This window comes from Azospirillum sp. VT-I1, assembly GCF_055698305.1.
In genome coordinates this window covers 57,672-113,368 of record NZ_CP168800.1, presented here as the reverse complement: position 1 = coordinate 113,368, position 55,697 = coordinate 57,672, and the positions used below count along the sequence as shown (strand labels likewise).

General features: G+C 68.7%; 53 protein-coding genes, 1 tRNA gene and 1 pseudogene (2 of these 55 cut by a window edge). 9 read left to right on the top strand and 46 right to left on the bottom strand.

Going from position 1 to position 55,697, the window contains the following annotated elements; genetic code table 11:
• The 9 genes from AB8P05_RS00580 to AB8P05_RS00540 form a co-directional block, all read right to left on the bottom strand.
• On the bottom strand, positions 1–45 hold the 5' end (the start) of the coding sequence (locus tag AB8P05_RS00580) for an anti-sigma factor family protein (protein WP_472758392.1). 897 nt of this gene lie to the left of the window's left edge; the window shows 45 of its 942 coding nt (coding positions 1–45); it begins with the start codon at positions 43–45; the stop codon falls past the left edge of the window.
• Positions 45–554, bottom strand: coding sequence for a sigma-70 family RNA polymerase sigma factor (locus AB8P05_RS00575; RefSeq protein WP_455171382.1), 510 nt, complete (start codon positions 552–554; stop codon positions 45–47). Before AB8P05_RS00575 ends, AB8P05_RS00580 begins: the two co-directional genes overlap by 1 nt.
• Before the next feature lie 471 nt (positions 555–1,025).
• A complete protein-coding gene (locus AB8P05_RS00570) occupies positions 1,026–1,487 on the bottom strand; it encodes an EAL domain-containing protein (RefSeq protein ID WP_472758391.1) in 462 nt (153 codons plus the stop codon).
• A 29-nt stretch (positions 1,488–1,516) separates the two neighbouring features.
• Positions 1,517–3,646, bottom strand: coding sequence for a diguanylate cyclase domain-containing protein (locus AB8P05_RS00565; protein WP_472758390.1), 2,130 nt, complete (start codon positions 3,644–3,646; stop codon positions 1,517–1,519).
• A 34-nt stretch (positions 3,647–3,680) separates the two neighbouring features.
• Complete coding sequence (locus AB8P05_RS00560; RefSeq protein ID WP_472758389.1) at positions 3,681–5,408, bottom strand: methyl-accepting chemotaxis protein; 1,728 nt, start codon at positions 5,406–5,408, stop codon at positions 3,681–3,683.
• Positions 5,405–6,730, bottom strand: a complete 1,326-nt coding sequence (locus AB8P05_RS00555; RefSeq protein WP_472758388.1) for an HvfC/BufC family peptide modification chaperone — start codon at positions 6,728–6,730, stop codon at positions 5,405–5,407. Before AB8P05_RS00555 ends, AB8P05_RS00560 begins: the two co-directional genes overlap by 4 nt.
• Positions 6,720–7,625 (bottom strand): MNIO family bufferin maturase, encoded by a 906-nt coding sequence (gene bufB, locus AB8P05_RS00550; RefSeq protein WP_472758387.1) that lies wholly within the window; start codon positions 7,623–7,625, stop codon positions 6,720–6,722. The genes AB8P05_RS00555 and bufB overlap by 11 nt, the downstream gene beginning before the upstream one ends.
• A gap of 4 nt (positions 7,626–7,629) precedes the next feature.
• Positions 7,630–7,920, bottom strand: coding sequence for a BufA1 family periplasmic bufferin-type metallophore (locus AB8P05_RS00545; RefSeq protein WP_455171376.1), 291 nt, complete (start codon positions 7,918–7,920; stop codon positions 7,630–7,632).
• Positions 7,921–7,974: 54 nt separating this feature from the next.
• Entirely contained in the window at positions 7,975–8,640 is a 666-nt protein-coding gene (locus AB8P05_RS00540; protein ID WP_472758386.1) for a peroxiredoxin-like family protein, read from the bottom strand.
• Positions 8,641–8,790: 150 nt separating this feature from the next.
• On the opposite strand from AB8P05_RS00540, the gene AB8P05_RS00535 reads away from it, so the two are divergent.
• A complete protein-coding gene (locus AB8P05_RS00535; protein WP_472758385.1) occupies positions 8,791–9,711 on the top strand; it encodes a LysR family transcriptional regulator in 921 nt (306 codons plus the stop codon).
• Positions 9,712–9,740: 29 nt separating this feature from the next.
• On the opposite strand, the gene AB8P05_RS00530 is transcribed toward AB8P05_RS00535, so the two are convergent.
• The 7 genes and pseudogenes from AB8P05_RS00530 to AB8P05_RS00500 all read right to left on the bottom strand — a co-directional run bounded on the left by AB8P05_RS00530 (position 9,741) and on the right by AB8P05_RS00500 (position 18,925).
• Positions 9,741–12,344 carry a CHAT domain-containing protein gene (locus AB8P05_RS00530; RefSeq protein ID WP_472758384.1) on the bottom strand — a complete coding sequence of 868 codons (2,604 nt, stop codon included), beginning with the start codon at positions 12,342–12,344 and terminating at the stop codon, positions 9,741–9,743.
• A complete protein-coding gene (locus AB8P05_RS00525) occupies positions 12,341–12,799 on the bottom strand; it encodes a hypothetical protein (RefSeq protein ID WP_472758383.1) in 459 nt (152 codons plus the stop codon). The genes AB8P05_RS00530 and AB8P05_RS00525 overlap by 4 nt, the downstream gene beginning before the upstream one ends.
• Positions 12,800–13,308: 509 nt before the next feature.
• Positions 13,309–13,384: transfer RNA gene (locus AB8P05_RS00520), tRNA-Ile, on the bottom strand.
• A 146-nt stretch (positions 13,385–13,530) separates the two neighbouring features.
• Positions 13,531–15,530, bottom strand: a pseudogene (gene rpoD, locus AB8P05_RS00515) (RNA polymerase sigma factor RpoD).
• A gap of 210 nt (positions 15,531–15,740) precedes the next feature.
• On the bottom strand, positions 15,741–17,648 hold the full coding sequence (gene dnaG / locus AB8P05_RS00510; protein WP_472758382.1) for a DNA primase: 1,908 nt from the start codon (positions 17,646–17,648) through the stop codon (positions 15,741–15,743).
• Positions 17,649–17,759: 111 nt separating this feature from the next.
• Entirely contained in the window at positions 17,760–18,353 is a 594-nt protein-coding gene (locus AB8P05_RS00505) for a Uma2 family endonuclease (protein ID WP_472758381.1), read from the bottom strand.
• Positions 18,354–18,460: 107 nt separating this feature from the next.
• A complete protein-coding gene (locus tag AB8P05_RS00500) occupies positions 18,461–18,925 on the bottom strand; it encodes a GatB/YqeY domain-containing protein (protein ID WP_472758380.1) in 465 nt (154 codons plus the stop codon).
• Positions 18,926–19,331: 406 nt separating this feature from the next.
• Between AB8P05_RS00500 and carA the strand changes: the two genes are divergently transcribed.
• From carA to AB8P05_RS00485, 3 genes are all read left to right on the top strand, one after another.
• Positions 19,332–20,456 (top strand): glutamine-hydrolyzing carbamoyl-phosphate synthase small subunit, encoded by a 1,125-nt coding sequence (gene carA / locus AB8P05_RS00495; protein ID WP_472759353.1) that lies wholly within the window; start codon positions 19,332–19,334, stop codon positions 20,454–20,456.
• A gap of 84 nt (positions 20,457–20,540) precedes the next feature.
• A complete protein-coding gene (locus AB8P05_RS00490) occupies positions 20,541–21,419 on the top strand; it encodes an EamA family transporter (protein WP_472758379.1) in 879 nt (292 codons plus the stop codon).
• 67 nt (positions 21,420–21,486) lie between these two features.
• The gene (locus AB8P05_RS00485) at positions 21,487–21,831 is read left to right on the top strand and encodes an HNH endonuclease (protein ID WP_472758378.1); all 345 of its coding nucleotides are present in this window, start codon (positions 21,487–21,489) and stop codon (positions 21,829–21,831) included.
• Positions 21,832–21,838: 7 nt separating this feature from the next.
• Here the strand turns inward: AB8P05_RS00485 and AB8P05_RS00480 are convergent, their stop codons facing one another.
• Together AB8P05_RS00480 and serA are read right to left on the bottom strand one after the other, a co-directional pair.
• Entirely contained in the window at positions 21,839–22,561 is a 723-nt protein-coding gene (locus tag AB8P05_RS00480) for a hypothetical protein (protein ID WP_472758377.1), read from the bottom strand.
• 93 nt (positions 22,562–22,654) lie between these two features.
• Positions 22,655–23,899 (bottom strand): phosphoglycerate dehydrogenase, encoded by a 1,245-nt coding sequence (serA, locus tag AB8P05_RS00475; protein ID WP_455171362.1) that lies wholly within the window; start codon positions 23,897–23,899, stop codon positions 22,655–22,657.
• A 218-nt stretch (positions 23,900–24,117) separates the two neighbouring features.
• On the opposite strand from serA, the gene arsC reads away from it, so the two are divergent.
• The 3 genes from arsC (at position 24,118) to AB8P05_RS00460 (ending at position 26,514) form a co-directional block, all read left to right on the top strand.
• Complete coding sequence (arsC, locus tag AB8P05_RS00470) at positions 24,118–24,459, top strand: arsenate reductase (glutaredoxin) (RefSeq protein ID WP_472758376.1); 342 nt, start codon at positions 24,118–24,120, stop codon at positions 24,457–24,459.
• A 33-nt stretch (positions 24,460–24,492) separates the two neighbouring features.
• Positions 24,493–25,437: a 50S ribosomal protein L3 N(5)-glutamine methyltransferase gene (gene prmB / locus AB8P05_RS00465; protein ID WP_472758375.1), complete on the top strand. Its 945-nt coding sequence runs from the start codon at positions 24,493–24,495 to the stop codon at positions 25,435–25,437.
• Positions 25,438–25,533: 96 nt separating this feature from the next.
• Complete coding sequence (locus AB8P05_RS00460; protein ID WP_472758374.1) at positions 25,534–26,514, top strand: alpha/beta fold hydrolase; 981 nt, start codon at positions 25,534–25,536, stop codon at positions 26,512–26,514.
• Here AB8P05_RS00460 and AB8P05_RS00455 read toward each other — a convergent pair.
• From AB8P05_RS00455 to AB8P05_RS00445, 3 genes are all read right to left on the bottom strand, one after another.
• Positions 26,505–27,107 carry a GNAT family N-acetyltransferase gene (locus AB8P05_RS00455; protein WP_472758373.1) on the bottom strand — a complete coding sequence of 201 codons (603 nt, stop codon included), beginning with the start codon at positions 27,105–27,107 and terminating at the stop codon, positions 26,505–26,507. The genes AB8P05_RS00460 and AB8P05_RS00455 overlap by 10 nt on opposite strands.
• Positions 27,108–27,180: 73 nt before the next feature.
• Positions 27,181–27,636, bottom strand: a complete 456-nt coding sequence (locus tag AB8P05_RS00450) for a MarR family winged helix-turn-helix transcriptional regulator (RefSeq protein WP_472758372.1) — start codon at positions 27,634–27,636, stop codon at positions 27,181–27,183.
• A 170-nt stretch (positions 27,637–27,806) separates the two neighbouring features.
• Complete coding sequence (locus tag AB8P05_RS00445) at positions 27,807–28,226, bottom strand: organic hydroperoxide resistance protein (protein WP_149223271.1); 420 nt, start codon at positions 28,224–28,226, stop codon at positions 27,807–27,809.
• A gap of 783 nt (positions 28,227–29,009) precedes the next feature.
• Between AB8P05_RS00445 and AB8P05_RS00440 the strand changes: the two genes are divergently transcribed.
• Complete coding sequence (locus AB8P05_RS00440; RefSeq protein WP_472758370.1) at positions 29,010–29,642, top strand: FRG domain-containing protein; 633 nt, start codon at positions 29,010–29,012, stop codon at positions 29,640–29,642.
• A gap of 177 nt (positions 29,643–29,819) precedes the next feature.
• Here the strand turns inward: AB8P05_RS00440 and AB8P05_RS00435 are convergent, their stop codons facing one another.
• The 24 genes from AB8P05_RS00435 to AB8P05_RS00320 form a co-directional block, all read right to left on the bottom strand.
• Positions 29,820–30,026, bottom strand: coding sequence for a hypothetical protein (locus tag AB8P05_RS00435; RefSeq protein ID WP_472758369.1), 207 nt, complete (start codon positions 30,024–30,026; stop codon positions 29,820–29,822).
• Positions 30,027–30,194: 168 nt separating this feature from the next.
• A complete protein-coding gene (locus tag AB8P05_RS00430) occupies positions 30,195–30,956 on the bottom strand; it encodes a lysozyme (protein ID WP_472758368.1) in 762 nt (253 codons plus the stop codon).
• Positions 30,957–31,030: 74 nt separating this feature from the next.
• Positions 31,031–31,510: a DUF4376 domain-containing protein gene (locus AB8P05_RS00425; RefSeq protein ID WP_472758367.1), complete on the bottom strand. Its 480-nt coding sequence runs from the start codon at positions 31,508–31,510 to the stop codon at positions 31,031–31,033.
• An 8-nt stretch (positions 31,511–31,518) separates the two neighbouring features.
• Positions 31,519–33,366, bottom strand: a complete 1,848-nt coding sequence (locus AB8P05_RS00420; RefSeq protein WP_472758366.1) for a hypothetical protein — start codon at positions 33,364–33,366, stop codon at positions 31,519–31,521.
• Complete coding sequence (locus AB8P05_RS00415; RefSeq protein ID WP_472758365.1) at positions 33,363–34,274, bottom strand: hypothetical protein; 912 nt, start codon at positions 34,272–34,274, stop codon at positions 33,363–33,365. Before AB8P05_RS00415 ends, AB8P05_RS00420 begins: the two co-directional genes overlap by 4 nt.
• Before the next feature lie 3 nt (positions 34,275–34,277).
• Positions 34,278–35,852, bottom strand: a complete 1,575-nt coding sequence (locus AB8P05_RS00410; RefSeq protein WP_472758364.1) for a hypothetical protein — start codon at positions 35,850–35,852, stop codon at positions 34,278–34,280.
• A complete protein-coding gene (locus AB8P05_RS00405) occupies positions 35,852–42,724 on the bottom strand; it encodes a phage tail tape measure protein (RefSeq protein ID WP_472758363.1) in 6,873 nt (2,290 codons plus the stop codon). Before AB8P05_RS00405 ends, AB8P05_RS00410 begins: the two co-directional genes overlap by 1 nt.
• 30 nt (positions 42,725–42,754) lie before the next feature.
• Positions 42,755–42,988: a hypothetical protein gene (locus AB8P05_RS00400; protein WP_472759352.1), complete on the bottom strand. Its 234-nt coding sequence runs from the start codon at positions 42,986–42,988 to the stop codon at positions 42,755–42,757.
• Between the two features lie 23 nt (positions 42,989–43,011).
• Positions 43,012–43,401, bottom strand: coding sequence for a hypothetical protein (locus AB8P05_RS00395; RefSeq protein ID WP_472758362.1), 390 nt, complete (start codon positions 43,399–43,401; stop codon positions 43,012–43,014).
• 87 nt (positions 43,402–43,488) lie between these two features.
• Positions 43,489–43,965, bottom strand: coding sequence for a hypothetical protein (locus AB8P05_RS00390; protein ID WP_472758361.1), 477 nt, complete (start codon positions 43,963–43,965; stop codon positions 43,489–43,491).
• A 78-nt stretch (positions 43,966–44,043) separates the two neighbouring features.
• Positions 44,044–44,463 (bottom strand): hypothetical protein, encoded by a 420-nt coding sequence (locus AB8P05_RS00385; RefSeq protein WP_472758358.1) that lies wholly within the window; start codon positions 44,461–44,463, stop codon positions 44,044–44,046.
• Entirely contained in the window at positions 44,463–44,765 is a 303-nt protein-coding gene (locus AB8P05_RS00380; protein ID WP_472758357.1) for a head-tail joining protein, read from the bottom strand. Before AB8P05_RS00380 ends, AB8P05_RS00385 begins: the two co-directional genes overlap by 1 nt.
• Positions 44,766–44,836: 71 nt before the next feature.
• Positions 44,837–45,166 carry a hypothetical protein gene (locus tag AB8P05_RS00375; RefSeq protein ID WP_472758356.1) on the bottom strand — a complete coding sequence of 110 codons (330 nt, stop codon included), beginning with the start codon at positions 45,164–45,166 and terminating at the stop codon, positions 44,837–44,839.
• A 3-nt stretch (positions 45,167–45,169) separates the two neighbouring features.
• Positions 45,170–46,195 carry a major capsid protein gene (locus tag AB8P05_RS00370; protein ID WP_472758355.1) on the bottom strand — a complete coding sequence of 342 codons (1,026 nt, stop codon included), beginning with the start codon at positions 46,193–46,195 and terminating at the stop codon, positions 45,170–45,172.
• 11 nt (positions 46,196–46,206) lie between these two features.
• Positions 46,207–46,566, bottom strand: a complete 360-nt coding sequence (locus AB8P05_RS00365) for a head decoration protein (protein WP_455171327.1) — start codon at positions 46,564–46,566, stop codon at positions 46,207–46,209.
• On the bottom strand, positions 46,563–47,144 hold the full coding sequence (locus AB8P05_RS00360) for a hypothetical protein (protein ID WP_472758354.1): 582 nt from the start codon (positions 47,142–47,144) through the stop codon (positions 46,563–46,565). The genes AB8P05_RS00365 and AB8P05_RS00360 overlap by 4 nt, the downstream gene beginning before the upstream one ends.
• A complete protein-coding gene (locus AB8P05_RS00355; protein WP_472758353.1) occupies positions 47,141–47,989 on the bottom strand; it encodes a S49 family peptidase in 849 nt (282 codons plus the stop codon). The genes AB8P05_RS00360 and AB8P05_RS00355 overlap by 4 nt, the downstream gene beginning before the upstream one ends.
• 14 nt (positions 47,990–48,003) lie before the next feature.
• Entirely contained in the window at positions 48,004–49,614 is a 1,611-nt protein-coding gene (locus tag AB8P05_RS00350) for a phage portal protein (protein WP_472758352.1), read from the bottom strand.
• Positions 49,614–49,847, bottom strand: coding sequence for a phage head-tail joining protein (locus AB8P05_RS00345; RefSeq protein ID WP_472758351.1), 234 nt, complete (start codon positions 49,845–49,847; stop codon positions 49,614–49,616). The genes AB8P05_RS00350 and AB8P05_RS00345 overlap by 1 nt, the downstream gene beginning before the upstream one ends.
• Positions 49,844–51,937: a terminase gpA endonuclease subunit gene (locus AB8P05_RS00340; protein WP_472758360.1), complete on the bottom strand. Its 2,094-nt coding sequence runs from the start codon at positions 51,935–51,937 to the stop codon at positions 49,844–49,846. Before AB8P05_RS00340 ends, AB8P05_RS00345 begins: the two co-directional genes overlap by 4 nt.
• Entirely contained in the window at positions 51,921–52,463 is a 543-nt protein-coding gene (locus AB8P05_RS00335) for a terminase small subunit (protein ID WP_472758349.1), read from the bottom strand. The genes AB8P05_RS00340 and AB8P05_RS00335 overlap by 17 nt, the downstream gene beginning before the upstream one ends.
• A 120-nt stretch (positions 52,464–52,583) precedes the next feature.
• Positions 52,584–53,330: a hypothetical protein gene (locus AB8P05_RS00330; protein WP_472758348.1), complete on the bottom strand. Its 747-nt coding sequence runs from the start codon at positions 53,328–53,330 to the stop codon at positions 52,584–52,586.
• A gap of 362 nt (positions 53,331–53,692) precedes the next feature.
• Positions 53,693–53,956: a hypothetical protein gene (locus tag AB8P05_RS00325; RefSeq protein WP_472758347.1), complete on the bottom strand. Its 264-nt coding sequence runs from the start codon at positions 53,954–53,956 to the stop codon at positions 53,693–53,695.
• Positions 53,953–54,744, bottom strand: a complete 792-nt coding sequence (locus AB8P05_RS00320; protein ID WP_472758346.1) for a DNA-methyltransferase — start codon at positions 54,742–54,744, stop codon at positions 53,953–53,955. The genes AB8P05_RS00325 and AB8P05_RS00320 overlap by 4 nt, the downstream gene beginning before the upstream one ends.
• Before the next feature lie 139 nt (positions 54,745–54,883).
• Between AB8P05_RS00320 and AB8P05_RS00315 the strand changes: the two genes are divergently transcribed.
• Positions 54,884–55,270 (top strand): response regulator, encoded by a 387-nt coding sequence (locus AB8P05_RS00315; protein ID WP_472758345.1) that lies wholly within the window; start codon positions 54,884–54,886, stop codon positions 55,268–55,270.
• Between the two features lie 73 nt (positions 55,271–55,343).
• Here the strand turns inward: AB8P05_RS00315 and AB8P05_RS00310 are convergent, their stop codons facing one another.
• Positions 55,344–55,697, bottom strand: partial view of a host-nuclease inhibitor Gam family protein gene (locus AB8P05_RS00310; RefSeq protein ID WP_472758344.1) — the 3' portion only. It continues 153 nt past the right edge of the window; 354 of the gene's 507 nt are visible here — the last part of the coding sequence; the start codon falls outside the window, past its right edge — the gene reads right to left on this strand; the stop codon is at positions 55,344–55,346.

Genomic DNA, 55,697 nt, shown 5'->3' with positions numbered 1-55,697 from the left:
GAGTTCGTCCTCCGTGACCCGTCCAATTCCCTGATGCGCGTTCATCACTTCACCCGCCGGAGGGTGACGCCACCCTCGTTCGCCAGTTTCGCCCGCACCGCCTCGCGCGCCCGTGACAGGCGCGACATGACGGTCCCGATCGGCACGCCGAGCATGTCGGCGACCTCGTCGTATTTCAGGCCCTCCAGCGCCACCAGAAGCAGCACCTTGCGCTGTTCCTCCGGCAACTCGTCGACCGCCCGCATCATCTCGCGCAACTCGACACGTTCTTCCTGCCGGGCTGGGGTGACCAGCTTCGATTCGACGTCGTCGACGTCGACCTCCTGCGGCCGGGCGGCCTTGGAACGGACCTGATTGACGTGGACGTTGTGCAGGATGGTGAAAAGCCAGGCCCGCAGGTTCGTCCCCGCCTGGAAGCTGTCGGCGCGCGCCACCGCGCGCGTCAGCGCTTCCTGCACCAGATCCTCCGCATCCGCACCGTTGCGCAGCAAGGCACGCGCGTAGCGCCGCAAGGACGCGATGTGGACTTCCAGATCGACCCCGAATTTGCTCAACCGCGCACCCGATCCTTACCGATCACGCCACGGCTCACGCCATGGCTTCACCCTCCGGCCGCAAGGCCGGACGGGACGACACGGCGCCGCATATCCAGGGCCGGGCCGGCCCGTTCGGCCCTGCGGCCGATGGGGAGACCCGATGCATATGGGTGCGAACGCGCGCCGCGCATCCTTTATTCCAGACTTTCTCAGGCTTGCAGCAAAATTTATGCGGTACGGCCAAGCTTGTGCCGAAAAGGCTTCAGGCGCCCCTGCGTCGATTGAGGAGTTCCCGTTTCCCAGACAGTTTGGCGGCTGGAATAAGCTTGGTTCAGGTCCGCGTCACGCCGCCAATCTGATCCGGTTCAGTGTGCCCTCGTAGACCTTTGCCGGGGTTCTGCCGAATACCGCTTCCGTCCCCGTCATCAGGTCCGTCCCTCTTCCTGGGTAAACCAAGCTTAGCCGGCTGTCCGGGAAACAGGAACCTCCTCAATCAGCGGCGAGAAGCAGCGCTTCGGCGTCAGTTACGGACAGCGGGCGGGCGAACAGGTAGCCTTGGGCATAATCACAGCCGATCCGGGTCAGCACGGCCCGCTCCTCCTCGGTCTCAACCCCTTCGGCGACGACCTCCAGCCCGATACGGTGGGCCAGCTCGACAATGCCGCGCAGAAGCGATTCCTGCCTGGGGTCGCTGCCGAGCGCGCTGATGAAGCTCTTGTCGATCTTCATCACGTCGAAGGGCAGACTGCCGAGGTGCGACAGCGAGGAATAGCCGGTGCCGAAATCATCCATGCACAACGCCACGCCCAGCGCATGGAAGCGTTCCAGGATGGCGCGGGCCTGGTCATGGTCGGCGACGGTCATGCTCTCGGTCACCTCGACCTTCAGACCGCTGGCGCGGCCGTCCGCCAGAAATTCCAGCATGTCGTCGACATAGCGTTCGTCCCACATCTGGCGGGCCGAGAGGTTGACGTTGACGGTCAGGGCGGCACCCCCGCCATCCGGCGCCAGCGGGCGAGCTGCTCCACCGCCCGTTCCAGCACATGGCGGCCGAGCGGCAGAATCTGGCCGGTCTCCTCGGCGATCGGGATGAACTGGGCCGGGCTGACCAGACCGAGGTCGGGGTGGCGCCAGCGCACCAGCGCCTCGAACCCGGTAAGCCGTCCGCTGGGGAGCGAGACGATCGGCTGATAGACCAGGAAGATGTCGCCGGCCTCCAGCGACGGTGTCAGATCGCGTTGCAGGCGGCTGCGGATCAGGATCGCCTCGCGCAGGGAGGCGTCGAACAGCACGGTGCGCCCCCTGCCATGCTCCTTGGCGCGGTAAAGCGCGATGTCGGCGTCGCGCAGCAGGCTGTCGGGGTCGTCACTGGTGCCATCGTCGACCGCGAGGCCGATGCTGAGCCCGATCCGCAGTTCCATGCCGCCCGCGCAGAGCGGGCGCTGGAAGGCGGTCTCCAATGCCTGGGCGCGGGCAATCGCCGCTTCCCGGCCGGCGGGGACCGCGACGACGAACTCGTCGCCGCCCAGACGGGCAACGAACTCCCCCGCTTCCAGCAGGCCGGCGATCCGCTCCGCCGTTGCGATCAGGACGCGGTCGCCGACCGCATGGCCCAGGCTGTCGTTAACCACCTTGAAGCCGTCGAGATCGAGGAACAGCAGCGCCAGATCGCTCCAGCCGGAATCCAGCGCCGCCTGCCGCTCGCGCAGCCAGCGGATCAGATAGGCGCGGTTGGGCAGGCCGGTCAGGAAATCATGAGTCGCCTGATGGACCAGCCGCGCCTCGTAGGATTTGCGGTCGCTGACATCGGCGGCGGAACCGGCCAGCCGCGCCACCCGGCCGTCCGGGCCGGCGGCGACGATGCCGTGCAGATGGAGCCAGCGGGTTCCGTCCTCCGGCCTCAGGTCTTCCTGCTTCAGGTTTGGCGGCAGGACGCGGAACTCCACATCGAAGCTGGCGCCGTCCGCCCCATGCTCCCCCTGCCGGATTGCGGCGAGCACGGCATGCCGGTCGTCGGGATGGATGTGGGCGAGCAGGCCGGAAAGGCCGGGCTCTCCATCATCCGCCGACAGACGGAGCATCTGGCGCAGTCGGGGCGACAGGTAGAAGTCTCCGCTTTCCAGGTTCCAGTCCCAAAGCCCGTCGTTGGTGGCGGCGGCGGCCATGGCGTAGCGGCGCTCGCTTTCGCCCAGCCGGCGGGTTTTCTCCTCGATGGCGGCGAACAGGTCGCGCAGGGCGATCCGGCTATCCTCGAGGCTGCGGCCGAGCAGGCCCAGTTCGTCGTGCCGGAAGCCCGTTCCCTTCCCCCTGCCCCACCCCGGGAAAGGGCGGTCGAGATCGCGGCTGGCCAGTCGGCGAGCGTCCTCCACCAGACGGCCGAGCGGTCCGACGATGCGGCTGCGGGTGAACCACACGGCGGCGCAGGCCAGCGCCAGGACCAGCACGGCGATGACCCCGCCGCCGACCGCCATCAGCCGTTGCAGGGTCTCGATGTCGGTCAGGGTGGCGGCGGTCAGCCGGGCCCGCTGCGCGCTGAGATGGCTGTTCAACGCCGCCAGCCCCTTCACCGCGTCGCGGCGGCAGGCGTCGAACGCTTCCGGGGGGATGGCCGCCGCCGGGTCCTCCATCTGCACCTGGATGGCGTCGAGAAAGGCCGCGATGGCGGCGATGGCCCGCGCCTCGTCCTCGCTGGGGGTGACGATGTCGCGGTAGATCGCCAGATTGGCCCGCGCCAGCGCCAGGGACCGGTCCAGCGCCGCATGGTCGCCAGCGGAATGGCCACTTGTATCGGCCTGCGTGCCCTCGCGAAAACGGTCGATGACGCCGCCCAGGCCGAGATGCCCGCGCACCTCCGACAGCGCGTCGGATTTGGTGGCGGCCTGCAGGTCGTAGTCGCGCCAGCCGTCGGCCACCGCATCCATGCCGCGCATCAGTTCCAGCCCGACCGCCAGCATCACGGCCAGACAGACGACCAGAGCCGCCGCCAGCAGCAGCGCCGAGCGCGCGATGGTGAGGGTGCGGCGGCCCGCCCCGGCGCCCGCTCCGGAGATGGCCCGGGGGCCGCCGCCGCCGGGCATGACACCGGAGCCTTCACTGACGATGTCTGTCACCCTGGTCTTCCCTCTGCCCCGGAGCCTCTGGAAATCACGCGCGCAACGCTCGGGAGAAGCTGTGCGCCGCCCCCTCCAGCCGCTTGGTCTCGCTGCCGAGCGATTGTGCGGATGAGAACATGCTTTCCGCAACCATTCCGGCCTGTTCGGCTGCTTGCGCAACCTCGGAAATCGCGGCGCTGACCGCGCCGGCCGACCCTGCGGTCTCCTGGATGTTGCGGGCGATCTCGCGCGTCGCCTCGTCCTGCTGGGTGACGGCGTCGGCGATCTCCTGCGCCATGCGGCAGACCTGCCCCAGGCTGCTGCCGATGCCCTGGATGGCGTCGACCGCGCCATCGGTGGCGCTGCGGATCGTCGCGATCTGCTGGGTGATGTCCTCGGTCGCCCGCGCCGTCTGGTTGGCGAGGTTCTTCACCTCCTGCGCCACCACGGCGAAACCCTTGCCCGCCTCGCCGGCGCGGGCGGCCTCGATGGTGGCGTTCAGCGCCAGAAGGTTGGTCTGGCTGGCGATTGCGTTGATCAGCCCAACCACTTCGCCGATGCGCTGCACCGCCTCGGCGAGGCTGGCGACGGTGGCGGAAGAGCGGTCGGCCTGTTCGACCGCCGCCGTGGTCATGGCGACCGAGCCCTGCACCCGCTGGCCGATCCCGGCGATGGAGGCGGACAGTTCCTCGGTGGCGGCGGCGACGGCCTGGACGGTTCCGGCGGTGCGGGCAGCGGCGGCGGAGACCTCCTGCGTGCTGCCGATGGTCCGGCTGGAGGAGGAGGCCAGATCCTGCCCGGTGCGGTGAAGCGTGCCGGCCCGCCCGGCCAGCGCCGCGGCCAGCGTGCCGATTTCCGCCTCGAAGGAGCGGAGGTCCCGTTCCAGCGTCTCCTGGCGGCGGCGGGCCTCTTCGGCCTCGGCGCGTTCGCGTTCCCCGGCGGCGCGCAGCCGGACCAGCCCGTCGCGGAACACGTCGACGGTGCCGGCCATGGCGCCGATCTCGTCGCGGCGGCCGACCAGGGGCACGGCGCTGTCCAGATCGCCGCCGGCCAGACGCTGCATGTAGCCGGCGAGCCGGGCCAGCGGACGGACGATGCGGTGATGGGTGAACCACAGGAACAGCCCGGCGATGGCGAGCAGCAGCACCAGCGCCACGCTGCCGCCGGTCAGCACCGTGCCGGTCAGGCCGGCGATGCCCTGGCGGTTGGCTTCGCCGAGGGCGGCGCGCGCCCGGGTCAGCTCGCTGTTCAGCGTCCGCATCGCCGCCACCGCCGGCGCGGTGTCGAGTGCCGCGGTGCGGGCCAGCCGGTCGAGCGGGGTGTGCGCCGCCGCCGCGGCCTCGGCTTCGGTCAGCTTTGCGTCCAGCTGCACCATCGCCGCGGCGATGCTGTCGAGCGCCGTTCTTTCGGCAGCGCTCAGCTCGCCGGCGAAGCGGTAGACCTCCAGATTGGCGGCGGCGGATTTCAGGCTCTGCCGGACCTCGGCGGCACGGGCCGGATCGCCGGTCAGCAGATAGTCGCCGAAGCGGTGGATGACGCCGCCGAACCCCAGCGCCCCGCGCAGGTCGGACAGGGCGTCGGCCTTGGCTGCGGCGCCCAGATCGTAGGCGTTCCAGCGCTCGTCCACCTGTCGGATGCCCTGCACGGTGACGAGGCTGACCGCCAGCACCAGCGCAAGCACGGCGACCAGGCCGGACGACAGCAGCCAGCCGAGCCGGGCGATCTGCCGGTGTGCGGGGAGCGGAAACCTGTTCCGGTGGCTGTTCTCGGCAGCGGTCATCGACTGTCTCCCATGCGGCAGCGGCTGAGGTGAAGGAGCCAGTGGTCGACCGACAGCCGTCCGCCGCCGCGGACGATCAGGCCGGCGAGCAGCAGCATCCAGAAATAATGCTGCGGATTGCTGAAGGCCGGGTTTGCCGCACCCAGCACGAACTGGATCACCAGCGCCATCGCCAGCAGCGGCAGCGCCGCCAGCCGTGTCGCCAGACCCAGCACCAGCAGGACAGGCATGGTCAGCTCAATGGCGGCGGCCAGCAGCGCGGCGATATCCGGCGGCAGCAGCGGCACCCGGTATTCCTCCTGGAACAGGAAGAGAGTCGCCTGCCAGTCGCCGATCTTCTGCAAGCCGGAGCGGAAGAAGATCGGCGCCATCGTCAGCCGGACGGCGAGGTCGAACAGCGGGGCCGCATACCGGTCGAGCCACCCGGCGGCATGATCGCGGATGTCCGCCAGGCGGGCCAGTCGGCCCGGGCTCACCCCAAGGCTTACAGGCGAAGACGTCATGGGTCGTTCCCTTCGCTTCCGGTAAGGGAGGGCTGCCGGTCGAGCGCGAAGCCGGCCAGCAGACTGTTCTGCAGCAGCAACGCCAGCAGGGATTGGAGATCGGCGCCGGCGGCCGCTTCGGCGTCGGCGGCCTCGTCCAGGGTGGCGCCGGCCAGCAGCAGGGCGGCGAGCGCGCCGTCGGCTGCGGTCAGCCGGGCGCAGCGCACCTCCCCCAGCGGCGTCCACAGCGACTCCGTCGCTTCCGTCGCCGGGAACGCGGCCGATCAGGACCGCTTCCGGCTGCGGCACCGGCACCGCCGCGCCATCCTTCCACAGCTCATGGATGTTCCAGCCCGACCGCACCAGCCGCAGCGATGGGTGCGGAGCCAGCCGCAGAGACCCCGCCTGTTCCGGCGGGATGGCGGCGAGCCGGCCGAGGTCGAGCGGTTCGGCGTCGGCGGCGAACAGCGCTTCATGCATCGCCCAGTCGAGCCGGCCGAGGTCGGACGCCCAGGGTGGGATTTCGGCGGCCGGCTCGAGATCGGCCAGCCAGTCTGCGAAGCCGGCGCCGTAGCTCCACAGCATCGGCACGCAGGGCGGTGCCTCCGCCCCGAAGCGGTAGGCCAGCGCGGTGAAGCGCTGCTCGCCCAATAGCCGGCGCAGGGTGGGATGGGCATGGCCGAGAACGGCCGCCAGCGATCCCATCACGGTGTTGCGGTAGACTGTCAGCCGTCCGGCCGGCAAATCCGGCCGCAGCGCCCCGGCGACCACCGGATCGCCGTGCAGCAGGAAGGTGGCGAAGTCGCGCTGGAGTTTTGCAAGTTTCGCGTCAGCCGGCACAATGGACCTCCCGGATCATGGCCGGCGTTTCGCCATGCCGCATCCGGGCATCGAGCGCCCCCTGCGCCCTGCCCGCCTCGGCCAGGAGCAGGTCGAGCGGCGGCAGGTCGTTGTCCCACTCGATCAGCACCGGCCGCGGGCCGAGACGGTCCAGCACATCGGCATAGAGCGCCATCACGGCGTCGCCGACCGCGCTGCCATGGTCGTCGATCAGCAACTCCTCGCCGCCGAGCGTCACGCGGGCATGACCGGCGAGATGCAGTTCGCCGACGGCATCGGCCGGAATGGCGTCCAGCCACGCCGACGGGTCGAAGCCGAGATTGGCCGAGGAGACGTAGAGGTTGTTTACGTCGAGCAGCAGACCGCAGCCGGTGCGGTCGGCCAGTTCCGCCAGGAATTCGGCTTCGGGAATGGCGCTGTCGGCGAAGGCGAGGCAGGCGGCAGGATTCTCGACAAGGATGCGCCGGTCGAAGACGTCCTGGGCATGGTCGATGTTGCGGCGGACCCGGTCGAGGCTGTCCTCGGTATAGGGCAGCGGCAGCAGGTCGTTGAGGTAGATGGCGTCCGCGACGCTCCAGGACAGGTGTTCGGAGATCAGCCCCGGCTCCAGCCTGTCGTAGAGCACGCGCAGCCGCATCAGGTGATCGGGGTCGAGACCGCCGGCGCTGCCCAGCGACAGGCCGACGCCGTGGCAGCTGACGGGCAGATCGCGGCGGACCCGCAGGATGCCGGCCAGGCGCGGGCCGCCGGGAACCAAATAGTTTTCCGGATGGATCTCGACCCACGGGATCGGGCAGCCGGCCGCGACGAACGCCTCCCGATGCGGCTCGCGCAGGCCAATGCCGGCGGCGACCGGCACGGACCGGACGGAGGTGGAAGGCGGCGCCGCGGCCATCGCCTCAGCCCTTCTTCTTCGGGTTGGCGCCGTCGAACGGCTTCAGCGAGCCCATCTCCTCGGCGCAGGTGCCGGCCTTGACCAGCTTCCAGTCGCCGCCGTCGTAGGTCAGGTTGCTGTTGCCGGCGCAGGAATGCAGGCCCTTGGCATGGGCGCAGCCGTTCTCACCCGGCTTGGAGATGCCGTAGCATTTCTCCATGTTGGACTGGGCGGCGGCCGGGCCGGCCATCAGCGTCAGGGCGCCGGCCAGCGCGCCGGCGATGGGGAGCAGGGCCAAAGTCTTGGTGGCGGTCATGGTCATGGTCCTCAGTTGCGGGATGATCCGGTGTTTCGGAACGATGGGCGCCGGTCAGGACGCCGGTACGCGGTCGTGCAGCAGATCGACGAGCGCCTGCGGCTCCGGGCGTTGGGTGAAGTCGGCGTCGATGGCGGCGAAGCGCACGACGCCGCTGGGCGACAGCAGATAGGTCGCCGGGATCGGCAGCTGCCAGGGCTCCCCGAGGGGACGGCCCTGGCGGGCGTTGAGGTCGAGGCCGCGGTCGCGGTAGAGATCGCGCAACTCGTCCGGCACGCGGAAGACAAGGCCGTAGCTGCGGGCCACCATCGCTTCCCGGTCGGACAGGATGTCGAAATCCAGCGCGTTGCGTTCCGCCAGCGTCAGGCTGTGGTCAGGCAGCTCCGGCGACACCGCCACCAGCCGGGCACCGCCGGCGGTCAATTGCGGCAACGCCAGCTGCATGGCCCTGAGCTGGGCGCAACAATAAGGACACCATTCGCCGCGATAGAACAGCAGGACGACCGGTCCCCGTTCCAGCGTCTCGTAAAGCGAGACGGTGCGGCCGAGCTGGTTCGGCAAGGCGAAGTCGGGGGCCTGCAGGCCGGGGCGCAGTGCCCCCAGCTCGATCCCCCGCGCCTTCAGATCCGCGATGATCCGGTCCATCATCGCCATGACCTCCGGAGGCAGGGTCTTGCCGGCCTGCGCCCGGATGGTGCGGAGTTGGCGTTGAAGACGCATCGGGCAATTCCCTGTCGGCGTGTCCGTCGGTCCGATCCTGTCAAAAGCCGGATTTGCGAAACATAGGGGGACACGCACAATATCTTTGCGCAGAATGCAAGAATACGCCTGGGGACGGGATATGGCAGGACTGGGGACACGGAGGACGGCATGGACCGACTGGACGATCTGACGGTGCTGGTCGAGGTGGTGGACAGCGGCAGCCTGTCGGCGGCGGCGGAGCGGCTTGGGCTGTCCGCCTCGGCGATCAGCCGGCGCATCGCCCAGATGGAAAACCGGCTGGGCACCCGGCTGCTGGCGCGCACCACGCGGCGGATCGCGCTGACCGACGCCGGCGCCACCTTCTGCCTGCGCGCCCGCGCCATCCTTGCGGCGCTGGACGAGGCGGAACAGTCGCTGACCGAGATGGGCGAGGAGCCGCGCGGTACCCTGCGCATCACCATGCCGGTGATGTTCGGGCAGATGCGGGTAGCGCCGCTGCTGGCATCATATATGAGCCGCCACCCCGGCGTGTCGCTGGAGGTCAGCCTGAACGACCGTGTGCAGCGGCTGGTCGACGACGGGTTCGATCTGGCGATCCGCGCCGGGCGGCTGGTCGACTCCAGCCTGATCGCCCGCCGCCTGCGGCCGCTGCGCCGCCACGTGGTGGCCAGTCCCGACTATCTGGACCGGCGCGGCGTGCCGCAGTCGCCGGGCGATCTCGCCCACCACGAATGCCTGACGCTGCTGTCGGGATCGGGCCGGACCGAGTGGGAATTCATGATCGGCGACCGGCGCGAGATCCTACGCCCTGTCGGCAGCTTCCAGACCGACAGTCTGTGGCTGTTGCGCCATGGCGCGGTGGGTGGATTGGGATTGGCGCGGCTGGCCGACTTCATCGTGGAGGACGATATTCGCGCCGGCCGTCTCGTCCCGGTGCTGTCCGCACTGGAGGTGACGGACGAGGCCATTCATATCGTCTATCCCGCAACCCGCCATGTCTCGCCGAAAGTGCGCAGCTTCATCGAGCACCTGGTCGCCGGGTTGGGCAAACCGGAGTCAATCGGCCCTATCGGCACCTCTGCAGCTTAAGATCGAATCAGGCCGGGTTTTCCACCTCATCACTCCATCCACTGGCTTGGTCCACCATAGCCGAACAGCCCGAAGCCGCCCCAGGCGTGAAGCGGTGCGCCCGCCGCCCCGGCCTCCAGCATGGCGCGGCGCAAGGCCATGTCGGGTGGCAGGCCGTCGATCAGCCATGTCCGGTGGAAAGCGGTCATCATCGTCGCGGCGACGCCGCCGGTGGCCGGCACCGGCCAGAAGCTCAACACCGCGGCGGCCACCCGCTGGCTGAGCAGGACGCTCATCAGCCCCAACGCCTCCTGGTTGCGCAGGGGAACCACCCGTCCGGTGTCGCAGCCGCTCAACACCACCATTGCCGCCGCCGTCTCGGCCCTTGCCAGGGTTTCCAGCGCCAGCGGCGCGTCCCGCCCTTGCGCCGACAGGACCAGCCGCCCACCCATGGGATCGGCGGAGTCGAACCCGCCATGGACGGCGACGTGCAGAATGTCGGCATCGAGATGCCGGAGCAGGTCGGCGCGGCTGCCGTCCGAGGATGCCGGACGCAGCGACAGGCCAGCCTGGACCAGGGTCGCCGCCACCGCCGCCGCTTCCGTCCGGAACCCCTGCTCCGACAGCGGTGGGTCGCCGTCACGACCATGGCCGATCACCAGCGCGTCACGGGGTGGACGAGCGCGGCCGCGGGAGGCCAGCCAGGCGGCGGCGCTGGGTACGTAGCTGACCGCGTAGCGGTCGATCATCCGCCCCTCGCCCAGGGGAAAGAGGTGAAAGGGCAACCGGATCGCCGGTCCCGCCGGGGCGACGATCAGTCGCCGCACCTGTGGCTCCAGCCGGTCCAGCACCGGATGCAGCAGGCGCCCGGCGATGGCGGCGAGGCCGTCGAACCGGCGATCGGGGTCGCGCAGGGTAACCAGCGCCGCCGCCGCCATCCCATCCACCCGCGCCGCCGCGCCGCGCAGCCAGGACTCGTCGGCGTCGAGCCGAACCAGATCGGGCGCTTGGCCTCCCGCCCGGGCGATCAGGCAGACCGAACGGTCACCGCGATGAACATACTCCAGAAAGGCGGCGTCCTGCGGCAGCCGGGCCGCCAACTCGTCGAAGCCGGCGCGCACGCCCAGCCCGCGGCCGACCGCGAAGGCCTTGGCTCCTTGCAGGGCATCGAACAGCCGCCGGGCGTCACCGGCATCGATCAGGGCGGCGATCACCGCGTCATACAGCGCCTCATGCGCCGCACCATAGGTGAATTGATGCAGCGGATCGTCGAGCTGCCGGCGCAACCCGGTGTCGATGGCGGTCATGGCATCGAGCAGCGTCCCGGCCTCATCGGCCTGTCCGAGGGCCAGCAGGGCGACGGCCCGGTAGCCGAGCGCCGCGTGATGGAATTCATGGTTGCCGGCGGCGACCGCCAGCCGCTCCGTGTGGGCGAACAGCGCCGCCGCCTGCCGGTGATCCCCGGCGACCAGCAGGGCGCGGCCGGCGGAGCCGATCAGCGCCATTGCCTCCTCGTCACGGCGGTGACGTGGCAATCGCGACACTGCCACGCGCGCCAGAGCCGCCGCTTCCGCCAGCTTCCCACCGGCAATCAGCCGCTCCAACTCCAGGCGTGTCAGGGTGACGCCATCGGGATCGAGGCCGCTATCCCGCGTGATCGTCCGATACTGTGCCAGCCAGCGGTCAAATCCGGCGACATCCCGGCGGCGCAGGTGGAACAGGCAGAGATTGAAGCAGGCGGTGGCGATTGCGTGCCAGTCGCGCGGCCGGTCGTCGCGTTGCGGCCGCACCGCCAGTTCGTGGCTGGCCAGCAGTTCCCGCTCCTCCTCCACGGCCAGCCCCAGCCGCCCATAGAGCAGGGCGAGATTGCCGTGGGCCTTGGCCTGCAGGTCCTCCTGGCCGGCGTCGGCGCAGGCGGCCACCAGGGCACGGTACTGCGCCAGCGCCGAGCCGGTTCGCCCCATTGCACGATAGGCCAGCCCCAGATCGGCCTGCGCCGACAGCCGCAGCCGGGTATCGGCGATGCGGGGAATCAGCCCCTCGTAATGCGCCGCTGCCTCGCCGGCCCGCCCCTGGCGCAGCAACACGAGGCCCAGATTGACCGACAGCGCCCACTCCGCCAACGGGTCGAGATCGCCGGGCGGAGCGGCGAGGATGGCCCGCAATTCCCGCTCCGCACCTTCGATATCGTCGGCGAGCAGGCCGAGGCTCGACCGGCCGAGCGCCAGCGCCGGACGGAGAGCGTCATAGCCGCCGAGCCCGATCAGCCGTGCGGCGATGTCGAGGAAGCGCCGTCCGAGCGACAGGTCGGCACGCTGGCACACCGACGCTTCGGCGGTGTCGAGGATCGCCGAGACCGCGGCCTGATCCGGAAACGGCCACTCTTGTGCGATCGCCGCGTCCAGATCCCCGGCAATGTCCGCCTCCAGCAGCCGGATGGTCAGTTCCAGATGCCGCTGCGCCCGTGGATCGCGCAATGCCAGATGGCTTCGGGCGACCTCGATCGCCAGTTCCTCCGGGGCCTGGGCGCCGAGGATCTCGAAGAACAGCGGGCCGATGTCGTCGGCATGCGCAACGATCAGCGCCTGCCGGGCCTCGCCATCGGGCGCGGCCAGCAGGTGGGCGACCAGCGTTTCCGCCTGCTCCCGCGTCATGGCTGGGAGGAACCGTCGCCGGACCTGCCCCAGACCTTCAGGAAACCGGAGAGATCCTGGTAGATCGATCTGGTTTCCAGATCGAGCCCGCCGGCTTTCAGCCGGTTCTCTCCCAGCGCCCGCAACGCCACCACCAGAATGGCGACCCCCATCCAATTCTCCTCCAGCGCCTGAAGCAAAGCGGCAAGGCTGGCGCCGTCGAGCGCGCGCGTCTGCGCCTGTCCGCCGATACCGTCCAGCAACCCTCCGGCCTCCGGCCGCAGCGCCAGCACTTCCTGCGTCAGGACAACTGCCAGCGCAGGCAGGCGGTCGGCGGGAAGCTGGGCGAGGATGGCGGCGATCTCGTCCGCCTCCGTCGTCGGATCGACGACCGGCAGGGGAAACAGCCGGACGGCCTCGTCCGCATTGAGCAGGAACGACAGGGCGAGCGCCGGGGAAACCTCATAATTCGTCATCGGAAGTGTCCTTGGCGGGCGTTGTCAGTGTTCGGGTGGATGAGGAGATTTCAGTTCGCGTTTCAATGGTTCCAAAGACTACCAGAACGGCTCAATTCGCACCAAGACACCGCCAAAACGGGTCGTCATCGCTCAACCATACCACCTTATCGAAGAAAGGTGGGTCGTCGAAACTGCCAAAAGAGGACGCCCCGGAGCCTGTCCCAGTAGTATTGCCGGCCTGCGTATGGTTAGCTTCAATCACTACGACAACCGTCTGCCGGACCGGCCGGGCATTACGGCACGAGGTCGGCAAAGACAAGCGCCAGGAGTTCCGGCAGTGCATCCTGTCCGGCGTGCCGCATGCCGAAATGGTTCGGCTGACGGGTGGTGTGTCGGGCGGCACGGTGAGCACGATCCGGTAGGAACTGAAGGCGGCAATGCCGCTCCACCGGAACACGGAGTTCTGCGCTTGCGTGCCGCGATAGTGACGAGGACGCCGACAGCCTGTCGGAAACCTTTGGAAAGGTTGGTGGGCCCGGCCGGATTCGAACCGACGACAACACCGTTATGAGCGGCGCGTTCTAACCGCTGAACTACAGGCCCTACCGCGGGGCGCACTTTGCGACAAAGCTTCGGGGAAATGCAACCCCTCGTTCATCGTTCGGACGCATAAACCCGAAAAGGAAAACGGGGGCCGAAAGGCCCCCGCTTCGTCTCGAACGATACGGTTCCCGGATCAGGTATCCCAATCAGGTATCCAGGAAGCTGCGCAGCTTGCGCGACCGCGACGGGTGCTTCAGCTTGCGCAGCGCCTTCGCCTCGATCTGGCGGATACGCTCGCGGGTCACGTTGAACTGCTGGCCGACCTCTTCCAGAGTGTGGTCGGTGTTCATGCCGATGCCGAAGCGCATGCGCAGCACGCGCTCCTCGCGCGGCGTCAGAGAGGCCAGCACGCGGGTCGTCGTCTCGCGCAGGTTCGCCTGGATGGCGGCGTCCAGCGGCAGGACGGCGTTCTTGTCCTCGATGAAGTCGCCGAGATGCGAATCCTCCTCGTCGCCGATCGGCGTCTCAAGGGAGATCGGCTCCTTGGCGATCTTCAGGACCTTGCGCACCTTCTCCAGCGGCATCATCAGACGCTCGGCCAGCTCTTCCGGGGTCGGCTCGCGGCCGATCTCGTGCAGCATCTGGCGGCTGGTGCGGACCAGCTTGTTGATCGTCTCGATCATGTGGACCGGGATGCGGATGGTCCGCGCCTGGTCCGCGATGGAGCGGGTGATGGCCTGGCGAATCCACCAGGTCGCGTAGGTCGAGAACTTGTAGCCGCGCCGGTACTCGAACTTGTCCACCGCCTTCATCAGGCCGATGTTGCCCTCCTGGATCAGGTCCAGGAACTGCAGGCCGCGGTTCGTGTACTTCTTGGCGATGGAGATGACGAGACGCAGGTTCGCCTCGACCATTTCCTTCTTGGCGCGGCTCGCCTCCTTCTCGCCCTTCTGGACGGTGGAGACGATGCGGCGGAACTCGTTGATCGGCAGGCGGGCCTCTTCGGCCACCTGGGCGATCGCCTCGCGCGTCTTGCGGATGTCGCCGTCATACTTCTCGGCGAACTTGCCCCAGGTCTTGGGGTTCAGGCCGCGGATGCGCTCCTGCCAGTTCGGGTCCAGCTCGTGGCCGAAATACTGGTTCAGGAAGTCCTCGCGCTTCACGCGGCAGTCGGTCGCCATGCGCAGAAGGCGGCCTTCGAAGCCGGTGAGCTTGCGGTTCAGGCCATAGAGCTGCTCGACCAGCTGTTCGATGCGCTGGTTGTTCAGTCGGACGGTGTTCATCAGCTCGACCATCTCGGTCTTGAGCTTCTCGTACTTCTTGTCCGTCTGCTTGCCCATGTCCTCGCCGCGCTGCATCGCGGCCATGCGGGCCTCGTGCAGCTTGTGCAGCTTGTCGTAGGTCGCCTTGATGTTCTCGAAGGTCTCGATGACCTGCGGCTTCAGCGCGGCTTCCATCGCGGACAGCGACAGGCTGTTGTCGCCCTCCTCGCCTTCCTCGCCCTCTTCGCCCTCGCCTTGCGGCGGGCGCGGCTCGTCGCCGTCCTCACCGGCCGGCGCATCGGCGGCAGGAGCGGCACCCGTGCCCGCACCGGCGGCCTCGACGGCCTCGGCCAGACCTTCCGGCATCTCCTCGCCGTCCGGGCCGCCGCCGTAGGTGGCGTCCAGGTCGATGATGTCGCGCAGCAGCATCTTCCCTTCCATCAGGGAATCATGCCACTCCAGGATGGCGCGGATGGTCAGGGGCGATCGCAGATCGCGCCGATCATCATCTCGCGGCCGGCTTCGATCCGCTTGGCGATGGCGATTTCGCCTTCGCGCGACAGCAGCTCCACCGATCCCATCTCGCGCAGGTACATGCGCACGGGGTCGTCGGTGCGGCCGATGTCGTCGTCGTCGAGGTTGCCCGACGACCGGCCTTCGCCGTCGCTGGCGCCCTCGCCGCTGTTTTCCGAATCCTGCTCTTCCGATTCGACGATGTTGATGCCCATTTCGGACAGCATCGCCATCGTGTCTTCGATCTGCTCGGACGAGGACGAATCCTGCGGCAGCGCTGCGTTCAGCTCGTCATAGGTGACATACCCGCGCTCCTTGCCGCGGGCGATCATCTTCTTGACGGCCAAACCCATGCCGTCCATCAGAGGACCGTCTGCGGATTCCTCCCGCGTTTCGGAAACTTCCACGCTGTTCGCAGCTTTCGTGGCCATGCGATCGGTGCCCCCGCATTACCCCATTGAAAAAGACGAAAGGGCCGCCCGGTCCCGGTTGCCCGGCCCGTCCGCCCCACCCCCAACCATGTATCTACCCAGAACCCGCCATTACAGAAACTGTCATGCGGCCCTGTCCCATCAACGCTTCCAGTTACCCTGTGCCCCATCAACCGACGCCCGGCCGCCGACGGCACAAGCCATCAACCGTCAGACATCGTCAAAGTCACTGTCGTCCGCAATACCCAAACCGGACTTGATGACCTCCTGCTGAAGAGCCACGACCCTCGCGAAGTTCGCCTCGCTGTTGTCACGGGTCAAAGCCGCCTTCGCTTCCCTAAGATCGTCGAGCACCCGCTCGTGATGCAGATGCCGCCACGCAGGCCACCATCCCTTCCGGGCGTCCTCCGTAGAGGCCTCCGGACGGGCGAAGCCGGCATGGACATAGGTCGACTCGCCTAGCAAAGCACCGACCATCGTCTCATGGCCGGCGGATGACAAGTGGCGACAAAGCGCATCGGCGTCAAGTGTCGAGTCGCGGTTGGCCTCGTCGGAAAGGCATTCGATCACCGCCCAGCGCAGTTTTTCGAGTTCCGGGTCACCGAACGGCAACAGCCCCAGCGGCTCGGCCAGCTCGCCGAACAGATCGGGATGGTTGATGATCGTCGCCAGCAGGATCCGCTCCCGCATGGATGCGAGGCGGGAGGCGCGGCCGCGCCCCTCCCCCACCGGCTTGGAGGTCAGGCGTCCGGGCATGCCCGGCACATGGCGGCGCGGCGCCTCGCCGAAACGCCCCCGCCCCTGCCCCGGCACCCAGGGTCCGCGGTTGAAGGCCGGCCGCGCGGGCGCGAAGGCCTCGTCGACGCGGCGGCGCATCTCGGTGCGGTAGAAGCTCTGCACATCGCGGTCGGCGATGGTGGCGACGCGGGCCTCCAGCGCCGCCTTGACCGCGGCCTTGGCCTCCGGCGTGTCGGTCGGCCGCCCCTCGCTCTCCATCCGCCACAGGGCGTCGGACAGCGGGATGGCCGCCTCAAGAACCGCCCCCATCGCCTTCGGCCCTTGCGCGCGGATCAGGCTGTCGGGGTCCTCCTCCGGCAGGAAGGCGACGCGGGCCGACTGGCCGGGGGCGAGGTGCGGCAGGATGCGCTCCACCGCCCGCCACGCCGCGCGCCGGCCGGCATTGTCGCCGTCGAAGCACAGGAAGGGCACCTTCTCCGCCGCCGGGATCAGCTTCCACAACTCCTGCACCTGGGTCTCGGTCAGCGCGGTGCCCAGCGGCGCCACCGCTCCCTCGAAGCCGGCGCGGACCAGGGCGATGACGTCCATATAGCCTTCGGCGACGATCACCGGCTTGCCGTCCGCCGCCGCCTGCCGCGCCCGCGACAGGCCGTAGAGCAGCGTGCCCTTATGAAAGAGAGGCGTATCGGCGGTGTTGACGTATTTCGGCCCGTCGCCTTCCAGGATGCGTCCGCCGAATGCCACCACCTGCCCGCGCCGGTCGGTCACCGGGAACATCACGCGGTTGCGGAAGAAGCTGTAGGGCGCCCGGCCGTCGTCCGGCCGCTTCAGCAGCCCGGCATTGACCATGTCCTCGTCGGAAAAGCCCTGCTTGCCGAGATATGTCCGCAGCGCGTTCGAATCGCCGGGCGCGTAGCCCAGCCGGAAGCGCGCGATGATGTCGCCGTCCAGCCCTCGGCGCATGAAGTAATCCAGCCCGGCCCGACCGGCGGACGTGTGCAGCTGCTGCTCGAACCAGCGCGCCGCCTGCTCCACCAGGTCATGCAGGGTCTTGCGCCGCTCGTAGCGCTGCCGGTCCTCCTCCGTCGGGCGCGGCACCGGCAGTCCGGCCTCGCCGGCCAAATGCTCGACCGCCTCGGGGAAGCCGAGATTGTCGTGTCGCATGACGAAGCCGATGACGTCGCCATGGGCGCCGCAACCGAAGCAATGGAAAAAGCCCTTCTGGTCGTTGACGTAGAAGGACGGAGACTTCTCGTTGTGGAACGGACAGGGGGCCTTGTACTCCCGGCCGGCGCGGATCAGGCGCAGCCGCTTGGAGACCACTTCCGACAAGGTCAGCCGGGTGCGCAGTTCTTCCAGGAATTGGGGCGGGAAGGCCATGGTCGAACGGTCACCGGGATACGAAGAGCGATGAGGGAGATGGGCGCAAGGCTATAGCAGAGGCACAGTATGGGAACCAGCACCGCCGGCCCCAAGGGGGCAGATGGTGCGTCAGTCCTGTCGCTGAGCCAGACGGGTCCGGGCATAGACTTGATTGAGCGGCGTGCGGAAGCCGATGCTGATCAGCACAAGCTCGTCGTCTGGCCCGATGACGAGCGGTTCCGCCGGCCAATCGCCGCTGCGGCGGCGGTACAGCTCGGCGCAGACGCGGGTCGAGTGGACAAACAGGATTTCCTGAACGCTGGCGATCGAAGCATAGGCCCACAGGTTCCCGCGCGTGTCGCGCTCGTTGCCGGGCGACAGGATCTCCACGATCAGCACGGGATCGGGCAGCAGACGCCCTTCCGGATCGTCGGGCGCACAGGTCACCGCCAGATCGGGAACGCGCAGGTTGGCGTTGCTGGAAAGCCCAGGCACCACCGGCGCTTCGGTCGCGGTTCGGCAGGGGCTGCCGCGGTCGATCAGATGGCCCTCGATCAACCGCGCCAACGCAACCTGCAGATAGGCGTGCGTGGCGCTCGCCGGCGCCATGGCGCGCGGTTCGCCGTTCACCAGCTCGTAGCGGGTGTCGGTGCCATCGCCGTTCCAGTCCAGGAACTGGGCGACGGTCATCCCCGAAAAGGTCGACTTGCGGACCGCGACCATTCCACCGTCCTCCTGACCCGTTCCACCCGCCCCGTGCACCAGCCTAGCCCGAGTCGCCCCGCCGCGGCCAGCGCCTCTTGCTTGCGCTGTCCCTGCTTCCCCGGCCCTTACTTGCCCGAAAGCCGCGCCTTCACCAGGCCGCCGGCCTTGGCAAAGTCCATCTGGCCGGCATGGCGGGCCTTCAGCTCCGCCATCACCTTGCCCATGTCCTTGATGCTGGACGCACCCAGTTCGGCCACGATGGCGTCGATGGCGGCGGCGGACTCCTCCTCCGTCATCTGCTTGGGCAGGAAGCGTTCGATGACCGCGATCTCCTCGCGCTCCTGCTGGGCCAGTTCGGGACGGCCGCCCTGCTCGTACATCCCGGCCGATTCGTTGCGCTGCTTCACCATCCCCTGCAGCATCGACAGGATGCCCGCCTCGTCGATGCCGTCGGTCACGCCGCGGCTGCGGGCATCGATGTCGCGGTTCTTCATCTCGGTGAGAATCAGGCGCAGGGTGGACACCGCGCGCATGTCCTTCGCGCGCATCGCATCCTTCAGGGAGTCGTTGAACTGCGTGCGCAGAGTCATGTCCTGTCTTCCTCGTTCTTGGTGCCCGGCATCCGGCCGGGCGGGGCAACTATCCTGAAAGCGCCTGCCGATTTCCACACAAATGGCCCTGCCCGCCGGGCGCAAGGCGCTGCCGCCGGCCATCTTGTCGGCGCATCAGGGCCGCCTTGCAAAGCTATTGCTGGAAATCAGGCGTCCAATCGTCATATAGGATGTCCGGCCCACCCGATCAGCCCACTCGATCCCACGTCATCGCCCGATCATGGCGAAGCTGGGGTGCGAGCGGTTGCGTGTGCGCGCCCGGCGGGACGCTAGGCCGTCGCCGTTCCGCCGATCACCCGATCCGTCGCCGGCCGCGGTTTTTGGGAAGGTTCACAGGAATGACTCTCGCCACTCCCCCTCCGACAATGCGGTTCACACCGGCGTCCTGGTTCTGGCCGACGGCACGGTGTTCCGCGGCCGAGGCATCGGCGCCACGGGGGATTCGGTGGGCGAGGTGTGCTTCAACACCTCCATGACCGGCTATCAGGAGATCCTGACCGATCCCAGCTATGCCGGCCAGATCATCACCTTCACCTTCCCGCACATCGGCAACACCGGCGCCAACGCCGAAGACATCGAGACGATCACCCCCGCCGCCCGCGGCCTGATCCTGCGCGCCGACATCACCGACCCGTCGAACTGGCGCGCCACCCGCCACCTGGACGACTGGCTGAAGAGCTACGGCCTCGTCGGTCTGGCCGGCATCGACACCCGCCGCCTGACCCGCCGCATCCGCGACCTGGGCGCGCCCAACGGCGTCGTCGCCCATGCGCCGGACGGCAATTTCAACATCGAGGCGCTGGTCGCCAAGGCCAAGGGCTGGCCGGGGCTGGAGGGCATGGATCTGGCCAAGGACGTGTCCTGCCGCCAGACCTACGACTGGACCGAGGCCGGCTGGACCATCGGCGGCGGCTACGCTACCCAGGACAAGCCGCAGTACCATGTCGTCGCCATCGACTACGGCGCCAAGCGCAACATCCTGCGCTGCCTCGCAGCATCCGGCTGCAAGGTGACGGTGGTGCCGTCCACCGCCACGGTCGAGGACGTGATGCGCCACCAGCCTGACGGCGTGTTCCTGTCCAACGGCCCCGGCGACCCCGCCGCCACCGGCGAGTACGCCGTGCCGACCATCAAGGGCCTGCTCGACACCGGCGTGCCGATGTTCGGCATCTGCCTGGGCCACCAGATGCTGTCGCTGGCGCTGGGCGCCAAGACCACCAAGATGCAGCAGGGTCACCGCGGCGCCAACCATCCGGTCAAGGACCTCGCCTCCGGCCGGGTGGAGATCACCAGCCAAAACCACGGCTTCGTCGTGGTGCCGGAAACCCTGCCGGCCGACGCCGAGGTCACCCATGTCAGCCTGTTCGACGGCACCAACGAGGGCATCCGCCTGAAGGGCAAGCCGGTCTTCTCGGTGCAGTACCACCCGGAAGCCTCGCCCGGCCCGCAGGACAGCCATTACCTGTTCGACCGCTTCGTCCAGCTGATCGCCGAAAAGAAGGCGGCCTGACGGTCCAGCGCAGCGTTTCCGCTGAAAAGGGCGTCCCGGTGGGGCGCCCTTTTTGCTGATGCCCTATCGAAAGAGAGCCGGAACATGGCCCGGTCCACCGACCTGCTGCTGACCGCAATCGCCCCGGCGATCTGGGGCAGCACCTACATCGTCACCACCGAACTGCTGCCGCAGGGCTACCCGATGACGGTGGCGCTGCTGCGCGCGCTGCCGGCCGGGCTTCTGCTGTTGCTGCTGGTCCGCCGGTTGCCCTGGGGATGCTGGTGGGGGCGGTCGCTGGTGCTGGGGGCGCTGAACTTCTCCTTCTTCTGGGCGATGCTGTTCGTGTCGGCCTATCGCCTGCCGGGCGGGGTCGCCGCCACGGTGGGGGCGGTGCAGCCGCTGATCGTCATCGCTCTGTCGCGCCCGCTGCTGGGCACGCCGATCCGCCCGCTGGCGGTCGCCGCCGCCATGGCCGGCATCTGCGGTGTCGCCCTGCTGGTGCTGAAGCCGAGTGCGGCGCTCGACGGTATCGGCGTGCTCGCCGCACTGGCCGGCGCCGGGTCGATGGCCGCGGGAACGGTGCTGAGCCGCCGCTGGCGCCCGCCGGTGTCGCCGCTGACCTTCACGGCGTGGCAACTGACCGCGGGCGGGGTGCTGCTCGTGCCGGTGGCGCTGCTTCTGGAGCCGGCGCTGCCGGTGCCGACGGCGGCCAACCTGCTGGGCTTCGTCTATCTCGGCCTCATCGGTGCCGCTCTGACCTACATCCTGTGGTTCCGCGGCCTGTCGCGGCTGGAGCCCTCAGCGGTTGCGCCGCTCGGCTTCCTCAGCCCGGTGACGGCGGTGATTCTGGGCTGGGCACTGCTCGGCCAATCGCTGACCGGCTACCAGATCGCCGGAATCGTGCTGGCGCTCGGCAGCGTCTGGGTCGGGCAGCGGGCACAGGCGGTACCGGTCGCGGCGACGGCAGACGCGCGGAACTGAGGGCAGGCTTTCCGGAGCGGCGGGGTCGCGCCATATCTTCCAAGCCCCGCCCTCTGCCCCGGACCCCATGCGCCGCCTGCCGCCAACGCCCATCGCCCTCCCACCGGCCGCTCCAACGGAGGACCATGCCGCCTGCCCGCTCTGCGGCCGGCCGATGGTTCCCGGCGCCAGCCTGAACGAACACCATCTGGTCCCGCGCACCTATGGCGGACGGGACACAGTGACGATGCACCGCATCTGCCACGCCAAGATCCACGCAGTGCTGACCGAACAGCAGTTGCGCGACCACTATCACGAGATCGAAGCCCTGCGTGGCCATCCAGACATCGCCGCCTTCATCCGCTGGGTCCGCCGTAAGCCGCCGGAGTTCACCGACGGCCACGCCACCGACCGGCGCCGCCGCAAGCGTTGACAGGACCTTATCCCCGCCGGACGGTTTGCCGCTGGGCTGGCTTCGGCAGGTAGTTGCGGGCCTCGCCGTTGCAGACCCGGCTGACCCGCTCATACTCCTCCACGGTATCGACCTGGGCTTGCCGGCGGTCGCGCTCGCGGCCGAAGTCCTGCATGATCCGCCGCATCGCCGATTCGAGCGGCCGGCGGATCGCCGCCATCGCCTGGGCCTGGCTGCGCGAGCGCACCGGCGCCATGCCCTCCATCACCTGATCCAGCTTGATGCGGATCTGCGGCATCATCTCGCGCAGCAGAGCCTCGTCCACCGCGACATGGCGCATCTCATGGGCCAGCACCTCGCCATGCAGGCAGGAGTTGGCGGGAATCTCGCTGGCGACATGGACGATGCGCTGCTGGAAGCCGAAGCTGATGGTCACCGTGCTGGCCGCCGCGCAATAGGTGCCGTCGCCCATCTGCTTGAACAGGGCGGAAACCTGCGACTGCTCGCCATAGCGCGCCTGGGTGAGCCCCAGCACATGGCCGCCGGCGCTCCCCGCCGGCCCCGGCGTGCGTCCAGGCAACCGGGTGAGCTGCGCGATCGACAGCCCGTCGTCGCGCTGGATCGGCGCCAGCATGCTGTCGAACACGAGCTTCGTCGGCGGAAACCCGCTGCAGCCATTCGACTGCGCCGCGGCCGGCGAAGCAGCGAGCAGTACGCCCGAAAGGAAGAGGAACAGGAAGCGAACGGTCATCCCGATACAGTTATCAGGAAACCGTCCGCGGACAAGAGACATGGAGTGGGATGGAGCGGGCAAGCTGCGGCCTTGCCCACTCCATCCTCCTCCTCACTGATGCGCCGGGAACAGGAAGCGTGCCTTCAGGGTGCCTTCGATGGCGCGAAGGTCATTGACGACCTCCATCTCCTCCACGTCGCCGTTGACGTCGACCACCACATAGCCCAGTTCCGGATCGGTCTGGAGATACTGGGCGGCGATGTTCAGGTCGCGGCCGGAGAACACCTCGTTCACCTTGCGCAGGATGCCCGGACGGTTCTCGTGGACGTGCAGGAAGCGGGTGCAGCCGGCCTGAACCGGCAGCGCCACCTGCGGGAAGTTGACCGCGCCGACGGTGGAGCCGTTGTCCGAGTACTCAAGCAGCTTCTGCGCCACCTCGGTGCCGATGTTGGCTTGCGCCTCCATCGTCGAGCCGCCGATGTGCGGGGTCAGGATGGCGGTCTTGATGCCGCGCAGCGCGCTCTGGAACTCTTCCTTGTCGGAGCCCGGCTCGACCGGGAAGACGTCGATGGCGGCACCCAGGACATGGCCGCTGTTCAGCGCGGCGGCCAGCGCCTCGATGTCCACCACCTGGCCGCGGGCGGCGTTGATCAGGTGGCTGCCCTTCTTCATGGCCGCCAGTTCACGCTCGCCGATCATGTTGCGGGTCTGCGCGGTGTCCGGCACATGCAGGGTCACCACGTCGGAGACCGACAGCAGCTCCTCCAGCGAATCGCAGGCACGCGCGTTGCCGAGCGCCAGCTTGCGCACGACGTCGTAGAAGCGGACCTGCATGCCCATCGCTTCCGCCAGGATCGACACCTGGGTGCCGATGTGGCCATAGCCGACGATGCCCAGCGTCTTGCCGCGGATCTCGTAAGAGTCCTTGGCCGACTTCATCCAGCCGCCGCCATGGACCAGCTGCGACTTCTCGAAGATGCCGCGCATCAGCATGATGATCTCGCCGATCACCAGTTCCGCCACCGACCGGGTGTTGGAATAGGGGGCGTTGAACACCGGGATGCCGGTGCGGCGCGCCGCCTTCAGGTCGACCTGGTTGGTGCCGATGCAGAAGCAGCCGACGGTAATCAGCTTGCTGGCCGCCTCGAACACCTTGGCGGTCAGGTGGGTGCGCGACCGGATGCCCAGGATGTGGACCGACCCGATGCGCTCCAGCAGCTCATCCTCGTCCAGGGCGCGCGGCAGCCGCTCGACGGAGGCGTAGCCGCCGCGGGCCAGCTCGTCGATGGCGTTGTCGTGGACACCTTCCAGAAGAAGGATGTTGATCTTGTCCTTGGAGAGCGAGAGCTTGGTCACGGCCGGCATCCGTATCTGGGCATCGGGTCTGTTCGGCAGCCCGCCTGCCGGAAACGGCGCGATGGGCCACGGAAAAGCGAGCGCGCAAAATAATACCAAAGGCAGCCCTTGTCACCTGACGGATGTTGCGCCGCCACACAGCTTTCCGCATGCCGGATTGGCGCGGGACGCGGGTTGGGTGTATCAGTCGGACCGACCTTCGAACTTGGAAACCCGCCATGAGCGACGTGACGATCTACCACAACCCGCGCTGCAGCAAGTCGCGCGAGACGCTGGAACTCCTGCGCTCCCGCGGCGTCGAGCCAGCGGTGGTCGAGTATCTGAAGACCCCGCCCAGCCCGGCCGAGCTGTCCGCCATCCTCGCCAAGCTGGGCAAGGGCCCGCGCGACATCACCCGCGCCAAGGAGGCGGCGGAGGCCGGCCTGCCCAAGGATCTGGACGGCGAGGCGCTGATTGCCGCGCTGTCCGCCAACCCGTCCGCCATCGAACGCCCGATTGTGGTGAAGGGCGACCGCGCCCGCGTCGGCCGGCCGCCGGAATCGGTGCTGGACCTCCTCTGACCCTTTCCCGTTCCTGACTGGAGCCCGCCGCCCGTGACCACCCCCGTGACCAGCAAGCACACCGCCGCAGCCGCGGCCGCCGAACTGTCGACCATCCGCGATTTCCTGCGCTACGGCGTCAGCCGCTTCAACGAAGCCGACCTCGATTACGGCCACGGCACCACCACGGCCTTCGACGAGACGGTTTTCCTGGTGCTGGAGACGCTGCATCTGCCGGTCGACCAGCTCGACCCCTACATAGACGCCCGGCTGACCGCGGCGGAGCGCGAGGCGGTGGCCGGCATCCTCCATGCCCGCATCGACACCCGCAAGCCGGCGCCCTACCTGCTGAACAAGGCCTATATCCAGGGCATCCCCTTCTATGTGGACGAGCGGGTGATCGTCCCGCGCTCCTACATCGGGGAGTTGCTGTTCTCCGACCTGTTCGGCGGCGACGACTTCACCCTGGTCGAGGACCCGACCTCGGTGGAGCGGGTGCTGGATCTCTGCACCGGCTCCGGCTGCCTCGCCATCCTGGCCGCGCGCATCTTCCCGGAGGCGCAGGTGGATGCGGTCGACCTGTCGCCGGACGCGCTGGAGGTGGCCAAGCGCAACGTCGCCGACAGCGGCTTCGAGGACCGCATCACCCTGCATCACGGCGATCTGTTCGCGCCACTGAAGACGCGCAAGTACGACGTCATCATCACCAACCCGCCCTATGTCGACGCCGAGGCGATGGACGCCCTGCCGCCGGAATTCCGCGCCGAGCCGGAAATGGCGCTTGCCGGCGGCGACGACGGGCTGGACATCGTCCGCCGCATCCTGAAGGAGGCGCCCAAGCACCTGACGCCCGAGGGCGGCCTGCTGTGCGAGTTCGGCACCGGCCGCGAGATCCTGGAGGCGGAGTATCCCCACCTGGACTTCCTGTGGCTGCAGACCGCCAACAGCTTCGGCGAGGTGTTCTGGCTGACGCGGGAGCAGTTGAAGGCGGGGAAGTGAGGGGCTAACGCCCCCACATCCGGGAACCCTTCCCCCGCCCCCGGTTATCCTCTCGACGATGCTGCATCGCAGCAGCCGCTTGAGAGGACGACCGCCATGACCGACCGCCAATCCACCATCCTCAAGACCCTGGGCATCACCGCGCTGACCCTGGGCGGGCTGGCCGTCGCCAATACGCTGGCAGCGCGCGCGGCCGAGCGGCGCTATCCGCCGGAAGGAAGCTTCCTGACCGTCGACGGCGTCCGGCTGCATTACATGGAGGCTGGCGAAGGCCCGCCGGTCGTGCTGCTGCACGGCAACGTCTCGGCGCTGGGCGATTCGCTGGCGAGCGGGCTGTTCCAGCGGCTGGCGCGGAACCACCGGGTGATCTCCTTCGACCGCCCCGGCATGGGCCACAGCGACCGCCCCCACGACCGGGCCTGGACGCCGGAGGATCAGGCGGACCTGCTGGCCCGGGCCTTCGCCGCGCTGGACATCGAGCGTGCCGTGGTGGTCGGCCATTCCTATGCCACGCTGGTGGCTCTGGCCCTGGCGCTCGACCATCCCCGGGCGGTAGCGGGGCTGGTGCTGCTGGCCGGCTATTACTTCCCGACCAAGCGGGTTGACGCCGTGTTGGTGGCGCCGGTGGCGACGCCGGTGCTGGGCGACCTGCTGCGCCACACGCTGTCGCCGCCTTTCTCGAAGGCGATGATGCCGGCGCTGCTGAAGACGCTGTTCTCGCCCCGGCCGGTGCCGGACCATCTGACGGAGACCTTCCCCGCCGCCCTGACCACCCGGCCGGGCCAGCTGCGCGCCAACGCCCAGGACGGCGTCACCATGGTGCCCGCCGCCGAACGCCTGCAGCACCGCTATGCCGACGTGACTGTGCCGGTGGCGATCTTCGCCGGTCATCACGACCGCGTGGTCGAGCAGGAGGAACAGAGCGGCCGCCTGCACCATATGCTGCCGAACAGCACCCTGCATTGGGTGCCGGACTCCGGCCATATGGTGCATTACGCCGATCCCGATCTGGTGGTGCGCCGGATCGGCGAACTGGCGGCCGAAGCGGCGCCCCGGCAGGTCGTCGCTCAGAGATAGCGCCGCATCAGGATGCTGCCGCCCTGGTGCGGCAGGCGCGGGTGCCAGGGGATGGCGGCGCGGCCGATCTCCTCGAACCCCTCGCCGGCATAGAGGCGGCGGGCCGGTTCGTTGTCGGCCCAGACATGCAAGGTGACGCGGTCGAACCCGCCGGTCCGCGCCCGTTCATAGAACCAGCCGAGCAACCGCCCGGCGATGCCGTGGCGCCGCTGCTCCGGATCGACCGCCAGGGCGGACAGGAAATAGCTGCCCCAGTCCAGCGTTTCCGAGAACTCGGCCATATGGGCGACGCGGTCGGGCGGCAGGCCGCTGTAATCCTCCGTCCGGATCCAGTCGGTGGGATAGCCGTGGGCGACGCCGACCACCCGCCCGTCCAGCTCGGCGACCCCGCTCTGGCGGTGCGACAGCGAACCGCTGCGCCCGGCAAGCCCCGGCATCAGCATTTCCGCCGCCGTCAGCCCCGGCATCAACCCGTCGAGAAGAAAGCCGTAGACCCCGCCGCCGGCGATGTCGATCAGCCGGGCGAGGTTCGGCGCGTCGTCGGCATCGGCCGGACGGATGCGCAGACGGTCGTCGATGATGTGAGAGGTCACGGCGGCACCTTCCATCCGGAGATCGGTCGCCTAGAAAAGGCCGTCCGGCCGCCGATTTCCAGCCCCGATCGGATCAGCCCTGATCTGCGGCCTGGTTCAGGTCGTCGCGCAGCCGCAGCAGAGCCTCGCGCAGGGACGCCAGTTCCTCGACCGAACAGCCGGCGGCGGCGGCGATGTGGGTCGGCAGGCATGCGGCCTTGCCGCGCAGCGCTGCACCCTCGGGCGTCAGACGGATGCGGACCAGCCGTTCGTCCTGCGGATCGCGGCCGCGGGTGAGCAGCCCCTGCCCTTCCATCCGCTTCAGCAGCGGGGTCAGCGTGCCGCTGTCCAGCCCCAGCCTTTCGCCCAGCGCCTTCATCGACTGGCCGTCTTCCTCCCACAGCAGCAGCATCGCCAGATACTGCGGGTAGGTCAGGCCCAGCGACTCCAACAGCGGGCGATAGACGCGGGTCATCGCGAGATTCGCCGAATACAGAGCGAAACAGGCTTGATTGGAGAGCAGAAGCGGATCGTCCTTGTCGGTAGTCATGGGGCGGCAGTCATGGCTTTGCGGGACCCTGCGAAACGGCGCGCGCCGCCGGGCTGTGGCGCGCCGGTCGATCATGCGTTCGGCACAATCGCGCGCAATAGCCCGGCGGCGCAATCCTGAAGCGCTTCGCCTCAGGTATTCACCTTATGCAACAGCCTTGGGCAACAGCCTCAGGCGACGGTCGTGGTGACCGGGATGTTGCCCTTGGTGGCATGGCTGTAGGGGCAGACCTTATGGGCGCGGGCCAGCAGATCCTCGGCGGCGGCCTTGTCCATGCCCGGCAGCGACACGACGAAATCCACCGTCAGGCCGAAGCCTTCACCGTCGTCACGGGCGCCGATGCCCACGGTGGCGGTCACCGACAGGTCGGCCGGAACGGCGATCTTGTCGCGGTTGCCGACGAACTTGATGGCGCCGATGAAGCAGGCGGAATAGCCGGCGGCGAACAGCTGCTCGGGGTTGGTGGCCCCGCCCTGCCCGCCCAGTTCCTTCGGCGCAGCCAGCGCGACCGACAGCAGCCCGTCCTCGCTGACGGCCTTGCCGTCACGGCCACCGGTAGCGCTCACCTTGGTCGAATACAGGGTCTTCATCGCGTGTGCTCCTTCATTGGGTTCTGAACTTGCGGGCATCGGCATTCGGTCGCCGAAGCGGCGGTCCGGATCATGGGGTGGACCGCCGCTCGTGATCTTGTGAGAAGGAACATCGCTCACAATTCGATTGCGCGCAATGCATTTGGTTATGCGCTATTCAATTGTGCGCAATGCATAGGGTGCATGGCATCCGTTACACCTCCCCCGCTCCGCTGCGAAGGCAGGCTAAAAAAGGAACGCAATAAAAAAGCCCCGCAGTCCTAGGACTTCGAGGCTTTTTCTACCTTCCGCAACTGGTCGGAGCGACAGGATTTGAACCTGCGACCCCCAGACCCCCAGGAAGGGGGCTGCCGGCTAAGGTATTGAAAATATAGGATCACGAGGAAAGAAAGCAGGACGAAAAGGAACCGGATTCACCTCCGACTTCCACACGGAGTTCCACACGCGCCGATCCGGTCGACACCTGATTGCGAAAATTTCCAATTCGCTGAAAAACATATAATTTCCTCATCTTCATTCCTGTTCTCTCAATAATCAATATCAATACTTAACCGGATTTTTAGGGAATTTGGTCACGTCCAATTCTGCTGGTCAAAATACAGATAGGCCGCAAACTATGCCGATTACCGGACACACAAGATCAATCAGAAGCTTTTCTCATCAGATCACAACTCCAAAACGATGACAATAGATTATGGAAAACTCCTACTGCTTGCATAACTTGGATTAATTGTTTACCTTTCTGTTATCGATCGTTAATTATGCGATCTCAACGCGAGGATCATGATGACTTGGTTAAATCAAGGTGAAACTATAGAGAATTTTGATAAATTCCGCGAAATAGTTGGTAATATCCTCCCAGATAGCGGGTATTTCTTCCGCGGAGAAAGGCGCGACGATTGGAAGCTTCTTCCAAAGATTGGTCGCATTACCCCGGCCCCTAAACTGCGCGAGCCAGATGGAAAAATAGAGCTGGATTTAAGGTATCCTAGCGAAATAATTGATGAACGTGGCGCTTTTACTCGATTTAAAGCGGCAGCTCGCCCTTATTTGAATAAAGTCCCGGACAACGATTGGGACTGGATGGCATTGGCGCAGCATCACACTCTACCAACACGACTTCTAGACTGGACAAGCAACCCGCTTATTGCCTTGTTTTTTGCCGTATGCGATCGAGTAAACGATATATGGCTTAAACGAGAGAGATTAGAAACCCCGACTACAGCGGCGCCGCTGCATTTTATATTTGGCGCGTTAAAGGCGGACCGATCGATACGGCTAAGGAAGATCCATTCAATAGCGAGGGATATTTCTTTCCGTCCCACTTATCTCCGAGAATTACTGCACAGGGTGGGCTGTTTTCCGTCCAGAAAAACCCTCACAATCCTTTTGTTCCTCGCGGAACAAGGTATGTAATTCCTTATGAGGCAAGAAATAATTTGCGCCAACAGCTTAGATTGTTTGGAATAAATGATTCATTTATTTTTTCTGATCTCGACAGTCTAGCGCGTGATATACAGGAGCGTATCAATTGTTTATAGACGACTGACGCAACGCGGTTCAATGGCTGCTTAGAGCAACTTTTGATAAGCATTAGAGACTCGGCGCCCATCCACACAGTCGGGCGCCGGTCAGATTGTGCGCCAGCAGCTGCTCAGCCGTGCCGTCGGTGAGCGTATCGGCCCGGCTGGTGTAGATCGGGCGGAAGGCGGCGCAGCCACCCTCAGTCCCGGCTCCACTGGTCGCGCAGCCGCTCAGCAGCGCCAGCAGGATGCCGGCGCAGATCATCCTCAATGCCATGGCGCACCTCTGCGTTTCGGAGTGTCCGTGTGGTCGACTCGAGAGCGGCGTCCTGCCGCCCGGCTTGGCGCTGAAGCGCGCCGAAGGTGACGATCCCCGCCAACACCATGCCGGCGAGGATCAGGCCGGCAGCCGCTCGGCCCAAGCCCGTGGCGAGGAAGGCCAACATCAGGCCGCCTTGCGCTGGTCGTCCCAGCGCCGGCAGAGCATCACCGCCACAGCCAGCCCCAGCAGGGCGGCCACCGCCCAGCCCAGCGCCCCAGACGGCAGCGCCTGCAGCAGCTCCTTGATGGCGGTGGAGATGTCGCGCGCCTGGTCCAGCAGGACGGCCACGCCAGCGAGGCCGAGCGCACTGCCGCCGCTGACGGCGCTGACCGACTTGGCCATCGGCTTCATGGCCGGCGCCAGCTCGGCAACCCGGCTGACCGGGTGGACCTCGTCCGACAGGAACAGGGCCGCCTCGGCCGCCCGGCGCTTGACCAGGCCGGGCATCACCTTGCCGGCGCCCCGCGTCCATTTGGCGAACTCGGCCGCGGCGCCAGCGGCGTCACCAACGTTCAGCTTGCGCAGCAGCGTGGAGGGTTGGCCGCCCTTCAGGGTGACGAACCCGTCCTTGCCTGCGTCCTTGCCCTTGGCCTTCCGGCCGGCGCCGATGTTCATGACGAAGGCCACCAGTGCCCCGCGCTGGTTGTCGGTCAGCTCGACGGTGACGGCGCGGTCGACCACCGCCGCGGCGGTGACCAGATCGGCCTGCAGCAGCTGCTCGGCCTGCGCCTTGGTGATGCGCAGTCCCGGCCGAACGTCCGGACCGGTGTGGCCGTATCCGATCGTCCAGGGAGCGCCGCCGGTGGCGGGATCCGGGTAGGCGGTGAGGCGCAGGCCTTCGGCCTCCATCACCAGGTCGACGGCGGCTTGCGGGATGGCACGCATGGGAGTCCTCCGGGCATGAAAAAGGCGCCTCGCAGGCGCCGGGTCGGTGGGGGTTGGAGTGTTGTCGCGGACGGTTAGGGCCAGCCGGCGGTGAGGTCCACGGCCAGCACCGCTTCCGCGGTTCCGGCGGCGTCGATGGCGTCGTGCAACTCGCCTTCGCGGTCGAAGCAGGCCTGGACATGGTCGGCGACGGCATTGGCGATGCCGATGATCTGGGCGCCGGTCAGATCCACCCAGTCGCCGCTGGCCGCCTTCCACCGGAAGATCATGGCGGGATCAGCCTGCGCTTGAGCGCGCTTGCCCAGGATCAGCGTCTTGGACCGGTCGTCGGTCGCCACCGGGACACCGTTGATGACGATGCCGCCGGTTTCCTTCTGCCAGCGGATATCGGTCGCTGCGGCCTTGTGCGCCGCCTTCACCTCGTCCAGCGGGATCGGCCCGACACCCCAGGTCCGGACGATGCGGCTCCGCTCAGGATCGGGCGTGTCGGTGAAGGTCTCCGCCATACGGTGGGTTCGGCCGTCGAAGGGAGGAACGGTGTTAAGGATGTCCATGTCTGGCCTCAGTTGAAGGCGGTGAAGCCGGTGGGTGCCGCCGCGACCTGCTGTCCGGCCGCGAAGTGGAAGGTCAGGGAGGCGCCGCTGCCGGCCACGGAGTAGGACGGGAACACCGCCGTGCCGGCCGGGATGGTGTAGGCCGGGCTGGCGCCGGCCGCCGGGTCGCCGCTCCCGCCCCACACGGCGACACCGCCAACGATCTTGCCCATCCACAGCCCCCGAGTCGTGGGGTTGTAAGCGAAGCATAGCCGATCGCCGGCAGACCATGCCGAACCGAAGGCGGAGGCTCCGCCGTTGGTGGCCTTGTTGCCATTGCTGAGATAGCCCCAGCCATAGGCGCTGCTGGTCAGGTAATCGTTGGTCGGTGCCAAAGCTCCAGCGACGCCGGCATTGCTGGACCCGACCGTGTTGACCACCACCTCCCAATAGATCGGCGTGCTGACATAGACGGCGGCGCGGCCGGATGCCACACCGCCGTCCGATGTGGTGACCGTGCGATTGCTGTTCGATAGCGTTGCGTTGCCGGACTTGTCGCTCGTGCTCAGCGCCTGCGCGGTGGCCGTGCCCAGCACATTGCCGTTGGCCCGCTGGTAGCTCAGCATTTTCCAGTTGCCGCCGCCCAGACTCTCCATCCGGCAGGTGTCGCCGGCCATCGTGTTGATATCGCCGCCGCCGGTCAGGATGGCCGAGGTGGCGTTATAGGTCAGCGTCACCGGGACGGCGAAGGTGATATCGCGATGCGCGCCGGCTGGAGCGACGCCCCAGGCAGTAATGGGACCGGTGCCGGCGGTGATTTTGATCGCCTTGGCGGTCGTGCTGCCGATGTTGACGGTCGATTCGGCGGCAATCGACGCGGCAGTATCCTCGCCACCGCCGATAGCATTACCGGCGACGGTGGGCGGAGAAGCGAAGTTGATGACACCATTCGACACAGTTACCGGCAGATTGCCGGCGTGGAATATCTCATAAGCATTCTGCCCGAGGGACCACCCGCCATATTTCAGCTTGTTATCTGTGTCGAGCCCCAGGTGCGCGGCGAAGTTGCCCGGCCGGTGGAACGAGATGAAAGCAGCCCCCGCGGTCGCCCCATTGCCCCCTGTCTGCGACTGAACTTCAAGGGCGCCGGCATTGTTCTGCCCGGCAATCCCGGTGGACGCGGGCAGGATGGCACCACTGGCGACAATGGTTTGCTTGCCCGAAAAGGCATTGGAGGCCAGCTTGGCGAAAGTCGCGGGGTCGAAGGTCGCCGCACGGTCCGCCGCCGCCGCCGCCTCGCTGGCTTTGGTCGCGGCGATCCCCGCTTGCTGCGTCGCCGTGGTGGCGGAACCGGCAGCCTCGCCGGCTTTGGTCGTGGCGATCCCTGCTTGCTGCGTCGCCGTGGTGGCCGATCCAGCAGCCTCGCCAGCCTTGGTCGCGGCGATCCCGGCCTGTTGCGTCGCCGTCGCCGCAGAGCCCGCGGCGTTGCCCTCGCTGGTGGCTGCCGCCAGCTTGGAAGCGTTGGCCGCCGTCGCACTGCCGGCGGCGGCCAACGCACTGTTAGCCGCCGCGGTGGCCGAACCCGCCGCGTTACCTTCGCTGGTGGCCGCCGCCAGCTTGGAGGCGTTGGCCGCAGTGGCGCTACCAGCTGCAGCTGTTGCCGACGCGGCGGCGTTCCCCTCGCTGGTGGAGGCCGCCGTCAGGGCAGTGCCCACGCCGTTGGCCACCGTGCCGATGTCCTGGATGCAGGGATCCCAGTTGTCGGCCATGCCACCCACGCCGGTGAGGCCGCCCGGGTTCTGCGCCGTCTTCTCGTCGCCGTTGTAGTAGTTCAGCAGCCGCTGGGCCGCCGCCAGCATGTTGGCCAGCGTCGTCATGTCGTCACCTCACCAAGGGAAATCGTGGCGGCGCTGTGCAGGTCGTTCAGGTACTTCTGGCTGAAGTCCTCGATGACCTGGAAAAGCCCGCCGTAGCGGTAGCAGTCGAAGGCGCTGTCGGTGTCCGGCAGCCACACCGCGGGCCGGTCCGCGTCGAGGAAGTTGACCAGGTCGAACAGGCGGTCCCGGTCGCCGGCCTCGTTGACGGTGCGGTCCAGCGTGGCGGTGCGCCGGCCGCGCCCGGGCTCCACCGCCACACCGCCGCCGGCCAGCTCGGTCACCTTGCCGCCGCGGCGGTAGCCGTCCGCCGACGCACCGACATGGCGGTCGATTGCTAGGCTGTCGCCGGCCCAGCCGAAGCCGATGCGATAGGCCTGCTCGGTGGTGCTGTAGCGGCTGCCGGTCACCCGGTAGGCCGGGCCGTAGATCGTCCAGCGCAGCACCTGCGCGCTGCACAGCGGCATCACCACATGGATGTTCGTCGGGTAGCGCAGGAACTCCCGGGCGCCCAGCTGGCCCAGCACGGTGTTCTCACCGCCAAAGCGCAGCGTCTTGGGATCGTAGAGGCCGGGCAATACCAGGCGGTCGATGCCGCTGGCGTGCTGGGTGGTGAAGGCCAGCGAGGTCCGCGCGCTGGTCTTGAAGGCCTCCAGCCGGATGCGGCCGGTCTTCCACAGGTTGGTGCGGTAGAGCCCGGCATAGGTCAGGTCGATCGGCCGGTCCCACTCCCATTCCAGCACCACCGGCTCGTTGCGGTCACCGATCCGGGTGGAGACCGCGGCATCCACCAGCGGCAGCGTCTTCAGCGCGTCGAGCGGCGCCGTGTTGCTCCAATCGGCAGGGGTGCCGGTGATGGCGCAGTCCTGTTCCGACAGCTCGTTGATATGAGCCAGAAGTCCGGTCGCCATGGCTCACCGCGCCACGTAGAGGGTGGCGCCGCCGGTGCGGTCCGCGATCGTCCGGCCGTAGACCACCACCGGCGCCCCATCGGCAAAGCCGGCGATGTCGTCCTCCACCGTCACGGTGTCGCCGATCCAGATGCCGGGCGCCCCGTCCAGCGCCGGCAGCTCGTAGAGTGTGGGCGGCGCCGACAGCTCGGCCACCCAGGCCGGCAACTCGGCTGCGGCGTCGGCGCTGAAGGTCAGGGCGGTCTCGACGGTGGCCACCTTGGCCGAGCTGCCCCATGCCGCGGCGATCGCCGCGTCGGTGGCCGATGGCACCTCCACCCATTCCTGGGTCCAGCGGGTGGCGTCGGCTGCGGTGGCGTCGGTGGCGGCGCTGCTGGACGGGCTGGGGTTGTGGGCGCAGCGCAGCACCACCTGCTTGGCCGGCGGGTTGTGCTGACCCTCGACATACTGCAGGCCCGTGGTGGTGCCGGCGGCGCTGCTGTAGGCCCGGACAGCCGCAACGGCGGTCGGACGGGGAACGCGGGTCACCACCAGCTGGCCGGCGGTGCCGACATACCAGCCGCCCCGCGGCACGCTGCCGACGAACTTGGCGTAGGCGGCGGCGTGGGTGGTGCCGTCGCCGGCGGCGAGAAAGAGCCCCACCGTGCGCGGCACCACGTCCATGCCGGTGCTGTCCACCGTGCCGGCCAGCCCGGCGCCTGTGGCCAGGGCGGCGATCAGCTCCCCGATATAGCGGCGGTAGACGCCGGCAAACTTGCGGCCCAGCACCTCGACGCGAAAGTCGGCATACTTCACCGTGGTGGTGATGATCCCGCTGGCGAGGTTGACCGTGAAGTGCGCGTTGTCCGCCGGCGTGGCACCGCTCTGCTTGGTCACCGCGACACCGGAAGACCAGCCCCTTGGCACGTCCTGCACCGGCTTGCCGCCGCCGACGGACCAGCGGTGGAAGCCGTCGATGATGCCGAGATAGGTCGGCCGCGCCATCGGGCAGTGCCCGAGCGGCAGCTCCTTCAGCGTGTCCTTCAGCTCGGCCGGCCCCTCGTATCCGCCGGTGCCCTCGTAGCGCTCGGTCTGGATCGGCGTGTCGTAGTCGAGGCGCTGGTCGTAGATCGGCAGGGCGATCTCGGTGCGCTTGGGCTTGGGCTGGCCAACCCGGGCGGTCCAGATGGTCACCGCCTCGCCCAGCGGCGCCCCGTCCTCGATCTCCCGCTCGGTCACCGACTGGATGACATAGTCGCCGGTCAGCAGCAGGTTGAGCGGCCGGTCATCGAGGGCGACGCGCAGCCAAGCGCCGGTGTCGAGGTCCTGCAGGGTGGCGAAGCGCTGTCCCGGATTGCGCGAGGTCTCGTTGCGCAGCACCAGGTCGCCGATCCGCAGCTCTGCCTGCCCGTCCGCGGCGCCCAGGCTGCCGATCGACACCGACGCGTCGGCGCCGGCGGTCACCAGCGGCAGCCAGGTGACGTTCGCCGGGATGTCGGCCGGGCCGGACTGGTAGCCGGGGAAGGTGGCCAGCGGCAGCCGGTGGCGGTGGCCGCTGGGGCGGTGGAACAGGGTGAGATCGATCAGACGCACTTTCATCAGGCGGCCCTCCGGGTGTTGGCGAGTTTTCTGGGCAGGTCGCTGGTGGCGGCCTCGACGCGGGCCAGCAGGGCGGCGGCATCGGCACCGATGCGGGCGCGCTGGGTGAGGGCGTCGCGGCCGACGGCGCGGACCTCGTCGCGCAGGCCCTCCACCGCCTCCAGCAGCTCGGCCACGCCGGCGCCACCGGCATCGAGGTCGGGGCGGCGGAAGGAGACCAGCGGCGCCGGCGCAGGAAGACCGTTCACCGCCGCGTCGAAGGCCGACGCAATCCGCAGGCTGTCGGCGCTGGACGCCACCGCCGCCCCGCCGCCCTGCCACAGCAGCTCCGGACCGCGCTCCCCCACCCACACGGCACCGGGCGGCGTGGACAGGGTGCCGGTGGCAAAGCCGGGGATGCCAGCGGCGTGCGCCTGCGCCCGCACCGCCGCCTCGAAGGCGGCCTGGTGCCCCAGCTTCACCCAAGCGTTCAGCCCGCCATCCAGCCCGCCGTCGTAGCCGGCGGCGCGAACGGCGGTGAGCTGCTGCGCCTGGGTCAGCGCGTCCCAGGCCCGGCCGACGTCGTCCGGCGCGGCATAGCGCGCCCCGCCGGCGATGGCGGTGACGTCGGCGCCGAAGGTGGTGGCGCGCTGGGTGGAGGTGACCAGCCACAGATTGAAGGCCTCGTCCAGCTGGCCACCCCAGCCCATCGCCCGGGCGATGCCGTGCTGCTGCTCGGCCGACAAGCCATCCCATGCCGTCTGCACCGCCGCCGGCGCGCTGTAGCGCGGCCGGTTGTCGTTGATGTTGGTCAGCTTCATCAGCGGCGTCAGCGCCGCCTGCCAGACGGCATAGCTCTGGTCCATGACGTCGCGCAGGCTGGACAGGCTGCCCAACTGGCGCTGCCCGATCGCCGCGGCGTCGGCCCGGGCCTTCTGCAGCTCCTTCAGCTGGTCCTGCGCCACCTGCAGGTCCTGGGTGGCGGTGTCGAGGCTCAGCCCGCTGGTGTTGCCCAGCTCGGCAAAGACCCTGTCCACCTTGTCGAACAGCACCGACGCGGTGCCGCCGCTGGCCGCCTTCTCCAGCGCCACCAGGGTGGGGCCGACCTGCAGCAGCGTCTGCCGGGCGGTTTCCTTTTCCGCATCGGTGGAACTACCGTTCTTCAGCACCGCATAGGCGGCGTCGAAGCGGTCGGTTGCCTCCTGGATTTTCTGGCGCGGCGCCAGCGGCGAGTCGTCGCCCTCACGCAAGGCGGCGCGGGCGTCCTTAAACTTCTGCGCGGCCTGCAGCAGGGCGATGGCGCCGGACTGGATGGAGTCGACCACCTGCTGCTTGGCGGCGATCTCGCGGTCGTAGGCGTCCAGCAGATCCTGCTGTGCCAGGGTGAAGGCTTGGCTCGCCCGTTCCGCCATCTGCACCAGGCGCAGCTGGGTGGTGTCGTAGCCGGCCGCCGTGGCCTCCGCCAGGGCTGCCGCCTGCTGGGCGTCCAGCGCGATCAACCCGGCGCCGCGGCTGTTGCCGAGCGCCGCATACATCCGGCTGGCGATGTCGGCCTGGTAGGAGGCAAGCGCCTTGGCCTTTTCCGCTGCCGTTTGGGCGGCGTCGGCGCTGTCCTGCCACGCCTGGGTCAGGTACCCCACCATGGTGGTGTACTGGTCACCGCTGATGGTGCCGTCGTAGAGCGCAGCGTTCAGCCGGCCCAGTGCCGCCCGCTCGGCCTCGATCGTCAGCGTGCCGCCGGATGCTGCCTGCTCCACCCCCTCGATGACGCCGGCCAGCCCCTTGATGGCGGGGCTGGTGCGGTCGAGGCCGATCCCCTGCAGCCGGTCCAGCGCGCTGGACTTGGCGTTGGGGTCGATCAGGGCCTCAATGGCGACGGCACCCTGCCGCTGCACATAGGCCACCGCGTCGGCGTAGCTGTCCTGCAGCTTCTTCGTGTAGCGCGCCGCCAGCTCGGCCACCTCGCCGGTGGTGTAGCCGAGAGACAGCAGCGCCGGCCGGAACTGTTCGAACTCGATCTCGGCCTGCTTGGTCGCGGCGGCCATGCCCACCAGCGGCTTGGTCGCCGGGCCGAGCCCCATCATCGCCTCGATGCCCTTGCGGGCGGCGCTGGTCAGCTCGGTCTCGGTCGCCAACCCCAGCTCGCTGGCCTTGCTGCGCCAATCGGTGATGTTGGTCTTGACCTGGTCACCGATGGCCTTGGCGTTCTCGGTGAAGGTCTTCAGCAAGTTGTTGGTCGGATCCAGGCTGGCGTTCATCACGTCGAGCTGCTGGCGGAAGCCGGCGGCGAAGCCCAGGTCGGTGGCCAGATCCTCGGCCTTGGTCGCCTTGGAGGTCTGCAGCGCCTTCTTCACGTCGTCGTTGACGCCGGTCAGCTGGCCGGTGCCGATCAGCCCCTTCAGGCTTTCGCGCATGTAGAAGGCGACGGCCTGGTCCTGGTCGGTGAACTCGACGCGCTGCCCGGCCTTCTCGCCGACGCTGGGGGTCACGTACCACTTGCCGTCCTTGGCGAACTGCTGGATGAGCCCCGTGTTGGCGCCGTCGCCACCGGTCAGCTTGCCGCCGATCCCGGCCACCACCGTGTTCATCGACGCGGCGACGGCATCGGTCAGCTGCTGCATCTGGCCGGCGTCGGCGCCGTTGTCCGCCAGGGCGGTGTCGGTGCGGAAACCGCCCTTGCCGTCCATGACGATGTTGCCGGAGCTGTTGGGACCGACGGTCGCTTTCTGCGTCCCGATCATCCCCATGATGCCGCCGACCACCGCGCCGATCGCCAGCCCGATCGGCCCGCCGATGGCGCCCAGCCCCATGTAAGCGGCGAGCGCCGACGCACCGGCGCCCAGCGCCGCGCCCGACAGGCCACCTACAGCTTTCGAGTTGGTCAGGGTGCCCAGGTAGGCCCCGCCCATGCCACCCAAGGCGCCGGCGCCGGTGGCGCCCAGATAGGCCGAGAGACCGGTCCCGGCAGCCACGCCACCGGCCGCACCGCCCGAAGAACCGGCCACCACCGTGGGAGAGGCCGAGACGGCCAAGCCAGGGTTGGCGGCCTGCAGCATGGCCGTCTGAGACGCCAGCACCTCGGCAGACGGTGCCAGCACCGTTTGCCCGGCAAGCGTCGTCGCTTGGCTGCCGATGCCGAGCGCGCTGTAACCGAAGCTGTCGATGGCCCCGGACAGGCCGCCTGGGATGATCTTGTCGAGCGCCCAGCCGGCGCCCTTCGACAACGCGGTGTTGGTCAGGCTGCCGGTGAGTCCGCCACCCTGCGCCTGTCCCGATTGCTCGCCGCTGCCGCCGAACAGGTCGAACACGGTGGGCAGGTTGGTGCCCATCACCATGTTCTTCAGCGGGTTGATGACGGCCATCTTCAGCGCGAGCTGCTGCAGCTCCACGCTGACGGTGCCGATGGCGTCGGCCCACGACATGGTCGACTTGCCGGCGGCAGACAGCTTCTGCAGGATGGCGTCGAAGCTGCGATCCCCGAACTGCTCCAGCTCCTGGTAGGCGGCGTTGGTCCGCTCCAGCGCCAGGTTCTGCCGGGCGAGCGCTTCGGCGTTGGCCAGATAGGCCTGCCCCTCCCGGCTGGCGGCGTCGATGTTGCGCTCGCGCAGGTCGATCAGGGCCTGGGTGCGGGCCAGCTCCACCGCGCGCTGTTCGGCCGACGCGCCGATCAGCTGCAGCTGCTTCTGTCCCAGCTCCAGCTGGTCGCGCTGCCGCTGCAGCATCGGCCCGGCCGCCACCGCCGACTCCAGCTGCTGCGCCTGGGTCAGCAACTCGATGTAATGGGCCTTGGCCTCATTGTAGAGCTGGGTTCCCTGCTCGCCTTCCTTCAGCGCCAGCGTGTGGGCCTGCTCGGCCAGCTCCGCCGCCTTGACCAGCTGCGGCCCCTGCCCATAGGCGGCCACCAGCGCTTTCTGGGCCTCGATCCGGGCCAGGATCGGCTGGGTGGACTCGGTGCGGAGCTGCTGCTGGGTGGACCGCTCCTGTGCCTCCAGGTTGGTCCGGGTGGCCGCGGACAGTCCACGGACCGCCGCAGCCGCGACCTGGTTCTCGATCGTGGCCCGCCGGGTCGCTGCCTCGCCCTTGCCGGCAGCAGCGGCCAGCCGCGCCTGCGCATCGGTCTGCAGCTGCAGCTGCAGCGTGCCCTGCGCCGCCGCCCCGGCCAACTGCGCCTGCGACGACGATTGCAGCACGGCCCAACGCTGCTGCAGGTCGAGCGGCAGCGACTTCAGAACCGCCCCGAAATCCTGGGTCGTCAGCAGAGTCTTCGCTGTCTCCGCCCCAAGGCCGGGGTATTCCAGCGCGACCTTGGCCAGCTCGATGCGGTTCTGGGCGTGCGCCTTGGCCGCATCGGTGACCGCACCGGCCAACAGGCGCTGCCCGTTGGCCTGCCGCTCCAGCTCGGCGGTCTGGTCCCTGGTTTCCAGACCGACGATCGGGCGCAGCGTCGCATCGGCGGCGTCGCGCTTGCGCCGCCACAGGTCGAGATCCTTGGCATCGCCGTTCGTCGGCTCCGGCCCGACCAATTCGGCCAGCCGCCGCTGGTAGCCGGCCGGCACCTCCAACTGCTTGGACTTGGCCACCAGGTCGGCGAGCTTCGCCGTCAGTCCGGCGACCTCACCGCCCATTGTCTGGAAGCCGGATGCCGCCGTGCCCGCGTTGGTGCCGACACCGAGCACGGCCTTGGCCGCGTCGTCGGCGGTGCCGTTCAGCAGCGCCAGCCCCGCCTCGGTCTCCTTGACCTCCTGCTTTGCCTTGGCCAGCGGGGCGGCCCACTCCGCGAAGGCCTTGACCAGCGGCTTCAGCCGGGCGTCCTGCTTGGCCAGTTTGTCGATGGCGGCAAACAGCGCCTCGGCGTCGATGGCGCCGGCGAGGAATTGCTGCTGAAGCTCGCGCGCCGGACCGAAGACCTTGGCGGCGTCCTCCTTCGACAGGCCGGACTCGTAGGCGGCGCGGTCGATCTTGAAGGCACCGGCCCGCGCATAGGTCTCTTCCTGCTTCACCGCCGCCAGGGCGGCGTCGCGGGCGGCCTCCAGGTTCTGACGACGCAGGGCGGCGACCGCCTCCGTCATCGTCTTCACCTTGCCGGTGCTGCGGTCGAAGGCGGAGTCGAAGTCCCGCATCGCGTCGCTGTGCAGACGCGTCGCCTGTTCCGATGCGGTCATCCCGCTGGAAAAGACCGCGACCGCCGCGGCGCCCGCCAGCAGGGCGGCCCCCACCGGGCCACCCACCAGGGCCATGGCTCCCGACAGCAGGGCCATGCCGCGCGAGGCGACCGTGGCCGCCACGCCGGTGCCGGCGATGGCGGAGGCCTGGGCACTCTGCGCCATGGTCAGCGCGACCGTGGTCTCAGCCACCCGCGCATCGGCCGCCGCCCGCGCGGTGCGGGCGGCGATCAGCGCCTCCTCGGCCAGCACCAGGCGCGCGGTCTTGCCGATGGCGGCGTCGAGCGCCGCCGCCGCCTCGTATTGCGTCGCGCGGGCAGCCAGGTCGGACCGCGCCTTGGCCTGGGCAGCCTGGGCGGCGGCAACGTCGGCGGCCGCCGCCTCCACCGTCGCGGCGGCGCCGGCGCGCAGCGCGGCCTCCTTCTGCAGCAGGTGGCCGGTGTTGGTCAGCAGCTCCTTGCGCAGCGCCACCTGGGACGCGGCGAACTGCCCGGCCGCCTGAATGGCCGGCCCGATGCCGCGGGCAACGAAGGCCGCCCCCAACGCCAGAGCTGTGGTTTCCGCCGCTGCCGTCACCCGGTCGAAGTTGTCGGCAAGCCCGGCCATGGCCGGCTGCACCGCGGACAGCAGCCGGTCGCCCAGCTCGACGCGGTAGACCTCGGCCGCCGCACGCAGGCGGCTGGCCACCTGCTCTCCGGTCTCGGCCAGGCGGCTGTAGGCGGCCTCGGTGGCACCGACCTTGTTCTGCAGCTCCTGCTGCGCGTCGGCAAACGCGGTGCTTTCCCGGCTGGCCAGGGCCATCACCGGCAACAGGGCCTCGACACCGCCGAACAGCAGGGCCATCGACTCGGAGCTGCCGCCGGTCTTGTCGGCCACTTCCTGGAGGAAGTTGGCGAATCCCTTCGCCTTCAGCGCGCCGGCGTTGAACTCCAGGCCCAGCGCGCGGGCAGTCGCAGTGGCCTCCTGCGACGGCTTCAGCACGGCGGCGATCACCGACCGCATGCCGTCCATGGCGGTGGAGGTCTTGATGCCGTTGGCGGTCAGCGCCGCGGCTGCGGCCATCAGCTCGTCCAGCGACACCCCGGTCTGCGCCGCGATCGGGGCGACCTGCCCGATGTAGGAGGCCAGCTCCTTGATGTTGGTCTTGCCGGCGGCGGCGGACGCGAAGAAGGCGTCGGCGACATTGGCCGCACCGCCGGCAGCGGCACCGTAGGAGTTGAGAACGGAGGTCAGGCCATCGGCGGCGGTCTGCACGTCGGTGACGCCGCCGATCGCCAGCCGGTTGGCCTCGGTCAGCACCGAGATGGCATTGGCCGCACTGTAGGCGCCGGCGGAAATGACCTCGTAGAGGGCCTTGGCCTGGTCGGTCGGCAGCCCGCCGAACTGCCGCGCCAGATCCTTGACCTGGGCGGCGTAGCGGCTGGTGTCGGCCCCCTTCAGCAGCGTGCCGACCTGCGCGATGGCGGTTTGGAACGCCATTGCGGCCCTGGTGGCCTCCACCAGGGAATCGGCGGCTCCGGCGCCGAGCTGCACGCCGGCCAGAGCCACCACGGCGGTGGCGACGCCGGACGCGGACCGGCCCAGCGCGTCGAAGCTGGACGATGCGCGGCGCACGGAACCGTCGACACGGCCGGCGAACTGGTCGACGCGGGCTTCCGCCTGCGACAGCACCCGCCGCAGGCCGCTATCGTCCGCACCGACCGGCACCATCATGCCGGGGAAATCAGCCATGCCGGTCTCCGGAAACAGAAAGGGCGCCGGTCACCCGGCGCCCCTGCCCTTGCCCTGTTCCGGGCGCTTGAGGCCGAACACGGCCCGCGCCCGCTCCTTCAGCTCCGCCGTGTCCTTGGGCTTGCGCTTCTGGCGCTTGGCCCCCGGGGTGGTGGCGGCGAGGAAATCGACCTTCCCGTCCAAGGCCAGCTGGATGTCGGGGAACGGGGCGTCCAGCGCCTCGCTGCGCGACCATCCCAGCCAGCCCGTGGCGTACTGGAACATCTGGTCCACGTACTCCGGGAAGGTCAGCCGGCTTCCCCCGATGCGGCAGCCTCGCTGCCGGCTTCAGCCGTCCCAGCCTTGGCGGTTTCCGTCTTGGGCGCCTTGCCGCCGCCGGCAAGGAAATTCAGGAACAGCAGCACCTGCGGCGCGACGACGATGACGCCTTCGTTGAAGATCGCCTCGGCGGTGGCCTCGGCCTGCTTGCCGACGCGGCCGGTGGCGGCGTTGACGACGTTCACCAGCGTGTCGAAGTCGAAGGCGTTGGTGTTGGTGAAGGCCTGGTTCAGCCCGCCATAGAGGCGGCAGATGGTGCGCGAAGCGCGGACGTTGGCGAACAGCTCGACGTCTTCACCGTCGAGGGTGATGGTCATCACGCCGTGCGCGAAGCGCGGCGCCGTGCTGGTGGCGGTCATGGCAGGATCTCGCTTTGGGCAGGGGAGCTGCGAACAGGGGAAAGGGCCGGCAGCCAGGGCGGGCTGCCGGCGTCAGGGCACCGGCGCTTACGGCGCGTCAGCCGCCACCTCGATCGGCTCGGCGTCGATTTCCAGCCCGACGCTGGCCTCGATCACCTTGTCGTTGCCGCCGATTTCGGTGGTGTAGGACATGACGTAGGCGCGCAGGTAGATCGTGGTCGGGGTGCCGCCGTCCGGGGCGTCGTCGAACTCGATCTTGATGTTGTAGGCCGCCTTGCGGTTCTTGGCCGCGGCGCGGATCGCGATCTGGCCGGCGCCGGTCGGAACGCGGGCCAGCTTCAGCGTGCCCGAGCCATAGTCGACGGTGCCCTTCTTCTTGTGGACGGCACCATCGCCCAGCGTCTTGTAGGTGACCTTCTCGAAGGTCTCGCCGAAGGCGCCGATATCCTCGATCTCTTCGACCTCGGTCCAGGCGAGCGCCTTGAACTGCGCTTCGGTGGTGCACAGGGCGGTGGTGGAAATGAACAGGCGCGTGCCGGCGCTCTGAACAGCGTTGCCGCTCATGGGAATGCCCCTCCTTCGGGCAAAGAAAAAGCCGCCCGAGATCCGGGCGGCGGGGAAGCTCCGGAAGCTCCGGAGGGTTCAGGCGTCGGGCTGGCCGAACGTGGTCTGATAGGTCACGGTGAACTGCAGGCGGGTCACGCCGGCCTTCAGCTCGCCGCTGGTCAGGCGGTCGGTGACGGTGCGCACCAGCTCGATGCGGTCCACCGCGCCGGCGAACTTGCCGCCGGCGGCGATCGCCTGCTCGATGCGCAGCGCCATGGCGTCGAGCTGGTCGTCCAGGTCGGCACCGGCGCGAACGTAGCCATCGACATAGAGGTCCATGCGCCGCATCTGGCGCCGGCTGCCCATGGTGATTTCCTGCGTCGCCTCGTCGGGCGTGAACAGGCCGATGCAGGGCAGCGCGTCGGCCGGCAGGGGATCGTCCCGGTTGGCGGTGACGGGAGCGACCGCCCCCAGCGCCGTGGCGATGGCGGTGCGGATGCGGGTGCGGGGGTGCATCAGCGCGATTCCCGCAACAGCAGCACGGTCATGCCCTGCCCGTCCGGCCGGGGTTCGGACACCGTGAAGGACAGGCCGCGCAGCTCGACAGCGGCGCCGGCGGGCACCGGACCGCCCATGTCGGCGTCGACCACGGCCAGCGAGGTCATCAAGGTGGAGACCGGCCCGTCGTCGGTTTCGACCTGGTAGTGCCGGCGGTCGAAGATGCCGGTGACGGTGACGTCCGAGCGGCCGGCCCGGCGGATCACCGCCGGCTCACCGAAGGCGCCGACGCAGGCGGCGTTGAGGTCATCGAAGAACATGGGCCAAGTCCCCAAACGCGACACGGGCGGCCCGAAGGCCGCCCGTGTCGCGTCGCTGGTGATGATGACGGTCAGCCCTGCAGGGCGGCCCACGCCTGGTCTCGCTGGTCGGCGGTGACCTCCGCCCCCAGCACCTCAATCAGCGCCTTCAGCTCGGGCTTGCCGGCCTTGAAGTGCTTGGCGTTGGCCGGGTCCAGCTTGCCGATCGCCGCGATGATGCGGTCGAGCGGCAGCGCCTCCACCTCGGCCTCGTCGCCGGGCTTGACCCAGCGGGCAAAGCCGCGGGCCACCAGCGAGACGACCTGGTCGTCCTCCGGGTCCTTGACCTCGATGACGGCCCCCGGCCGCAGCGTGGTCTCCTTGGCCACCTTCACGGTGGCCAGCAGGCGCAGCTTGGCCATGGATCACCTCACCGTCGCGCACATGCAGGCGTTGGGACGCCGCGGGTAGACCAGCGGCGCCGACTGGCTCAGCAGCATGCGCCGGCCCGGGTTCTCTTCGATCCAGCTCTTGGGGAAGACCTCCAGGGCCTGGTAGCCGGCGCGCGGGTCGAGGATGGCGCCGTGGGCCTGGATGCCCTCCATGGCGCCGGTGGCGCCCAGCAGCACCGTGTAGTCCGGCAGCAGCTCCTTGGTGGCGCCGGCGTCCTTGTAGGTGTCGTTGTAGGTGTAGAACTCCACCATGCCGATGCGGCCCTTGAACACCGGGGTGCCGGGCACGCCGGGCTGGAAGCCCATCTGCACGATGGCGGCCTGCCCCAGCGTGCGGTCGAGCACCTTCTCCAGCTTGGGGTCGGCCTCGAACAGCGCCCAGGCCTTGGCGTCCATCACCACGACATTCACCGCGGCGCCGGACTTCCGCCCCACCAGGTCGATCCATTCCGACACGTCGGCATAGGGCGACACGCCGGCCTCGCCCCAGCGGGCGCCGGCGGACAGCGCCAGCGACAGGTCGCCATCGCGCTGGAAGTCCACCAGGACCTCCGGGTAATCGTCGCCCTTCACCACGCATTTGCCGGTGCGCAGGACCTCGGCCGCCATCACCTCCTTGCGGCGCAGGATCTGGTTCAGCTGGCGCTGCAGCTTGGAACCCAGGATCGCCTGTTCGCGGGCGCCGGCGGACAGGGTGCCGGTCAGCGGTTCGCCGGCCAGCCGACGCAGCGGCTCGCCCGGCTTGATGTCGTGCAGCGGCTTCACATAGGCCGGGGCGAACATCCTGGTTTCATAGCCGGTGTCGGCGCCGACGCGCCCGGCAGCCAGCGGCGAGACGAAGGGGGCGATCTCGATGTCATCGACCTCGACGTCGAAGATGATCTTTTCGTCGTCGCTGAAGCTGGCCAGTGGGAAGAACATGTTCAGCAGGAAGCGGGGGGCCTTGGCGCGCAGCGACTGCAGCACCCCCAGCATGGCGAGCGTGGAGTAGATGTCCATGGGTGGAGTCCTCAGATGAAGATCGACAGGTCGCGCAGCGCGTCGGCCGCCGACGCCGCGGAGTGGCCGGCGCCGAAGGTCAGCTCGCCCTGGGCGAACTCGCCGGTCAGGTAGGCGACGGCGACCACGTCGGACAGGCTGGCGTCGACCGGCTCGGCCAGCACCGCGCGCACCGCTTCGGAGCCGTCATTGGCGGCGGCGGCCGACAGGGTGAACTTCTTGCTGGCGGTGATGCGGCCGAGCACGGCGCCGGCCTTCAGCACGCCGGCGCCGCTGGCGATGGTCACCAGCCGGGTGACGCGCGGGAACTCACCGGCGATCAGGGACGGCAGCGGCTGGCTGGTCTGGGAGGAGAAGCTGGCGGAGGTCATCGGGTGCCGTCCTTCTTCGGAATGAGACCGACGGCGGCCATGCTGGCCAGCACCGCGGCGGCGGCCTTCTGGTCGTCGCTCAGGCTGCCGGTGTCGGTGGAGGCGCCAATGGTCGGGTTGGGGTGGGCATCCATGGCGGCGAGCGCCAGCGGGTTGCCGGTGGGGGTGGAGGCGCCGGGCGCGGTGGCGCCGATGGGTGCTGCCTCCAGCGCGGCGCAGGCCTGCTCCACCGTCAGGTCGGTGTTGAAGGCCAGATGCGCGGCGAGCTGGACCCGGCCGGCAGCGGCAGGTGCGGCGAAGATGGCGGCGCAGCGCTCGCGCTCGCTCGGCGCGGCGGCCTGCTGGCCGCTGGCGTTCTTGTCGCCATCCTCGCCGGTGGCGGCCGCGTCGCCTTCCTCGCCGTCCTTCGGCTTGTCCTTGCCCTTGTCCTTCTGGTCGGCATCGTCGCCGGTCCCGGCCTGCGGCGTGGTGGTGCCGGTGCCGGCCTTGGTCGTGGTGTCGGTGCCCGCCTGGGTCTCCCCTTCCGCAGCCTTGGAGCGGCCGAAGGGGTTCAGGTGAGCGAAGCTGAACGTCTTCACTGGGTGTCCCTCACATGATCCACCAGAGCCGCAAAGGCCTGGTCGGGTGGCAGGACCGCATCGGCCAGCCGAAGGCGCACGGCCTCGGCGGTGCCGACCGGCCCCTCAAAGCAGCGGGCCTCTGTGGCAAGGACCGCCGCCACGTCGAGCCCGCGGGCGCGGGCGACGGTTTCGGCAAAGAGCTGGCGCAGCGCGTCGACCTGCACCTGCCAGTCGGCGCGCACCGCCTCGGGCAGGGCGGTATAGGGGTGGCCATCGGTCTTGTGGGCGCCGGACTGGATGATGGTCGGCTTCAGCCCGGCCTCCTCCAGCATGCGGGAATAGTCCCAGTGCATCAGCCAGACGCCGATCGATCCCACGCCACCGGTGCGCGGAACTGCGATGCTGTCAGCGGCGCAGGCGATGGCGTAGGCGGCGGAATAGGCCTCTTCGCTGCAGATGGCGCCCACCGGCTTACCCGCGGCCTTCTTCGCGGCGATGGTCCAGTCCACCAGGTCGAAGCAGCCCTGCGCGATGCCGCCGCCGCTGTCGATGTCGAGGCAGACGGCGCGGACGTCCGGATCGGCGAAGGCGTGCGCCAGCTGGAACCGCAGCCCGTCGTAGCCGGTGACCCAGCTGCTGCCGATGTAGCCCAGCTTGGGCACCAGCAGCCCGGCGACCGACACCACCGCCACGCCCTGGTCCACCTCATAGGGCCGGCGCGTGCCGTTGACCTCACCCAGCCGGGTGCAGCCGGCCGGCAGCTCCCCGCCGGCGCGGTTCGCCTCGGTCAGCTGCACCATGCGGGCAGCCGCAGTCTCGGCCCAGGCCGGGGACACCAGCACGGGCTGCATCGTCTTCAGCATGTCGGGGGGCTCCGTCAGGCGCCGGCCGCTTCCGGCTCGGGCTGGGCGTTTTCGGCCGGGTCGGGGGTGGGCATGAAGTTGACCTCGGGCAGCGTCAGCCCGCGCGCCTTCAGCGCTTCCTGCTCCAGCGCGATCTGGTCCAGCAGGTCGTCGAGGTCGCGGCCCTGGTCGAGGGCCTCGTCGCGCAGGGTGGAGATGCCCAGCCGCACCCGCATCGCCGCGGCGGTGATTTCCTTCACCGGGTCCACCCAGCCGCGCGCCGGACCGCGCCACACCCCGCGCAGCCACGCCTGCCGCCGGGCCCGGCTTTCCGAGAAGCCCGGCAGGTCGATGTAGCCGCGCCACACCGCCTCCTCGAGCACCAGCTCGAGCGTCGGCCGGCACCAGGTCAACGTCTTGTGCATGCGCAGGAACAGCACGAAGCGCCAGCCCTCCAACAGCGACGCGCGGGCGCTGGAGTAGTTGGTCTTGGAGAAGTCGCGCATGAACGTCTCGTAGGTCATGCCGATGCCGGTGGCGATCAGCCGGCTGACCGTGGTGACGAACCCGTCCATGCCGGCGCTGGGCCGGTTGGACGAGTAGCCCTTCAGCGTCTCGCCCGGCAGCAGCCGCGGGATGGCGCCGCCCGGGCCGATGCCGAGCTGCACCGACGGCTGGGCATTGCGCATGTCCATGTAGCTGTTGGCGTCGCCGAACAGGTCCAGCAGCGTCTGCCCGTCCGCCGGGCTTTCCAGCACCGCGGCGATCACCGCGTTGACCACCGCCGCCTGCAGCTCGGCCCGCTGGAACCGGGCGCGCTGCTTCAGCTCGGTCATCACCGGCGCGAACACGGAGACGCCGCGGTGCTGGCCCGGCCGCTTCTGGTCGAAGGAGTGGATCACCACCCGCCGGCCGCCCGGCCCCCGCAGCGGCACCCGCTGCCAATCGGCCGCGGCCATCGCCCACGGCATGAACAGGTCGCCGGGGTGGCTGCTGCGGATGTGGTAGGCGACGGGTGCGCCATACCCGTCGATCTCGACACCGTCGCGCAGACGCGGATCGCCGATGCGGTCCTGCGGGTTGGACAGGCGGTCGGCCTCCACCGTCTGCATCACGGTGGCGAAGCGGCTGCCCAGCCGGCGCTGCCGCTCCGGAAGCCACAGCGCCAGCTGCAGGCTTTCGCCGGCGACGAGGTCGGACTGCACCGACTGGCGCAGCATCGAGCCAAAGGGCAGCTGGCCGGTGACGTCGCAGGCGTCGCGGTCCTCGCTCCACTCGTGCCAGATGGACTCGATGCGCCGGGCGGCGTCCTGCGCCTGGTCACGGGTGATGCCCAGCGCCCGGTAATCCGGCATCGACTGGAAATCCAGCCCGAATCCGATGGCGCTGTCCTTCAGCGACTGGACGGCACCGGAGACCAGGGCGTCGTTGCGCTCCAGGTCGCGGGCGCGGGCGACGATGGTCTGGCGGTCGCCGTCGAGGTCGGCATCGGGCGAACCCGCCGCCGGCGTCCAGTCGCGCAGCTCGGGCGCGTTGCCCGATCCGGCGAGAAAGGCGCCCATGGCCGCCTGCGCCCGGGCGCGGCGGATCTCGGCCTGGGCGATCGGCCGGCCGTGCTGGTCGAGGATGACGGGAGCGGCGGCCATCAGCCGATCATCCGGACATAGGGCGACACCGCCGGACCGCGCCGGCCCTTGGCTGCGGCGATCTGGCGTTCCAGCGACGCGATGTAGCTGGCCAGCTGGGCGACGTTGGCCGGGGCATATTCGACCACGCGGTCGCCGAAGCGAACGCTGACCTTCTGCTGGCCGAGCTGCAGGGCGTGATACGCGGCCCGCGCGCCAGCGAGCCACGCCTCCAGGGTGGTGACGTCGGTCATAGGTAGAGTTCCCCTTTGTCGGTCGAGGCCGGCGGCGCCGGCGCCACCGGTTGGCTTGCCGCGGCCGGCCTGCTCAGCCGGCGTGCCCGCTCCACCGCCGCGGCGATCGCGTCGGCTGGAGTCGACTCCCCGCTGGTGTCGCCGGCGTCGCCGGCTGTTTCGGCCTCACCCGCGGGCGCCGCATCCAGGTCCGCCTCGCCCAGCTTGACGTATTTGCCGGACAGGGCCTGCAGGCCGCACACCGCGGCGTAGGCGTAGACGAAGCACACGCCGGCCTCATGGGCCTCGCCCGGCTTCACCCACACCGTGTATTGCTGACCGCGCGGAACGATCAGCTTCTCCCGGGTGAGCTGGGCGAAGAACTCCTCGTCCAGCTCGCGGGCGCCGTCGATGGCGGCTTGCGGGAAATGCACATGGCGCGGCCCGGGCTTGTCCACCGCCAGGCTGCCATAGGCCCAGTCACGCGCGGCGTTGCCGCCGATCATGTACCAGACATGGCCCAGCTTGCTGGACGGCTTGCGCGGCCACACCTTGCCCCGCTGCCCCCGACTTTCCGAGCGGCCCTTGATCGCCCACACCCGCCGCGAGCGGCGCTTGTTGGCGAAGGCATAGACCTCCTGCGTGTGGTGGCCGCCGCTGTCGATGCAGGTGGCCCGCACGTCCAGCGTGGTGCCGTCCGGCTTGCGGAAGCGGCGCAGCAGCACGCCCTCGTCCAGCGCCGCCCACACCTCGCCCTTGGCCGGATCGCCGGCCAAGACGAAATGGCCGATCAGCCAGACCTCCAGCCCGCGGCCCCAGCCATAGACGGAGGCCTCCAGGCGCGGGTTCACCTTGCCGGACTGGACGTCCACCCCGACGGTGATGAACTCGACACCCGCCGGCACCTCGGCCGGGTAGGGCTCCATGCGGTCGATGAAGCTGCTGCTCTTGACCTCCTGCCCGTAGGTCGCCCGGTAGGGGCGGCCGAGCCGCAGGTTCATGAAGGGCTGCACCAGGCTGGCCGGGTCGTCCTGCGCCTCCAGCCATTCCTGAACGATCACCGGCCAGGCGGCATTGGGGTTGAGCGACATGCCCGTCCACAGGTGCATGCCGACATGGCCGGGCACCTTTGCCTTGGCGGTCGGGCGCCATTCGCCGTTGGCGTCCATCCACGCCTTGTGGCGCTCTTCGATGATGCAGCCGCAGGTGCCGACGTACCACACCCGCTCCAGATTGCCCTCGGCGTCCAGGCTCCACTTCAGCCCGTGCGGCACGTCCGGCCCGCCCCAATCCAGATACTGCCAGCCATCGAGGTGGCCGGCGGCATCGGAGCATTGCGGGCAGGGTACGAAATAGCGCCGCTGGTCCGACGCGAGCCACAGCTTCCACACCCGGCTCGTTTCGAACAGCAGCGGGGTGGACCCTCTGACCTGCTTGCGGTTCCAGAAGGTTTCACCGCGGGTCCAGAACAGCTTCAGCTTGTCGCCCTGGGTCTTGGCCCCGGGCGTCCAGCCGTCGCCGTCGATTTCGTCGGCGAACAGGAAGCGGGCCGAGTAGCGGCGGAAAGCATCGTCCGACGCGGCCCCGACCACGCGCACGCTGGCGCCGTTGCTCAGCTGGTAGAAGGTGGCGTTGTCCTGCTTCTCCCCCTTGCGGGTCGGCCGCATCAGCGGCTTCAGCACCGGCGTGTCGCGCAGCATCGGCGCGATTTCGCCGCTGCCGAAGTCTTCCGCATCCGGGATCGTCGGCTGGGCGATGGCGCACAGCGTCGGGTCCTGGTGGAGGTGGTAGGCCACCGCCAGCGTGGCGCAGCGCGTGTAGCCGACGCGCGCCGCCTTCAGCACCGTCAGCAGCGGCACGGTCGGATCGCACATCAGGTCCACCAGCCCGCGCTGGTAGCCGTAGAGCGTCACCTTGCCGTGCTCGGCCCCGGTGCCCTTCGGGATCCAGCCGAAGCGCTCGGCCCAGACGGAGCCGCTCATGCGCTCCTGGAACTTCAGGCTGCCCTCGAACAGGGCCAGCAGCGCCGTGCGCAGTTCGCCCCGTCCGGTCCGGTAGTCGCTGTGACGGTGGGCGCTGACGCGCGCCGCCGCCTCAAGCCCGCGGTTCATCGTCCTGCCCGATGGTAAGCCCGGCGCCCCAGGCCTTGACCAGCTCGTCGCGGGCGGCGTCGAAGGCTTGGTTGATTTCCTTCTCGGCCATCGCCTGGATTTCCGGTGCCCCGGTCATCGCCGCGGCGCGGCCGGCGATCTTGGCCACCGCGTTGGACAGGCCGGTGCGCAGGGAGATGCAGAAGCCGGCGACGTCGGCCGCGGCCTCGTGGCGGTTCACCACCTCGTTCAGGGCCTCGTCGGCCTTGATCTCCGCTACCACCGCATCGGCCACCGCCTTGCGGCGCTTGGCCTCGTCGGCGGTGATGACACCGATCTCGCCCTCGTAGCCGGCGGCGACGTCGGCCACGGCGCGGTCCACCAGCCAGCGGTGAACGTCGGCCGTCTCGAATGCCCATTCCCGGCCCTTGGCCCCCTTCTCCGCGAAGGGGCAGCCGTCGCGCACCCACGCGTCGACGGTGGGCAGGCTGACGCCGAACACGTCGGCCAGCTCCGCCCGGTTCACCCGTTGGCCCGGTTTGGACATAAACAAAAACCTCGATTCAAAAATTTCTCAGAGGGTGGACCGGTGCGGCCCGAATTACCCTCGCTGGGGGTGCCCCCGGAAGGACCCGCAACCGCCGGCTGGCCCCTCACCGTTCATCGGTCACCGCCGGGCAGCGAAGCGGGCGTTGACCGTCCGCACCGCCTCCTCCAGCCGCCGACCGATGTTGGCCCGCACCGCCCGCTCGACGATGTCGTGGAAGCGGAAGCGCGGGCGGTAGCTCGGCGCCCGAACGAAGATCACCACCGGCCGGGCGTCGGCGCCGTCACGCTGATAGATGCCCGGCGGCAGCCCGCTGGCGTTGCCGGGCAGAGCGGCGAAGTAGCCGTTGCGCCGCCGCTTCTTCCGGCTGCGGGCGCTGTCGCTCCGGTTGGCGCTGTAGCCCTGCTCCCCGAAGGCCCGGGTCTGCGACAGGATGCGCACCACCTCGGACCGCCGCATGTTGCCGTAGGCGTCGAGGCTGGCCTCTTCACCCGGGACGGCGAACATGCCGGCCGGCAGCAGGCCCGCGGCCCGCAGCTGGCGCTCCATCCGCTTGTCCCGGCGCGGCCCGCCCTCGACGTTCGGCAGCAGGTAGCGCGCCGCCGGCGTGCCCTTGCCCCAATCGTCCTTGAAGCCCACCCACGCCACCGGGTCCGCCTTGGTGGCGGGCCGGACGAAGGTGGCGTTGATCGTGTAGGGCGTCGGCCGGTCGAAGGTCTCCGGCAGCGCCCGCTGCACCGCCTGCCGGGCGTCCTGCGCCGTCCTGGTCAACGCCATCGGCACCGCGTAGCGGGTGACTTGGTCGCCATACCGGCGGATGGCCGCCTTCACCTGCTGGGCAGAGGCGCGGATCCGTGCGTCGGCCATTTCGTTCGTGCACCAAATGTGACGGTCATCACTGCCGGCCGGACTTCGAGGGATGACACTGGCAACCCGAACCCACACTGATTTTGCCGGCCATTCGACATGCTCAGAACCCGCGGGATCGGGATGTTTCAGAAGCCCCAGCCCTTGGCGATCTGCCTGGAATGCGGAACGCCCTACCTCAGTTTGGAGCCGATCACGGAAGGATGCAGGACGCGAACTCCTGCCGGCCGATGCGACGGCGAAGTCGTTGCCAGATGGCGCGACGATGATTGGATCGTCTGCCCATCCTGCGACGGTGGCGGCTGTCCGGAATGCCGCGATCTCGGCTGGCTGTCTGTGCCACACTGACCTGCCCGGCGCCCCTAAGGCTTGGGGTCGGCGCCGCGGTCAAAGTGTTCACGCGTGAACACTTTGGACCGGCGACGGAAGCGATCCCGCAAGTCGAGCACCAGCAGCACCAGGCGCCCGACCACAAGCGCCACCGTGCCCCAGAAGGCCAGTTCCTGCGCCGGCCCATGCAGGGCGTCGAGCCACCAGCCCATGGTGCCGCCGAGCGTGACGATGACGCCATCGGTGGCGGTGCGGGCGGTGAGGCCGTGCATCACGTCCTCCAGGTGCATGGTCATGCCGCCAGCTCCTCGGTGAGGTTGGCCAGCCGCTGCCAGCCGGACTCGAAATAGCGCCGGTCGCGCTCGATGCCGATGAAGCGCCGGCCCGTGGTCAGGGCGGCATGGCCGGCCGACGCGCTGCCGAAGAACGGGTCGAGCACCGTCTCGCCCGGCGGGCAGACGGTGCCGATCAGCTCGGCCAGCAGCCCCACCGGCTTCTCCGTCGGGTGGGCCCCCAGCCGGATCGGCGCGTGGCGCAGCACGTTGGCCACATTGCGGCGCAGCGGCTCGGTTCCCTTGCCCTTGGTGAAGTGGTGGATCAGCTCGTGCTGGTGGCGGAAATGCGTCCCCATGCCGAAATAGGTCTTGTCCCACACCAGCAGCCCCACCCGCTTCAGGTCGGCGCTTTCCATGGCGTCGGCCGCATGACCGGACAGGAACAGCGCCGCCTCGCCCCCATCGATGGCATCGGCCAGATGATCGCCCATGCGCCAGTCGATGAAGGCCAGCACATGGCCGCCCGGTTTCAGCACCCGCTGCCACTCCATGGCGCAGGCGCGCAGCAGGTGGAGGAATCCGCGCGTGCTCAAGCTGTCGGAGCCGAACCACCGGTCACCGCCGCCCTTAGTCGACCGCGTCATGGTCTTGCCGTAGGCGGTGCGGCCGGCCTCACGGGTGGCGCCGCTGGAATAGGGAACGTCGGTCAGCACCAGGCTGACCGAGTTGTCGGGAAGCTCCCGCATCCGGTCGATGCAGTCGCCCAGCATCAGCGTCGCGGCGCCGATCGTCACGGAGTTGGTAGACATCGCGTTCCTGCACTTACTGAGAGTTGAACCGATCACAGGTTAATGACAAAAAAGCGACCGCATGTAATGTCACGCCGGCCAGCGAGTTAGCGTCTCTGGAAGCGTTCCGGACCACCGAGAGGCTGGAGGACATCACACAGTGCCCACAATCAAAGGGAACACCGTCGTTGTGTTGGAGCAGAACGCAGTTCTGCGCCTCGGCATCGAAGCTTTGCTTGAGTCATGGGGATGCCAAGTCGTTTCTGGCGACAACCTCGATGACATCATCGCAGCCACCAAAGCTGATAAGCTGCGTCCAACCGTGTTGCTTCTGCCCCCAACCGACGGCCAGGAGACTGGGGATCAGCTGGCAAGCCGCTTTGAGGCCGAAGTCGGCTATCCGCTCCCATGGATCGGCATCACCGGAGACTCCAGCCTGCTTCAGCGCTGGAAAGCCGGTGCATTCAGCGGAATACTTCTGGAAATGCCCTGCTCGCCTGAAACACTCCGAGCTGCTTTGCTCAAGGCACTGCGTCAGAAGCGCTGAGCTGCTAACGGCTTCGTAATTCAGCGTTTTTGGTGATGAGCTTGCGATAATGCTGATTTTCGCAAGCTCGGTTTCAGGCGGTCGCCACCATCAGCGGCTTGACGAAGAAAGCGTCGTCCCCGCCCTCGATGGACACGCCGTCGATGGTCACCGCCACCTTGGGCTCCGCCAGCAGGGCGGCCCGGTCGACCTCGCTCTTGGTGCGGATGAAGCGCCGCAGCTTGCGGTCGTCCTCCAGCCGCTTCAGCAGCGCGTCGACATCGGCCACCACCAGCTTGGCCGTCGTCTTCTTCACGCCCATGGTGCCGGTGGACAGCGCCACCGACTTCTTACCGCCGGTCAGCAGGCTGGCCCGGTTGGCGTCGAAGTAGCCGCGCAGCAGCTCCGTGTCGGCGGCAATGGCGGTGCGCAGCGGCGCCGCCGCAGT

Excerpts from the sequence above, each read along its gene's own strand:
- AB8P05_RS00570 (WP_472758391.1), bottom strand. The coding sequence starts at position 1,487 with ATGTGGGACGAACGCTATGTCGACGACATGCTGGAATTTCTGGCGGAC.
- AB8P05_RS00560 (WP_472758389.1), bottom strand. The coding sequence starts at position 5,408 with ATGACCGCTGCCGAGAACAGCCACCGGAACAGGTTTCCGCTCCCCGCA.
- bufB (WP_472758387.1), bottom strand. The coding sequence starts at position 7,625 with ATGGCCGCGGCGCCGCCTTCCACCTCCGTCCGGTCCGTGCCGGTCGCC.
- AB8P05_RS00545 (WP_455171376.1), bottom strand. The coding sequence starts at position 7,920 with ATGACCGCCACCAAGACTTTGGCCCTGCTCCCCATCGCCGGCGCGCTG.
- AB8P05_RS00540 (WP_472758386.1), bottom strand. The coding sequence starts at position 8,640 with ATGCGTCTTCAACGCCAACTCCGCACCATCCGGGCGCAGGCCGGCAAG.
- AB8P05_RS00535 (WP_472758385.1), top strand. The coding sequence starts at position 8,791 with ATGGACCGACTGGACGATCTGACGGTGCTGGTCGAGGTGGTGGACAGC.
- AB8P05_RS00530 (WP_472758384.1), bottom strand. The coding sequence starts at position 12,344 with ATGACGCGGGAGCAGGCGGAAACGCTGGTCGCCCACCTGCTGGCCGCG.
- AB8P05_RS00525 (WP_472758383.1), bottom strand. The coding sequence starts at position 12,799 with ATGACGAATTATGAGGTTTCCCCGGCGCTCGCCCTGTCGTTCCTGCTC.
- dnaG (WP_472758382.1), bottom strand. The coding sequence starts at position 17,648 with ATGGCCTTCCCGCCCCAATTCCTGGAAGAACTGCGCACCCGGCTGACC.
- AB8P05_RS00505 (WP_472758381.1), bottom strand. The coding sequence starts at position 18,353 with ATGGTCGCGGTCCGCAAGTCGACCTTTTCGGGGATGACCGTCGCCCAG.
- AB8P05_RS00500 (WP_472758380.1), bottom strand. The coding sequence starts at position 18,925 with ATGACTCTGCGCACGCAGTTCAACGACTCCCTGAAGGATGCGATGCGC.
- AB8P05_RS00490 (WP_472758379.1), top strand. The coding sequence starts at position 20,541 with ATGGCCCGGTCCACCGACCTGCTGCTGACCGCAATCGCCCCGGCGATC.
- AB8P05_RS00485 (WP_472758378.1), top strand. The coding sequence starts at position 21,487 with ATGCGCCGCCTGCCGCCAACGCCCATCGCCCTCCCACCGGCCGCTCCA.
- AB8P05_RS00480 (WP_472758377.1), bottom strand. The coding sequence starts at position 22,561 with ATGACCGTTCGCTTCCTGTTCCTCTTCCTTTCGGGCGTACTGCTCGCT.
- arsC (WP_472758376.1), top strand. The coding sequence starts at position 24,118 with ATGAGCGACGTGACGATCTACCACAACCCGCGCTGCAGCAAGTCGCGC.
- AB8P05_RS00460 (WP_472758374.1), top strand. The coding sequence starts at position 25,534 with ATGACCGACCGCCAATCCACCATCCTCAAGACCCTGGGCATCACCGCG.
- AB8P05_RS00450 (WP_472758372.1), bottom strand. The coding sequence starts at position 27,636 with ATGACTACCGACAAGGACGATCCGCTTCTGCTCTCCAATCAAGCCTGT.
- AB8P05_RS00445 (WP_149223271.1), bottom strand. The coding sequence starts at position 28,226 with ATGAAGACCCTGTATTCGACCAAGGTGAGCGCTACCGGTGGCCGTGAC.
- AB8P05_RS00440 (WP_472758370.1), top strand. The coding sequence starts at position 29,010 with ATGATGACTTGGTTAAATCAAGGTGAAACTATAGAGAATTTTGATAAA.
- AB8P05_RS00435 (WP_472758369.1), bottom strand. The coding sequence starts at position 30,026 with ATGGCATTGAGGATGATCTGCGCCGGCATCCTGCTGGCGCTGCTGAGC.
- AB8P05_RS00430 (WP_472758368.1), bottom strand. The coding sequence starts at position 30,956 with ATGCGTGCCATCCCGCAAGCCGCCGTCGACCTGGTGATGGAGGCCGAA.
- AB8P05_RS00425 (WP_472758367.1), bottom strand. The coding sequence starts at position 31,510 with ATGGACATCCTTAACACCGTTCCTCCCTTCGACGGCCGAACCCACCGT.
- AB8P05_RS00420 (WP_472758366.1), bottom strand. The coding sequence starts at position 33,366 with ATGACGACGCTGGCCAACATGCTGGCGGCGGCCCAGCGGCTGCTGAAC.
- AB8P05_RS00415 (WP_472758365.1), bottom strand. The coding sequence starts at position 34,274 with ATGGCGACCGGACTTCTGGCTCATATCAACGAGCTGTCGGAACAGGAC.
- AB8P05_RS00410 (WP_472758364.1), bottom strand. The coding sequence starts at position 35,852 with ATGAAAGTGCGTCTGATCGATCTCACCCTGTTCCACCGCCCCAGCGGC.
- AB8P05_RS00405 (WP_472758363.1), bottom strand. The coding sequence starts at position 42,724 with ATGGCTGATTTCCCCGGCATGATGGTGCCGGTCGGTGCGGACGATAGC.
- AB8P05_RS00400 (WP_472759352.1), bottom strand. The coding sequence starts at position 42,988 with ATGTTCCAGTACGCCACGGGCTGGCTGGGATGGTCGCGCAGCGAGGCG.
- AB8P05_RS00395 (WP_472758362.1), bottom strand. The coding sequence starts at position 43,401 with ATGACCGCCACCAGCACGGCGCCGCGCTTCGCGCACGGCGTGATGACC.
- AB8P05_RS00390 (WP_472758361.1), bottom strand. The coding sequence starts at position 43,965 with ATGAGCGGCAACGCTGTTCAGAGCGCCGGCACGCGCCTGTTCATTTCC.
- AB8P05_RS00385 (WP_472758358.1), bottom strand. The coding sequence starts at position 44,463 with ATGCACCCCCGCACCCGCATCCGCACCGCCATCGCCACGGCGCTGGGG.
- AB8P05_RS00380 (WP_472758357.1), bottom strand. The coding sequence starts at position 44,765 with ATGTTCTTCGATGACCTCAACGCCGCCTGCGTCGGCGCCTTCGGTGAG.
- AB8P05_RS00375 (WP_472758356.1), bottom strand. The coding sequence starts at position 45,166 with ATGGCCAAGCTGCGCCTGCTGGCCACCGTGAAGGTGGCCAAGGAGACC.
- AB8P05_RS00370 (WP_472758355.1), bottom strand. The coding sequence starts at position 46,195 with ATGGACATCTACTCCACGCTCGCCATGCTGGGGGTGCTGCAGTCGCTG.
- AB8P05_RS00365 (WP_455171327.1), bottom strand. The coding sequence starts at position 46,566 with ATGACCTCCGCCAGCTTCTCCTCCCAGACCAGCCAGCCGCTGCCGTCC.
- AB8P05_RS00355 (WP_472758353.1), bottom strand. The coding sequence starts at position 47,989 with ATGCTGAAGACGATGCAGCCCGTGCTGGTGTCCCCGGCCTGGGCCGAG.
- AB8P05_RS00350 (WP_472758352.1), bottom strand. The coding sequence starts at position 49,614 with ATGGCCGCCGCTCCCGTCATCCTCGACCAGCACGGCCGGCCGATCGCC.
- AB8P05_RS00345 (WP_472758351.1), bottom strand. The coding sequence starts at position 49,847 with ATGACCGACGTCACCACCCTGGAGGCGTGGCTCGCTGGCGCGCGGGCC.
- AB8P05_RS00340 (WP_472758360.1), bottom strand. The coding sequence starts at position 51,937 with ATGAACCGCGGGCTTGAGGCGGCGGCGCGCGTCAGCGCCCACCGTCAC.
- AB8P05_RS00335 (WP_472758349.1), bottom strand. The coding sequence starts at position 52,463 with ATGTCCAAACCGGGCCAACGGGTGAACCGGGCGGAGCTGGCCGACGTG.
- AB8P05_RS00330 (WP_472758348.1), bottom strand. The coding sequence starts at position 53,330 with ATGGCCGACGCACGGATCCGCGCCTCTGCCCAGCAGGTGAAGGCGGCC.
- AB8P05_RS00325 (WP_472758347.1), bottom strand. The coding sequence starts at position 53,956 with ATGACCATGCACCTGGAGGACGTGATGCACGGCCTCACCGCCCGCACC.
- AB8P05_RS00320 (WP_472758346.1), bottom strand. The coding sequence starts at position 54,744 with ATGTCTACCAACTCCGTGACGATCGGCGCCGCGACGCTGATGCTGGGC.